General features: G+C 41.7%; 58 protein-coding genes, 2 tRNA genes and 1 pseudogene. 1 reads left to right on the top strand and 60 read right to left on the bottom strand.

Going from position 1 to position 55,111, the window contains the following annotated elements; genetic code table 11:
- Positions 1-235: 235 nt before the first annotated feature.
- The 47 genes and pseudogenes from lysS to metG all read right to left on the bottom strand — a co-directional run bounded on the left by lysS (position 236) and on the right by metG (position 44,964).
- Positions 236-1,735 carry a lysine--tRNA ligase gene (lysS, locus tag AWT60_RS17825; protein ID WP_024427180.1) on the bottom strand — a complete coding sequence of 500 codons (1,500 nt, stop codon included), beginning with the start codon at positions 1,733-1,735 and terminating at the stop codon, positions 236-238.
- 90 nt (positions 1,736-1,825) lie between these two features.
- Positions 1,826-2,827 carry a tRNA dihydrouridine synthase DusB gene (gene dusB / locus AWT60_RS17820; protein ID WP_041105742.1) on the bottom strand — a complete coding sequence of 334 codons (1,002 nt, stop codon included), beginning with the start codon at positions 2,825-2,827 and terminating at the stop codon, positions 1,826-1,828.
- On the bottom strand, positions 2,820-3,053 hold the full coding sequence (locus AWT60_RS17815; RefSeq protein WP_024425661.1) for a helix-turn-helix domain-containing protein: 234 nt from the start codon (positions 3,051-3,053) through the stop codon (positions 2,820-2,822). Before AWT60_RS17815 ends, dusB begins: the two co-directional genes overlap by 8 nt.
- Positions 3,005-3,508 (bottom strand): 2-amino-4-hydroxy-6-hydroxymethyldihydropteridine diphosphokinase, encoded by a 504-nt coding sequence (folK, locus tag AWT60_RS17810; protein WP_041105740.1) that lies wholly within the window; start codon positions 3,506-3,508, stop codon positions 3,005-3,007. The genes AWT60_RS17815 and folK overlap by 49 nt, the downstream gene beginning before the upstream one ends.
- The gene (gene folB, locus AWT60_RS17805) at positions 3,505-3,867 is read right to left on the bottom strand and encodes a dihydroneopterin aldolase (protein ID WP_024425659.1); all 363 of its coding nucleotides are present in this window, start codon (positions 3,865-3,867) and stop codon (positions 3,505-3,507) included. The genes folK and folB overlap by 4 nt, the downstream gene beginning before the upstream one ends.
- Entirely contained in the window at positions 3,860-4,717 is an 858-nt protein-coding gene (gene folP / locus AWT60_RS17800; protein WP_076839434.1) for a dihydropteroate synthase, read from the bottom strand. The genes folB and folP overlap by 8 nt, the downstream gene beginning before the upstream one ends.
- A gap of 9 nt (positions 4,718-4,726) precedes the next feature.
- Positions 4,727-5,575: an aminodeoxychorismate lyase gene (gene pabC, locus AWT60_RS17795; protein ID WP_076839432.1), complete on the bottom strand. Its 849-nt coding sequence runs from the start codon at positions 5,573-5,575 to the stop codon at positions 4,727-4,729.
- Positions 5,572-6,165, bottom strand: coding sequence for an aminodeoxychorismate/anthranilate synthase component II (gene pabA, locus AWT60_RS17790; protein ID WP_024425656.1), 594 nt, complete (start codon positions 6,163-6,165; stop codon positions 5,572-5,574). The genes pabC and pabA overlap by 4 nt, the downstream gene beginning before the upstream one ends.
- A gap of 13 nt (positions 6,166-6,178) precedes the next feature.
- A complete protein-coding gene (locus AWT60_RS17785; RefSeq protein WP_075621317.1) occupies positions 6,179-7,597 on the bottom strand; it encodes an anthranilate synthase component I family protein in 1,419 nt (472 codons plus the stop codon).
- A 124-nt stretch (positions 7,598-7,721) separates the two neighbouring features.
- A complete protein-coding gene (gene cysK, locus AWT60_RS17780; RefSeq protein ID WP_024425655.1) occupies positions 7,722-8,645 on the bottom strand; it encodes a cysteine synthase A in 924 nt (307 codons plus the stop codon).
- Positions 8,646-8,722: 77 nt separating this feature from the next.
- The gene (locus AWT60_RS17775) at positions 8,723-9,631 is read right to left on the bottom strand and encodes a peptidyl-prolyl cis-trans isomerase (protein WP_024425654.1); all 909 of its coding nucleotides are present in this window, start codon (positions 9,629-9,631) and stop codon (positions 8,723-8,725) included.
- A 46-nt stretch (positions 9,632-9,677) separates the two neighbouring features.
- Positions 9,678-10,553: an Hsp33 family molecular chaperone HslO gene (hslO, locus tag AWT60_RS17770; protein WP_041105733.1), complete on the bottom strand. Its 876-nt coding sequence runs from the start codon at positions 10,551-10,553 to the stop codon at positions 9,678-9,680.
- Between the two features lie 14 nt (positions 10,554-10,567).
- Positions 10,568-11,344: a type III pantothenate kinase gene (locus AWT60_RS17765; protein WP_024427185.1), complete on the bottom strand. Its 777-nt coding sequence runs from the start codon at positions 11,342-11,344 to the stop codon at positions 10,568-10,570.
- 162 nt (positions 11,345-11,506) lie between these two features.
- Positions 11,507-13,408, bottom strand: coding sequence for an ATP-dependent zinc metalloprotease FtsH (gene ftsH, locus AWT60_RS17760; protein WP_024427186.1), 1,902 nt, complete (start codon positions 13,406-13,408; stop codon positions 11,507-11,509).
- 95 nt (positions 13,409-13,503) lie between these two features.
- Complete coding sequence (hpt, locus tag AWT60_RS17755) at positions 13,504-14,043, bottom strand: hypoxanthine phosphoribosyltransferase (RefSeq protein ID WP_008357399.1); 540 nt, start codon at positions 14,041-14,043, stop codon at positions 13,504-13,506.
- A pseudogene (gene tilS, locus AWT60_RS17750) lies at positions 14,040-15,462 on the bottom strand (tRNA lysidine(34) synthetase TilS). The gene hpt and the pseudogene tilS overlap by 4 nt, the downstream one beginning before the upstream one ends.
- A gap of 96 nt (positions 15,463-15,558) precedes the next feature.
- Complete coding sequence (locus tag AWT60_RS17745; protein ID WP_041105745.1) at positions 15,559-16,566, bottom strand: protein kinase domain-containing protein; 1,008 nt, start codon at positions 16,564-16,566, stop codon at positions 15,559-15,561.
- Complete coding sequence (locus AWT60_RS17740) at positions 16,550-17,287, bottom strand: vWA domain-containing protein (RefSeq protein ID WP_034284249.1); 738 nt, start codon at positions 17,285-17,287, stop codon at positions 16,550-16,552. Before AWT60_RS17740 ends, AWT60_RS17745 begins: the two co-directional genes overlap by 17 nt.
- A 76-nt stretch (positions 17,288-17,363) precedes the next feature.
- Positions 17,364-19,847 (bottom strand): stage II sporulation protein E, encoded by a 2,484-nt coding sequence (gene spoIIE / locus AWT60_RS17735; RefSeq protein ID WP_218677575.1) that lies wholly within the window; start codon positions 19,845-19,847, stop codon positions 17,364-17,366.
- A 203-nt stretch (positions 19,848-20,050) separates the two neighbouring features.
- Positions 20,051-20,122, bottom strand: a tRNA-Glu gene (locus AWT60_RS17730).
- Positions 20,123-20,147: 25 nt separating this feature from the next.
- Positions 20,148-20,221 (bottom strand) — tRNA-Met (locus AWT60_RS17725).
- Positions 20,222-20,398: 177 nt separating this feature from the next.
- The gene (locus AWT60_RS17720; RefSeq protein ID WP_008357409.1) at positions 20,399-20,794 is read right to left on the bottom strand and encodes a S1 domain-containing RNA-binding protein; all 396 of its coding nucleotides are present in this window, start codon (positions 20,792-20,794) and stop codon (positions 20,399-20,401) included.
- A gap of 82 nt (positions 20,795-20,876) precedes the next feature.
- Positions 20,877-21,251, bottom strand: a complete 375-nt coding sequence (locus AWT60_RS17715; RefSeq protein ID WP_003217952.1) for an FtsB family cell division protein — start codon at positions 21,249-21,251, stop codon at positions 20,877-20,879.
- A gap of 18 nt (positions 21,252-21,269) precedes the next feature.
- Positions 21,270-21,908 (bottom strand): spore cortex biosynthesis protein YabQ, encoded by a 639-nt coding sequence (gene yabQ, locus AWT60_RS17710; RefSeq protein WP_041105727.1) that lies wholly within the window; start codon positions 21,906-21,908, stop codon positions 21,270-21,272.
- The gene (gene yabP, locus AWT60_RS17705; protein ID WP_024425646.1) at positions 21,905-22,213 is read right to left on the bottom strand and encodes a sporulation protein YabP; all 309 of its coding nucleotides are present in this window, start codon (positions 22,211-22,213) and stop codon (positions 21,905-21,907) included. The genes yabQ and yabP overlap by 4 nt, the downstream gene beginning before the upstream one ends.
- A 73-nt stretch (positions 22,214-22,286) precedes the next feature.
- Positions 22,287-22,547, bottom strand: a complete 261-nt coding sequence (locus AWT60_RS17700; RefSeq protein ID WP_008341839.1) for an RNA-binding S4 domain-containing protein — start codon at positions 22,545-22,547, stop codon at positions 22,287-22,289.
- Positions 22,544-24,028 (bottom strand): bifunctional methyltransferase/pyrophosphohydrolase YabN, encoded by a 1,485-nt coding sequence (gene yabN / locus AWT60_RS17695; protein ID WP_041105725.1) that lies wholly within the window; start codon positions 24,026-24,028, stop codon positions 22,544-22,546. The genes AWT60_RS17700 and yabN overlap by 4 nt, the downstream gene beginning before the upstream one ends.
- Positions 24,018-25,622, bottom strand: a complete 1,605-nt coding sequence (locus tag AWT60_RS17690) for a putative polysaccharide biosynthesis protein (RefSeq protein ID WP_041105722.1) — start codon at positions 25,620-25,622, stop codon at positions 24,018-24,020. Before AWT60_RS17690 ends, yabN begins: the two co-directional genes overlap by 11 nt.
- Before the next feature lie 190 nt (positions 25,623-25,812).
- The gene (spoVT, locus tag AWT60_RS17685; RefSeq protein WP_024427194.1) at positions 25,813-26,349 is read right to left on the bottom strand and encodes a stage V sporulation protein T; all 537 of its coding nucleotides are present in this window, start codon (positions 26,347-26,349) and stop codon (positions 25,813-25,815) included.
- 139 nt (positions 26,350-26,488) lie between these two features.
- Positions 26,489-30,022: a transcription-repair coupling factor gene (gene mfd, locus AWT60_RS17680; protein WP_041105720.1), complete on the bottom strand. Its 3,534-nt coding sequence runs from the start codon at positions 30,020-30,022 to the stop codon at positions 26,489-26,491.
- A gap of 68 nt (positions 30,023-30,090) precedes the next feature.
- Entirely contained in the window at positions 30,091-30,321 is a 231-nt protein-coding gene (fin, locus tag AWT60_RS17675) for an anti-sigma-F factor Fin (protein ID WP_003217967.1), read from the bottom strand.
- A 55-nt stretch (positions 30,322-30,376) separates the two neighbouring features.
- Positions 30,377-30,943, bottom strand: coding sequence for an aminoacyl-tRNA hydrolase (gene pth, locus AWT60_RS17670; RefSeq protein WP_024425643.1), 567 nt, complete (start codon positions 30,941-30,943; stop codon positions 30,377-30,379).
- A 140-nt stretch (positions 30,944-31,083) separates the two neighbouring features.
- Positions 31,084-31,710 (bottom strand): 50S ribosomal protein L25/general stress protein Ctc, encoded by a 627-nt coding sequence (locus AWT60_RS17665; RefSeq protein ID WP_041105718.1) that lies wholly within the window; start codon positions 31,708-31,710, stop codon positions 31,084-31,086.
- A 138-nt stretch (positions 31,711-31,848) separates the two neighbouring features.
- Positions 31,849-32,802, bottom strand: a complete 954-nt coding sequence (locus AWT60_RS17660; protein ID WP_024425641.1) for a ribose-phosphate diphosphokinase — start codon at positions 32,800-32,802, stop codon at positions 31,849-31,851.
- A gap of 22 nt (positions 32,803-32,824) precedes the next feature.
- Complete coding sequence (glmU, locus tag AWT60_RS17655) at positions 32,825-34,195, bottom strand: bifunctional UDP-N-acetylglucosamine diphosphorylase/glucosamine-1-phosphate N-acetyltransferase GlmU (RefSeq protein WP_041105717.1); 1,371 nt, start codon at positions 34,193-34,195, stop codon at positions 32,825-32,827.
- 198 nt (positions 34,196-34,393) lie between these two features.
- Positions 34,394-34,690: a septation regulator SpoVG gene (gene spoVG, locus AWT60_RS17650; RefSeq protein WP_008357439.1), complete on the bottom strand. Its 297-nt coding sequence runs from the start codon at positions 34,688-34,690 to the stop codon at positions 34,394-34,396.
- A gap of 224 nt (positions 34,691-34,914) precedes the next feature.
- On the bottom strand, positions 34,915-35,292 hold the full coding sequence (gene ridA / locus AWT60_RS17645) for a 2-iminobutanoate/2-iminopropanoate deaminase (RefSeq protein ID WP_024425639.1): 378 nt from the start codon (positions 35,290-35,292) through the stop codon (positions 34,915-34,917).
- A 38-nt stretch (positions 35,293-35,330) separates the two neighbouring features.
- The gene (gene purR / locus AWT60_RS17640) at positions 35,331-36,164 is read right to left on the bottom strand and encodes a pur operon repressor (protein WP_076839430.1); all 834 of its coding nucleotides are present in this window, start codon (positions 36,162-36,164) and stop codon (positions 35,331-35,333) included.
- Between the two features lie 55 nt (positions 36,165-36,219).
- Entirely contained in the window at positions 36,220-37,089 is an 870-nt protein-coding gene (gene ispE, locus AWT60_RS17635) for a 4-(cytidine 5'-diphospho)-2-C-methyl-D-erythritol kinase (protein WP_019743558.1), read from the bottom strand.
- 146 nt (positions 37,090-37,235) lie between these two features.
- Entirely contained in the window at positions 37,236-37,421 is a 186-nt protein-coding gene (locus AWT60_RS17630; RefSeq protein WP_012008653.1) for a small, acid-soluble spore protein, alpha/beta type, read from the bottom strand.
- A 163-nt stretch (positions 37,422-37,584) separates the two neighbouring features.
- The gene (veg, locus tag AWT60_RS17625) at positions 37,585-37,842 is read right to left on the bottom strand and encodes a biofilm formation stimulator Veg (RefSeq protein WP_024425637.1); all 258 of its coding nucleotides are present in this window, start codon (positions 37,840-37,842) and stop codon (positions 37,585-37,587) included.
- 213 nt (positions 37,843-38,055) lie between these two features.
- Positions 38,056-38,940 carry a sporulation peptidase YabG gene (yabG, locus tag AWT60_RS17620; protein ID WP_024427198.1) on the bottom strand — a complete coding sequence of 295 codons (885 nt, stop codon included), beginning with the start codon at positions 38,938-38,940 and terminating at the stop codon, positions 38,056-38,058.
- A 134-nt stretch (positions 38,941-39,074) separates the two neighbouring features.
- Positions 39,075-39,953 (bottom strand): 16S rRNA (adenine(1518)-N(6)/adenine(1519)-N(6))-dimethyltransferase RsmA, encoded by an 879-nt coding sequence (gene rsmA, locus AWT60_RS17615; RefSeq protein ID WP_041105713.1) that lies wholly within the window; start codon positions 39,951-39,953, stop codon positions 39,075-39,077.
- Positions 39,946-40,506, bottom strand: coding sequence for a ribonuclease M5 (gene rnmV, locus AWT60_RS17610; protein WP_017359323.1), 561 nt, complete (start codon positions 40,504-40,506; stop codon positions 39,946-39,948). The genes rsmA and rnmV overlap by 8 nt, the downstream gene beginning before the upstream one ends.
- 161 nt (positions 40,507-40,667) lie before the next feature.
- Entirely contained in the window at positions 40,668-41,870 is a 1,203-nt protein-coding gene (locus AWT60_RS17605; protein WP_041105711.1) for a G5 and 3D domain-containing protein, read from the bottom strand.
- A gap of 244 nt (positions 41,871-42,114) precedes the next feature.
- Positions 42,115-42,882: a TatD family hydrolase gene (locus tag AWT60_RS17600; protein WP_024425634.1), complete on the bottom strand. Its 768-nt coding sequence runs from the start codon at positions 42,880-42,882 to the stop codon at positions 42,115-42,117.
- 81 nt (positions 42,883-42,963) lie between these two features.
- Positions 42,964-44,964, bottom strand: coding sequence for a methionine--tRNA ligase (metG, locus tag AWT60_RS17595; protein ID WP_218677574.1), 2,001 nt, complete (start codon positions 44,962-44,964; stop codon positions 42,964-42,966).
- A 520-nt stretch (positions 44,965-45,484) separates the two neighbouring features.
- On the opposite strand from metG, the gene AWT60_RS17590 reads away from it, so the two are divergent.
- Positions 45,485-45,775: a transition state genes transcriptional regulator AbrB gene (locus AWT60_RS17590; RefSeq protein ID WP_087975202.1), complete on the top strand. Its 291-nt coding sequence runs from the start codon at positions 45,485-45,487 to the stop codon at positions 45,773-45,775.
- Between the two features lie 44 nt (positions 45,776-45,819).
- Here AWT60_RS17590 and rsmI read toward each other — a convergent pair whose 3' ends face one another.
- From rsmI to AWT60_RS17525, 13 genes are all read right to left on the bottom strand, one after another.
- On the bottom strand, positions 45,820-46,701 hold the full coding sequence (gene rsmI / locus AWT60_RS17585; RefSeq protein WP_041105708.1) for a 16S rRNA (cytidine(1402)-2'-O)-methyltransferase: 882 nt from the start codon (positions 46,699-46,701) through the stop codon (positions 45,820-45,822).
- A complete protein-coding gene (locus tag AWT60_RS17580; RefSeq protein WP_041105706.1) occupies positions 46,676-46,975 on the bottom strand; it encodes a GIY-YIG nuclease family protein in 300 nt (99 codons plus the stop codon). The genes rsmI and AWT60_RS17580 overlap by 26 nt, the downstream gene beginning before the upstream one ends.
- Positions 46,962-47,705 carry a tRNA1(Val) (adenine(37)-N6)-methyltransferase gene (locus tag AWT60_RS17575; protein ID WP_218677573.1) on the bottom strand — a complete coding sequence of 248 codons (744 nt, stop codon included), beginning with the start codon at positions 47,703-47,705 and terminating at the stop codon, positions 46,962-46,964. The genes AWT60_RS17580 and AWT60_RS17575 overlap by 14 nt, the downstream gene beginning before the upstream one ends.
- A gap of 55 nt (positions 47,706-47,760) precedes the next feature.
- A complete protein-coding gene (gene yabA, locus AWT60_RS17570; RefSeq protein WP_024425629.1) occupies positions 47,761-48,114 on the bottom strand; it encodes a DNA replication initiation control protein YabA in 354 nt (117 codons plus the stop codon).
- A gap of 14 nt (positions 48,115-48,128) precedes the next feature.
- On the bottom strand, positions 48,129-48,956 hold the full coding sequence (ricT, locus tag AWT60_RS17565) for a competence/sporulation regulator complex protein RicT (protein WP_218677572.1): 828 nt from the start codon (positions 48,954-48,956) through the stop codon (positions 48,129-48,131).
- Positions 48,957-48,958: 2 nt separating this feature from the next.
- Positions 48,959-49,948 carry a DNA polymerase III subunit delta' gene (gene holB / locus AWT60_RS17560; RefSeq protein WP_024425627.1) on the bottom strand — a complete coding sequence of 330 codons (990 nt, stop codon included), beginning with the start codon at positions 49,946-49,948 and terminating at the stop codon, positions 48,959-48,961.
- A gap of 11 nt (positions 49,949-49,959) precedes the next feature.
- Positions 49,960-50,400: a YaaR family protein gene (locus AWT60_RS17555; RefSeq protein ID WP_024425626.1), complete on the bottom strand. Its 441-nt coding sequence runs from the start codon at positions 50,398-50,400 to the stop codon at positions 49,960-49,962.
- Positions 50,401-50,412: 12 nt separating this feature from the next.
- The gene (locus AWT60_RS17550; protein ID WP_024425625.1) at positions 50,413-50,742 is read right to left on the bottom strand and encodes a cyclic-di-AMP receptor; all 330 of its coding nucleotides are present in this window, start codon (positions 50,740-50,742) and stop codon (positions 50,413-50,415) included.
- 91 nt (positions 50,743-50,833) lie between these two features.
- Positions 50,834-51,460: a dTMP kinase gene (tmk, locus tag AWT60_RS17545; RefSeq protein WP_218677571.1), complete on the bottom strand. Its 627-nt coding sequence runs from the start codon at positions 51,458-51,460 to the stop codon at positions 50,834-50,836.
- Entirely contained in the window at positions 51,457-52,866 is a 1,410-nt protein-coding gene (locus AWT60_RS17540; RefSeq protein ID WP_076839429.1) for an aminotransferase class I/II-fold pyridoxal phosphate-dependent enzyme, read from the bottom strand. The genes tmk and AWT60_RS17540 overlap by 4 nt, the downstream gene beginning before the upstream one ends.
- Positions 52,867-52,943: 77 nt before the next feature.
- Positions 52,944-54,008 (bottom strand): toxic anion resistance protein, encoded by a 1,065-nt coding sequence (locus AWT60_RS17535; RefSeq protein ID WP_076839427.1) that lies wholly within the window; start codon positions 54,006-54,008, stop codon positions 52,944-52,946.
- Positions 54,009-54,026: 18 nt separating this feature from the next.
- Positions 54,027-54,641 carry a 5-bromo-4-chloroindolyl phosphate hydrolysis family protein gene (locus AWT60_RS17530; protein ID WP_041105699.1) on the bottom strand — a complete coding sequence of 205 codons (615 nt, stop codon included), beginning with the start codon at positions 54,639-54,641 and terminating at the stop codon, positions 54,027-54,029.
- Positions 54,642-54,769: 128 nt separating this feature from the next.
- Positions 54,770-54,961: a sigma factor G inhibitor Gin gene (locus AWT60_RS17525; RefSeq protein ID WP_024425620.1), complete on the bottom strand. Its 192-nt coding sequence runs from the start codon at positions 54,959-54,961 to the stop codon at positions 54,770-54,772.
- Positions 54,962-55,111: the final 150 nt, after the last annotated feature.

Genomic DNA, 55,111 nt, shown 5'->3' with positions numbered 1-55,111 from the left:
AGTTTTCAAAGATCATGTTCGTTATCGCTCGTAAGCGACTTTAATATCTTACCATTTTGTATCGGTTAAAGTCAAGAATTTTTTTCAATTTCTTTTTTTAACCTCGTTGCTATTTTGCGGCAACGAATAATAATATACCACCTGGAATCTTTCCTTGCAATAGTTTTTTTAAAAAAAGTTTCATTTTATGAAAAATAAAAAGCGCCATAGATAAAATGGCGCTTTGATTGATGTATTAGCGGTTTCTCATTTGCGGGAAAAGCAGTACATCTCTGATTGATGGAGAATTTGTTAAAAGCATGATTAATCGGTCGATCCCGATTCCTAACCCACCTGTTGGAGGCATGCCGTATTCTAACGCTTCAACAAAATCGTCATCCATTAGATGTGCTTCGTCATTTCCTTCTTCACGTTCTTTTAATTGAGCTTCAAAGCGTTCTCTTTGATCAATTGGATCGTTTAGCTCTGTGAATGCATTTGCATGCTCACGGCGCACGATAAACAGCTCAAAGCGATCTGTGAAGCGAGGATCTTCAGGATTTTTCTTAGCTAATGGAGAAATCTCCACTGGATGTCCGTAAATGAATGTAGGCTGAACCAATGTTTCTTCTACTTTTTGCTCGAAGAACTCATTGATAATATGACCTACTGTCATATTTTTCGTGATTTCAACACCATGATCAGCAGCATGCTGCTTTGCTTCTTCTATAGACATCTCCTGCCAGAAGTCTACGCCTGTTGCTTCTTTGACCGCTTCAACCATATGCAGTCTCTTCCATTCAGGTTTGAGATCAATTTCATCTTCTCCATATTGAATGGTTGTTGTTCCCAGCACCTCTTGGGCAATATGAGCAATCAAGTTTTCAGTCAGATTCATGATGTCTTTGTAGTCTGCGTATGCTTCATACAGCTCAATCATAGTGAATTCTGGGTTATGACGAGTCGATACACCTTCATTACGGAATACGCGGCCAATCTCGTATACTTTCTCTAGACCACCGACAATTAGGCGTTTTAAGTGCAGCTCGATCGCAATACGCATATAAAGCGGCATATCAAGTGCATTGTGATGAGTAATGAAAGGACGCGCTGATGCACCACCAGGAATGCTGTGCATTGTTGGTGTTTCAACTTCTAAGTATCCTTTAGAATCCAAGTATCTTCTCATGGATTGAATGATTTTGCTTCGCATAATGAATGTCTGCTTACTTTCTGGATTTACAATGAGGTCAAGGTAGCGCTGACGATAGCGTTGTTCAACATCTTTTAATCCATGATATTTATCAGGAAGCGGGCGAAGTGCTTTTGTCAGAACCTCAAAGCTAGTCGCTTTAATAGAAAGTTCTCCTACATTTGTTTTAAATACCGTTCCTGTTACACCGATGATATCGCCTAGGTCCGAGCTTTTAAATAATTCGTAGGCTTCTTCCCCTACACTATCTTTACGAACATAGATTTGAATTTGTCCTTCTAAGTCTTGAATATGCGCAAAGCCAGCTTTACCTTTTCCGCGCTTTGTCATCATACGTCCAGCGATTGTTACTTGAGCCGCTTTTCCTTCTAAGTCTTCTTTAGAAAACTCGTCATATTCAGCGATAATTTGCGCAGATTGATGAGAACGGTCATATCGTTCACCGAATGGATCGATACCCTCTTCTCTCATTTTATTCATTTTGTCACGTCTGACTTGGAATTGGTCATTTAATTCTTCGTTATTAAGCCCTTCATTACTCATTTATATCACTCCAATAATGTATTTTGCAGAGAAAAGCAGAAAAACTGCCAGTACATGCACTAGCAGTGAGCTACAAAAAGAAAGATAATCTTATCCTACTTTTATACTTTGAAGCTCTTTTGCCTCGGCTTCGATCGTAAAGTCATCAAGAACTTGTACAAGCTCCGCTCTCGTTTCACTTTGATTGATTTGATTTCTCACGTCCGCATTACCTCGGACACCTTTTAAGTACCATGCTGCGTGCTTTCTCATTTCTCTAACAGCCACATGCTCACCTTTTAGATCAATGAGTCTGTCTAAGTGAAGCTTGCACACTGACATTTTCTCACGCACGTTTGGCTCTTCTTTCAGTTCACCCGTTTCTAAATAATGAACCGTTCGATAAATCATCCACGGGTTTCCAAGTGCGGCTCTTCCGATCATGACAGCGTCCACTCCTGTTTCATCAAGCATACGTTTTGCATCTTGAGGGGTTTTGACATCGCCATTGCCAATGACAGGAATTGAAACAGATTGTTTAACCTCTTTCATAATATCCCAATTCGCTGTTCCTTCGTACATTTGCACGCGTGTCCGTCCGTGAAGCGCAACCGCTTGTCCACCTGCTCGTTCTACAGCACGGGCATTGTCGATAGCAAAGATATGGTCTTCGTCCCAGCCCATTCTCATTTTCACTGTAACTGGTTTGTCTACAGCTTCTACGACAGCAGAGACCATTTCATAAATCTTGTTTGGATCAAGGAGCCATTTCGCTCCTGCATCACATTTCGTAATCTTTGGTACAGGACAGCCCATGTTGATATCAATAATATCAGCTGTGGTATTCTGGTCTACGAACTTTGCCGCTTCGACGAGTGTGTCTTTTTCCCCTCCAAATATCTGAAGGCTCAAAGGCTTTTCCCGTTCATCAATGTATAGCATACCCATTGTTCTCGCATTGTTGATCAGGATCGCTTTGTCACTGACCATTTCAGCGCAGACTAAGCCCGCTCCAAACTCTTTCACTGTCAGTCTGAAGGCAGAGTTGCACACACCAGCCATTGGTGCGAGCACTACTTTGTTTTTAATCTCGATATCTCCGATTTTAAACATTTTTCCCCCTCCTTTCTTCTTCAAGAATTGGTGAAAGTTCTTCCACCGTTATATTTAAAGCATCTGCTATTTGACCAACCAATTGGTTTGTTGGTAATCGATTGCCTCGCTCAATTTCTCCTAAGACAGAGACAGAGATGCCCAGTCTTTTCGCGAACCCTTCCTGAGTATACCCTTTTAGCTTTCGGTATGCACGAATTCTTCTACCCCACATGTCTTTTTCCATATGCTTACACCTTCTTGGTCTGTTACGGCATTTATTTGTACTTCGCCGATTTCTGGGCAAATCTCACTCATCGGGACAAGAACGAATAAACGTTCGTACATTCTAGGATGCGGCACTACAAGTTGTTCTGTTTCAATATTTTCACGATTATAAAGTAAAATGTCAAGGTCAGCCGTTCGCGGTCCCCATCTCACTTCTCTTGTTCTGCCTAACTCTTGCTCGATTTTCTGAGTAAGAGAAAGTAGCTCCTCTGGACGAAGTGAAGTGGAAATTTTCACGGCCATGTTTAAAAAGTCATCTTGGTTTTCATAGCCTACAGGTGCTGTTTCATATATCGATGAGATTAATTCCACTTGAACCTCTGGATGTTCATGCAGTTTTTTGACGGCTTCTTTTAAATAGGTTTCTTTTTTACCTATGTTTGAGCCTAATGCGATGTATGCTGTATTGTTCATGTGCGCGATCTCGTCATTTCAATTGCAACGGACTGATAGTGTCCTGGAATTGGCGGGTCTGGCTTGATCACCTTCACTGTACATTCCTGAACTGTCGGAAAGTCCTTTAACACTTGGTTTGCAATTCTTTCTGTCAGTGTTTCAACGAGATTGACCGGCTCGCCTTCTACAATGCTTTTGCAGATTTGGTAAAGCTCTGCATAGTTGATGGTCTCATTGAGGTCATCAGTTTGTCCGGCTTTACTTAAATCAAGTGAAGCTGTTAAGTCCACGCGGAATCGCTGCCCTAATTTATTTTCTTCTGCAAATACACCATGGTACCCGTAAAATTCCATTCCATTTACATATACTTTATCGATGATAAGCGCCTCCCTTATTCAGCATGGCATCCATCATTTTTGCCATTCTTGCTATTTCTTTTACATCATGTACACGGACCATCGCACTGCCCTTTTGAATCCCAAGGCAGACCGTCGCACCTGTTCCTTCAGTACGTTCTTCAGGCGGCAGGTCTAAGACAGCACCAATGAATCGTTTTCGAGATGTAGCTAGCAGCAGTGGATACCCAAGGTGACAAAAATGTTCAAGTTCATTCATGACCTTCAGGTTGTCCTCTTTATTTTTCGCAAATCCTACCCCTGGATCTAATATGATCATGTCATCACGGACACCCGCTTGCTGGGCAATTTGGACACTTTCTTTCAAATCGGCGATCATATCTGAAATCAGATGTGTGTAGTTTCGTTCTGGCCGATTGTGCATTAAAATAATTGGGACATTGTGCTTCGCTGCCACATGTGCCATTTGGGGATCTGCCTTCGCTCCCCATACATCATTAATGATGGAGGCTCCAGCTCTCACCGCTTCATCTGCGACACGGGCTTTATACGTATCAATAGAGATAGGTACATCTAATTCTTTTGTGATCTTCTCAATGACAGGAATGACCCTTGAAAGCTCCTCTTCTTCCGAGACAAGTGCCGCTCCCGGGCGAGTCGATTCTCCGCCAATATCAATAATATGCGCCCCGTCTTCTATCAGCTGCGCTGCATGAGCCAGCGCTTTATCTACTTGATTAAACTTTCCTCCATCTGAAAAAGAGTCAGGAGTGACATTTAAAATGCCCATGACCAATGTCTTTTCTTCATAGCTAAGGGTGTGATGCTTGGCCTGTATGATTTTAGGCTGTTTTATCAATTGTTGTGTCATTGTGTCCACCTACTCTTTATGGTCTTGACGTTCTTTTGTGTATTGCATTCTTAACTTTGTTGAGATGGTCCGGCTGTTTTTGGGCAAGTGGATGTCTCCTATACTCCCGAAAGGTACAACTCCCTGAACAGAATTGGTCATCCATGCCTCATCAGCTGAGAGCAAATGTGAGACTGGGTATCGTCCTTCCTTTAGCGAGACCCCCATCGCGTGGAGTGTTTCCATACAGTATCGACGTGTGACCCCATTTAAAATGCCTGTATCAAGTGACGGTGTATAGACCTCATCATCTTTCCGCCAAAATACATTCGAGGTAATACCTTCTGCCACATCATCTTCTTTCGTTAAAAAGATGCCTTCTAACGCCGGGTCGTTCCCCACTTCTCTTTTCCCGAGCAGGTTGTTCATATAGTGATGAGACTTGAGGCGTTTTGGCCCTTCTGGTGTATTTCTTCTTGTTTGAAGAATGACTCCCTTTTTCTCATCCAAAATAGATTCTGGACGGAATGGAGAGATCATGACAAAAACGACAGGCTCTTCATAAGGATCTGCAGAAAACCCATTGCCTCTGCCCGCAGAAACATTCAAGCGAATTCTCGCATGGCCGCCAGCTATTTGATTTTTATTTAGTAAAGTATGAATGATGTCGAGTACAAATGGTTTCTCTATTGTGGATTCGATGCAAAGGTCACGTAATGATTGATTGAGCCTTTCAAGATGCCAATCTAACAGGAAGACTTGTCCTGCCAGGCTGGTAAATGTTTCGAATACACCGATGCCATATAGAAAACCATGATCAAAAGGAGAAAGAGTCGCGTCTTTCTCCTCTATATACTGACCGTTCAGATAAATGATCATGCGTTTACTTCATGCCCCTTTTTACGATAGGTTTCAATGAAATTTTTCAGCATTTCTTTTCCGAAGGACGTCATAATCGATTCAGGATGGAATTGTACACTTTCAATCGGCAGTTCTTTATGGCGAATCGCCATGAGCTCGCCTTCTTTTGTGCTGGCTGTTGCGTCAAAGCACTCTGGCAGTGTCTCGTTTTTGACAATTAACGAATGATATCTCGTTGCGACGAGCGGATTTTGTAGTCCTGTGAAGACACCTTTTCCGTCATGTTTAATCTCTGACGTTTTCCCGTGCATTAAGCGCTCTGCTCGAACGACATCCCCGCCAAAGACTTGTGCGATGGATTGGTGACCTAGACACACACCGAAGATCGGAATACTTCCTGCAAAGTGCTTGATCGCCTCCATACTAATCCCCGCTTCATCAGGACTGCATGGCCCTGGAGAAATCATGAGGAAATCCGGCTTGAGCTCTTCAATTTCTTGAATGGTTACTTGATCATTCCGTTTCACGATCAATTCTTCTCCAAGCTCACCTAAATACTGGACCAGGTTGTACGTAAATGAATCATAATTATCAATCATTAAAATCATACTCTGCTCACCTCTAACTCAAAATAGTCTCTTCTTTGCTCAGCTGTAATGCTTTTTTCACTGCATAGGCTTTTTTAATCGATTCTTTATATTCGTGTTTTGGGACAGAATCTATGACGATCCCCGCACCTGACTGCATAAAGGCTTTTCCTTCTGTACAATACGCAGTACGAATGACGATATTAAAGTGCATATCTTGATTGAATCCAAACCAGCCTATAGATCCAGTATAAAGCCCACGTCTTGTTGGCTCAAGTTCTTCTATGATTTCCATCGTCCGCACTTTTGGAGCACCTGTAATCGTTCCACCTGGGAATACAGCTCTCATGACATCTACCGCGTCACATTCATCACGCAGCTCTCCTTGTACATTGGATACAATATGCATCACGTGTGAATATTTCTCAATCGCCATAAATTCGTTCACTTTTACGGATCCATAAGTGGATACGCGTCCAAGGTCATTCCGCTCAAGGTCAACAAGCATCACATGCTCTGCACGTTCTTTTTCATTTTCAATGAGCTCTTTTGCCAGCGCTTGATCCTCAGCGTCGTCTTTGCCTCGTGATCTTGTTCCGGCAATTGGTCTTGTTTCTAGCTGAGTTCCTTTTTTCTTAATAAGCAGCTCTGGAGATCCACAAACAATCTGGAAGTCAGGCGTATGCAGGTAAGACATATAAGGAGATGGATTGACTTGACGTAACGTTTTGTATAAATCATACGGATGAGTGTGAAGCTGTTCATCTTGTCTGATGGATAAGTTCACTTGGAACACATCACCGTTTGCGATATATTGCTTAATTTTCTCTACTGCTTCCCCAAAGGTTTCTTCAGTGAATGGTGCTGCTGGTACAAATTCTGTGGAAGGTTCACTGACAGGTGATTGTGCTGATTCTTCTGAAGAGCTTGTCCATTTTTGCTTCCATTCTTCAAGCCTTTGGTTCGCTTTACTCCCTGATTCCGTTTCCTCTATGTGCGTAATCAGCCACAGGGCGTGCTCTTTATGATCAAAAACTGCAACATCGTTAAATACGAGGAAATAAAGGTCTGGTGTTTGAAGATCATCAATTGACAGCATCTTAAAATGCTCGATGTATCTAGCATAATCGTAGCTTAAAAACCCAATTGCTCCACCTTGGAAGTCTGGGTATTCGTCGTTCGTTTCGGTTTGAAGGGTTTGAAACCAATCCGTAAACGCTCTGAATGGATCACCTTCTTTGAACAGCACCTCATCTTGATAATGGATAGTCGTCATTCCATCTTTCCCCTTCGCTTTAGCGATCGGGTGAATACCAGCGATGCTATAAGAACCGCCGCGCGCACTTTCAAGAAGCACATGATGTGTTTCGCGAGCAGTTAATTGTTCGTATCTTTTCAAGAATGCATCTTTCGTAAAAGGAATTTTGATGCCCATCGGCCTGCGTTGTGTCATGTTATCATCCTTTTTCATTTTCATTAATCTTATTGTAATGCAATCCAATTTATTTAGAAAATAGTATTTGCTTTCCATCTTCAGAATTCATGAAAAAACCCCAGCAAATGCTGGGGTGATTGGTTTAATCGAATTGATAAAGAGGTGTACTGAGGTAACGCTCACCGTTACTTGGGATAATGGCCAGAACCTTTTTCCCTTTACCAAGCTTTTTCGCTGTTTGAAGTGCTGCGTAAATAGCTGCTCCGGAAGAAATACCGCCAAGGATTCCTTCTTCTTTCGCTGCTTTTCTTGCAAGCTCAAATGCATCTTCGTTTTTCACTTGGATGATGCCGTCATATATTTCTGTGTTCAAGATTGAAGGAACAAAACCTGCTCCAATTCCTTGAATTTTATGCGGACCCGGCTTTCCGCCTGACAATACAGGGGAATCTGTCGGCTCTACTGCATAAAGCTGGATGGATGGGATGGCTTCTTTTAGGACTTCACCAGCACCTGTAATCGTACCGCCCGTACCAACACCTGCAATAAATGCATCAAGCTCGCCGTCAAACTGTTCAAGGATTTCTTTCCCAGTTGTACGACGGTGAATCTCTGCATTGGCTTCGTTGCTAAATTGCTGAGGCATGAAATAACCATGCTCTTCTGCTAATTCTTCCGCTTTTTTGATGGCACCTTTCATTCCTTCTGCACCTGGTGTTAAGACAAGTTCCGCACCATAAGCGCGTAAAAGGTTGCGGCGCTCCTGACTCATTGTGTCCGGCATAACCAAAATCGCATTGATTCCTTTAGCAGCCGCTACCATTGCAAGGCCGATTCCTGTATTTCCGCTTGTTGGTTCAATAAGCGTATCGCCGGCTTTTAATGTACCTTTTGCTTCAGCATCTTCGATCATCGCTAAAGCAATACGATCTTTGACACTGCTGCCCGGGTTCATATATTCAAGTTTCAAGTAGACATCCGCACTGTCTTCATCTACTAAACGGTTTAATTTAACGACTGGTGTATTTCCTATTAGTTCAAAAACTGAATTTGCAATACGAGCCATCACTAACACCTCTATCTCCGAGTAATTTTATTGTATTAATATTAAATTATCAATTTCAAAAAATTTTGTCAATGCTTTTAGTCCTGCTCGCCATCGTAAAACCATGTGACTTTTGCTTCTTTCCACAGGGTTTTGACATTCGCCTTTTCACCTAGATCTTCCATGGCGATCTGCCTTTTAATCTGGTCTTTGACTTCGTCATAGGAGAAAGAGCGGCCATTTAATTTTTCTTTTAACTGAATAATGGCATACCCGTTTTTGGTCTGAATCGGCTCTTTCGTCCATTCATCTGGCTGAAGCTTTTGAGCTTCTTGTATGTATAGGGCTGGGATACTTTCCTGCTCTTCTGTCACAAATCCAAGATCTCCGCCGTATGGTGAGGTGTAACGGTCGATTGAACGTTCAGCTGCCACGGCTTCGAAACTAGATCCACCTTTTAAATCTTTCAATACATTTTCAGCCTCGCTCTTTGTCTTCACGACGATATGGCGAATGCGGTATGAATCATCATATTGATATAAGTCCTTGTTTTTTTCATAAAACGATTTCGCTTCTTTTTCAGAAACGACGGCATCTCTTGTTAAAAGCTGCTCTAATAAAATTTGATAACGAATCTGTTCTTTCCATTCCTTCTCACTTGTATGTCCATCTTCATAGAAATTATTAGACACCGCTTTGAGCATAAGCAATTCACGATTGATCTCTTTTGAAGACACTTCCAGCTTGTTTTGCTTGGCAAGCTGATTGACCACCTTTTGATTGATCATTTGCTCAAGAGTCGCCTTTCCGTAGCGGTCTTCCATTTTCTTTAGCCATTCTTGACGCGTCACCTTCTCTTTTCCAATTGACGCAATTTCTTCACCGCTCTTCCCGTTAGAAGAAGCCTGTGACATTTGTGACTTTGTTAATACATATGCAATGACAACGGCATTAATCATGAGCAACACGAGGATAAATGTCCATACCACTCTTGCTTTTAGTCTCATCTTTCGTCTCCTTTCCATTCTAAAAAGAAAACCCGCTGCTTAGAGCTTAGCGGGTTAATTCTTCACGTAGCTCTTCTAGCTCTTCTTTTGTAAATACATACGTTTCGTTACAAAAATGGCATTGAGCTTCTGCTTGTCCGTCTTGTTCAATCATATCATCAATTTCGGCTTTCCCTAGGCTGATAATGCCATTTGCAAACCGTTCTTTTGAGCAGTTACAAGAAAATTCGACAGGTACAGTTTCTAAAATTTGAGGCTTTTCACCGAGTACTTCTTCTAATATTTGTTCTGGTGTCATCCCTTTTTCAATGAGTTTAGAGATGGGTTCAATGGTTGACAGGCGCTTTTCTAGTCTTTCAATGACAGCATCTTCTGTACCAGGCAGCAATTGAATGATGAAACCGCCTGCTGCGAGAATCGAATTATCTGGATTGACAAGGACGCCTACGCCTACAGAAGAAGGCACTTGCTCAGAAGAAACAAGATAATAAGTGAAGTCATCTCCAATTTCACCTGAGACAATTTCTGTTTGTCCTGTAAAGTGGTCCTTCAGCCCGATATCTTTGACAACACTTAACGTTCCAGATGTTCCGACTGCACGTCTAACATCCAGCTTGCCATGTTCATTTAAGTCAAAGTGAACTTGTGGGTTTGAGACATATCCTCGCACCTGGCCTTTTGCATTTCCATCAGCGATAATGGCGCCGATTGGTCCACCGCCTTCTATTTTGACAGTTAGCTTATTCTCACCTTTCAGCATAGCACCCATCATGACTGTTGCTGTCATCGTTCTGCCGATGGCTGCTGATGCAGTCGGCCACGTATGATGTCTTCTTTGTGCTTCGTTGATTGTATCTGTTGTGTTTGCAGCATATGCGCGGACTTTTCCATCATATGCTAACGCTTTAACTAAGTAATCCATTTGATTTAAACCTCCTATAATACACCGACACGATTACGTTCATAAATGAGCTGCAGTCCTTTTAATGTGAGGAACGGATCGACAATATCAATACAGTCTGATTCATTTCCAATCAATGTAGACAAACCGCCTGTTGCAATGACTTTCGGTGTTTGTTTGGCTTGCTGCTTCATCCGTTTCACTATTCCCTCGACTTGGCCAACATATCCATAAAGGATGCCGGATTGCATCGCACTGATGGTGTTTTTTCCAACAATGTGATCTGGACGGACAATTTCAATTCTCGGCAGCTTCGCCGCTCTTGTATATAAAGCCTCAGTTGAGATGGTAATACCCGGTGCAATCGCTCCACCCATGTATTGTTTTTGTTCATTGATATAACAGTAGGTTGTTGCTGTTCCAAAGTCTACCACAATAAGAGGTGCCCCATATAGGTGAATTGCTGCTACTGCATTGACAATTCGATCTGCCCCGACTTCCTTTGGATTGTCACACATAATGTTTAATCCAGTCTTCATTCCAGGCCCTACAATTTGGGGTGTTATGTGAAAATACTTTTCGCACATTCTTTCAAGTGCGAACATCATTGGCGGGACAACAGACGAGATGATAATCCCTTCTATTTGGTCAAACATCAGCCCGACATAATCGAATAAAGCCCTGATGGACATACCAAATTCATCTTCTGTTTTATGACGGCTTGTTTCAATTCGCCAATGGTAGTTTAGATCGCCATTATGATAAACACCTAAAACGGTATTTGTGTTTCCTACATCTATCACGAGTAACAACTTCATCACCACTTTGAATAGTTTCTCAAAAAGAGCATTTTTCGACTTTCTATCATACCATACACGAATTGAGTTCCATTTGTAAACAATTCGAAACCGATCCATTCATGAATCGAAATAAAAAAAGCTGCCGGTGATCCCGGCAGCTTTCACAGAAGGAGATTAGATCTCCTCATCTTCTTTTTTCTTGATGTTTACTTTCACATCATCGTTTTTCTCTTCGTCATCTGCATATACACGCTCTGGAAGCTTTCCAGTTTCGTAAAGAGATTTAATTTGTTCAGCATCTAATGTTTCAACTTCTAGAAGGGCTTGTGCGATGATTTCTAACTTATCTTTATTCTCAGTGAGAATTTGTTTCGCACGTTCGTAGCTCTCCTTAATGAAACGCTGAACTTCTTGGTCAATTTCGTAAGCGATCGCTTCACTGTAATTCGGCTCATTGTTAAAATCACGGCCAAGGAAGACTTGACCTCCTTGTGATTGACCGAATTGAAGCGGACCAAGTTTATCAGACATACCGAACTCTGTGACCATTCTTCTTGCAATGCCTGTTGCACGCTGGAAGTCGTTGTGAGCGCCTGTACTTACTTCACCAAACGTAATTTCCTCTGCAACACGACCGCCGAGCAAGCCGACAATCTTATCAAGAAGCTCTGGCTTCGTTTGGAAATAACGGTCTTCTCTTGGAAGCATGACCGCATATCCGCCTGCCTGACCACGAGGAACGATCGTTACTTTATGCACCATGTCCGCTTCGTCTAGGATAAGACCAATGACGGTATGACCTGCTTCATGGTAAGCCACAATATTACGTTCTTTCTTCGAAATGACACGGCTTTTCTTCGCCGGCCCAGCGATGACACGGTCAGTCGCTTCGTCAATATCACGCATATCGATTTTCTTTTTGTTATGACGGGCAGCAACAAGTGCTGCTTCGTTTAGTAAGTTCTCAAGATCTGCTCCAGAGAACCCTGGTGTTCTGCTTGCAATGGCTTTTAAGTTAACTGACTCGTCAAGCGGTTTGTTTTTCGCATGAACTTTCAGTACTTCTTCACGGCCAATAACATCTGGGCGGTCAACCGTAATTTGACGGTCAAAACGTCCCGGACGCAGCAATGCAGGGTCTAGAATATCTGCACGGTTTGTCGCAGCAATGATAATAATACCTTCGTTGGCACTAAAACCATCCATTTCAACAAGAAGCTGGTTAAGCGTTTGTTCACGCTCGTCATGACCACCGCCAAGACCGGCTCCACGCTGACGACCCACTGCATCAATCTCATCAATAAAGATTAAGCAAGGTGCATTCTTTTTCGCATTTTCGAATAAATCACGTACACGTGATGCACCGACACCGACGAACATCTCGACGAAGTCAGAACCACTGATGCTGAAGAAAGGAACGCCTGCTTCTCCTGCAGATGCTCTCGCAAGCAATGTTTTACCTGTACCTGGAGGTCCTACTAGTAAAACCCCTTTAGGGATTCTTGCGCCAAGCTCCGCAAATTTACGTGGATCCTTCAGGAATTCAACCACTTCTACAAGCTCTTGCTTTTCTTCATCTGCACCGGCAACATCTTTAAATTTCACACGTTTCTTCTCTTCTGTGTAAAGCTTCGCCTTACTCTTACCAAAGTTCATGACTCGGCTTCCGCCGCCCTGAGCTTGGTTCAATAAGAAGAAGAACAGGATAAAGATGATGATAAACGGAATGATGGTTGTCAGAACTTGCAGCCATCCATTTGTTTCAGGTGCTGGTTCTACTTTTACATCTGTATTCTTCAGTGCACTGTAAATTTGGTCAACACCTTGACCATCTGGAACATGGGTAATGAAGTATTGATCTTTCTTCGCGCCATCTAATTGACCACGAATTTCATAAACCCCTCTTACAGGCTGAATGGAGATACTCTCCACTTTTCCCGCACTTAGATTTTGCGAAAATTTGCTGTAAGACATGTTCTCAGGCTTTTGATTTGGGGATCCTAACCAACTGACGACCCCTATCACAAGTAATAAAATAAGTATATAAAAAATCGTATTACGAAAAACCCGATTCATTCCTTACCTCCTCCCACAGTAAGCACAACTATGTTCAATAGTATCATAGAAAATCATTCCAACACAACCAATAACCTCATGTATACGTATGCTGATTAGCCTTCGTAAACAGATGGTTTTAACACTCCAATATACGGGAGGTTTCGGTAACGTTCAGCAAAATCCAATCCATAGCCGACAACAAATGCATCTGGCACTTCAAATCCAACATAATCTGCTTTGATGTCTGCTTTGCGGCCGCTTGGTTTATCAAGCAATGTCACAATTTTAATGGAATTTGCTTTACGGTATCGGAAAAGCTCTACCAGATAGCTCAAAGTTAACCCACTGTCGATGATATCTTCCATAATCAAAATATCTCTTCCTTCAACAGAAGTATCTAGATCCTTAATGATCTTTACTTCTCCAGAAGATACGGTAGACTTTCCGTAGCTAGATACATCCATAAAATCAAGTTCTAAATATGTATCAATGTGTTTGATCAGGTCTGCCATGAATGGAAGAGCCCCTTTCAAAACACCAATAGCCAGGGGAAATTTACCATCATAATCACTGGTTAATGTTGCACCCAGTTCCTTCACTTTTTGCTGGATCTCTTCTTCTGAGATCAAAATCTTTTCAATATCTTGTTTCATGCTTTTGCTTGCCCCCTACAAATTTTCGTGCTGTCTATATTGTAATACAATGAGATCGCTGTTTGTCATATCAATTTCTTCAAAAACGGATTTTTTCAGACCTGGGATCCAGATGATTTGATGATCCGAGTCAGTGACGATCGGCCAGCTGTCTCTTTCTGCAAGAGGCACTTTTTTATCAATAAATATATCCTTCACCTTTTTTGATCCATTCATCCCTTTAAGTTTGATTCGATCACCATTTTTTCGTGAGCGAATGATCAAAGGGAGACGAACATGATCTTTTTGAAGCAAGAAAAAATGGTTTCCGTTCCGTGCATCCTTCGGAACATGATTTGATACGGCGATAGACTGTCCATTTGGGAGAAAAAGCTCTTCTCCGAGCTCAACCTTTAAGTGAAGAGCATAAGACTGGTCTAATACATGCGATCGTTCAAAGGTAAACATACAGTGATCATAAGACTTGACAGCTTGTAAACCTTTTGGCAAATCTAATGATCCAGACGGTTGATCGGTATGAGATAACCAGTCTAAAGTCCCTAGAATATGCTGGTTTGAAAACGCTGATTGAGTGTTTTCATAAAGATAGTTTAATATTAGTTGAATGCCTCTTCTTTGTAAAGGCAAAGGCAGGTCAAGCAAAGGCTTCGTTTTGATCTCAATTTGCTTAGGCGATTGACTCGTTATCACTTGGTTCATTTGTTCCTTTGTTAAAGCCTGCAAGTATTGCTCATCCTCAGTCAGCATGTCACTTACAAACTGAAAGCTTTCATGTACATGAGGTGCCTCTTCTTTTAACACGGGAAGAATGTGTCTTCTTACCCGGTTTCTCAAGTAGTCATCCGTATGATTGCTTTGATCAATGACATAGGGGACATGTTCTTTTTCACAAGCTTTTAGTACGTCGTCCTTAGAGTATCCAATGAGCGGTCGAATCAGCCACCCATTTTGAAAAGGACGTTTTGCTTGGATACCCGCGAGTCCTATACCAACAGTCCCTCTCGCAAGTCTCATCAACATTGTTTCTACTTGGTCGTCTCCATGATGTGCAAGCGCTATAAATTGAGCGTTGTATTGCTCCATCAATTGACGAAAGAAAGCATATCTGCACTCCCTTGCAGCTGCCTGTTTGTTTAAGCGGTTTTCTTTTGCATATTGGGTGACCTGTATGCGGGACGATTCAAAAGGGATCTCGTGCTCCTTACAGTAAGCCTCAACAAATGCCAAATCAGCAAAGGACTCTTCTCCTCTGAACATGTGATCTACATGGGCTGCAATCAGCTGATAGGAACCTTTGCGGCGCTTGTTAAGTTCATGCAGTAAGAGCATGGAATCCGGTCCGCCGGAAACCCCGACAATGACTGTCGTATTTTCAAGGTAAACATCATGCTTTTTCAAAAAAGATTCAATTCTATTCACAACTTCCTCCTCACAAAGAGCAGGTAATTTAAAGATATACATATCCTATCACTTTCAGTAGCTCCAAGCAAAGAAGAAGCCTGCTTTTTTACAGCTCTACAACAGGAACAAAACCACATATGCACAGTAAAGAGCGAGTACACTGCACACGATAAGAATGGTTTCAAAAAGACCGCCTGATTTTTTGCGTGCTGACGTTCTTTTTGCTGCTGCAGCCCGCGATCGTGTAGCCACTTGTTGATTTTGATTAATAGCGGGTTTTGGCGCGTTTTTTTGCTGCTGCTTCTTTTGGCGCGTTTTTCTTGTTGCAATCAGCTGTCCTTCTTTCAGCATCGCGCTTTTCATGTCTGCTGCTGATTGATATTTACCTTGTAGAGCAGCCTTTAACACCCTTTCATATCGCTTTAATAAAGGATGTCCTTCAATGGCTCGATAAAGCTGCTTTTCTGGTTCTGCTCCTTTTTTGAATTCTTTCTTATACGCACAGTTGACCATCACCATGGTCAGGGCAAATAAATCATACGATGGTTCAGCTTTTCTTGTGCCAAACCCCCAATAGCCTCGATCAAAAAACTCGGTATACTCCTTAATTGCCCTGCCTGCTTTCGTCGTTCCTCCCACATCAATGCACCGAATCGTTGCCGGGGGACCAGAAACAATGAGATTATCCGGCTTTAAGTCACCAAAAATCCATCCTTCCTGATGTAAATGAGCCAGACTGGATAAAAGCTGAATCATCAAAACAACGATCCACTCATCACCCTTATGTTTCACAAATTCAAGCAATAATGGACCTCTGACATATTCCATCACATAAAAGGAGCGTTTTTGAGGCATACCTGGATAAATCGCATCATCCATATCATAAAAAGAAGGCCCCATGGTTTTCACAGGAGCCTTTGAAAAGGATTTTAATACATTGACTTCAGATGCAATGAGCATACTGTCATCACTCACTTTAAGGGCCGCTTGCCCATGTGGCGATTCGGCCAGATAGACAACACCGTTCGCCCCTTTTCCAAGCTCTTTTACAATACGGTAATGATGGTGGTGCCATTTCCCTTGAATCACCGTGCCTAACGGGATGTTAGAATCCGAATTCATCATCATGCTCTTCCTTTGCTTCAAGCAGCCCTTTGCGTGAACGAACTGATTTGAAATGCTGAAGTGCTTCCCGAAGCGCTGGTCCCGTTGGGGTGATGCCTCCAGTGGTCAGTTTTGGGAAAATAGATGATAATGAATCGAATCGAGGCGTCCAATTCAACACAATTTCAGCATCTGAGTTTTTCCCGGGAAATACACACATCCCAAACTGATTTTCTCCAATTCTTGAATTTAAACTGATAGAAAGGTCGATAAGTGCTTCTTTGACGGTTGGCAGCTTCGGTTTCATACTTGCACTTGTATCAACAAGCACGAGTACTTGAAGGTGAACCGTCTCTCCTAACTCATCGACAACCTCCATTACTTCCCCGCGCTTATCAGGTGGAAGTTCTTCAATTTCAGCATCTTTGCCGAGAATTTGCTGCAATTCTTTATTCACAACACCTTGTAGCGTTTGTGTCATCGCTTTTTTTGTGACCATTTGTACTGTTTGAGATAACTGCTGGACATAGACAACTTGATGGATGCCTCCGCCTGCGAGAGCAATCCCCTCCACTTCCTTCATCGCTTCATGATCGTGTCTGTTTTCTTCCATAATGCCAATGACATTGACTGTAATCCCTTGTTCCTTTGCCAATGAGGCAATCGCAAGCGGATCTTCCCCGTGATTTGAGCAGCCATCTGTAATCAATAAGATTTGGTTGACGTGACCTTTTCGCATCTTCATTCCTCCTGGGATTGTAACTGAATGCTTATATCCCCATCATCGCCAGAAGAAATTCATATTATACGATATATTAAGAAATCTCTTGTTTCTCAAGATAGAATGTACCGGTCGGAATGGAAGCCCATTTTGGTGTGTTGTGGTCGAGCCTGATGACAACAACTGTCATATCGTCGTCAATTTGGCCTGCTCTTGTTCGAATAACCTCTTCCATTAATAAATCAGCAATTTCTTGGGGATCTTCTGTTTTAAAGCTTTTCATTTTCCGTTTCACCCACAGATCATGATTTTCAATATGCTTTGGCCCCTCAAAAATACCGTCACTCATCATAATCAATAGGTCTCCTGCCTTCATCTGTTCACTCACAACCTCGACTTCGAATTCATCAATAATACCGATTGGCAAGTTGCTTGCTTGTACCTTCATCACCTGATCACCCCGTTTAATAAAGCTGGGTGTTGAACCAATCTTGAGGAACTTACAGCTCGCATCCTGTAAATCAATGATCGATAAATCCAATGTGGAATAGATCTCGTCCGTCGTTCGTAAAGATAAAATACTATTAATGGTTTTAATCGCCACTTTTTCATTGATACCTGACGCCAATATTTTTTCTAACAGCTTAATCGTTTCATTGCTTTCAAAATGAGCACGTGCTCCGTTGCCCATTCCATCACTAATAGCTGCGGCATACTTGCCTGCTCCAAGCTCCATCATGCTGTAGCTGTCTCCAGATACCAGTCCTCCGCCTTTTGCTGCATGTGCCACGCCTGTAGCCACTCGGTATGATTTAGCAGAGCCAAATACAACGTGGCAATAGCCTGTTGGATGCTCTGCACACTGTTCTGCTTTGACTAAAATCTGTTCTTCTAAAATATCCGAAAGCATTGGAGCAATGATTTTTTCACATTCCCCATGCCCTTGGCAATATGGTATTCTCATTTCAATATCCACATTTCCCTGCTCCAAGCTATAGATTTCTACTTGCTGAATTTCAATACCAAAGTGCTGAAGCGCTTCTATCATCTGCTCTTCCTGAATAAAATGCTGCTCTCTTTCTCGTTTTATTTCCCGGGAAAAATCCTCCATTACTTGCGAGACCCCCATCAGCTGTTCAGCGACAAGACGCCTGCTGTCTTGGACTTTTTTCTTCAGTGTCTGGTTGGCTTTATAGTAAGCGATCTCCTCTTCGATCAATTCCTCAACATGTTTTGATTTTGAGCAGTGCTGACTAAATTTCTTTTTCAATTTTCGGTTATGCTCATACGTTTTTTCATCAGATTCATGCATAACTTGTTTCATTAGTTCATAGGTTGTATCAAAGTTCTGCACCCAGCATTTATTTTTCTTATAGCACGTTTGACAGGATCGTTCTGTGATCGTACTTAAAAAAAGATCTACATCCTCTTCCTGCTTCTTCTCTTCAGGAACGGATTCGTAAAATGTCGCAAAACTCTCAGACAGCGCATGAAATACATGAGAGAACTGATCTACCTTTTTTGCTGTCACGTCTCGTACCTTCCGAGCATATTGCTGCTGCTCTTGTACATGCTCTACCGTACCAGGAATGTATTTCGCTACCTTGGAAGTAACTGATTGCGGCGTGAGCAAAAAGAGCGCAACCGCTATAAGTGATTCATACAGTGTGGTCATGAGACCTGCTGACCCTTCCCCGTACAGTGAAATGAGTAAGGAACCCACAATTAAGCCGATGGCTGCCCCTGCTTTCTTCCCTTCTTTCAGCAATCCGCCTAATAAGCCTGAAAAGGCAAGAAGACTCATCTGATAAAGGTTTCCGATGTTAGCAAGACCGAGAATTAATCCTGTCACAACACCGACCGTACAACCAATACTGGCTCCGCCAATAAAGGCAAATGTCAGCACTACATAACGTGACAAAATATGCTCTGCCTGCATTCCTTGAAATGTGATCCCAGCAAGACCAGTTAAAACTGAGGCAATTAAAATCATAAAACAAATAATTTCTTCGACCTTTAAAGAGTGTTTAATTTTCCTGACTGTAAAAATCGGCAGGCTTTGAAGAAAAATCAGAGTCAAAATGAAGGCAAGTCCTGCTTCGACACCCGCCATGACGTAATCATAACTTTGCACAGCACCTTGCTCTAGGTAAACAAACGCTCCTCGGGTGATCAGCATTGAGAGAACAATGACAACCGGTAATGTTTTCACTGGGTCTTTGATGATGAAAGAAACCACCTTTGACATAAGGAGAAACATGAGCAGCGACGCAAACACAAACAATGCATTTTGAGGTGATATTGTCATCGCCCCAGCGAGTAATGCTAGACAAGCAAGCATCGCCTTATCTCTTTTAATAAGCAGCATGGAGCCAAAGAAAGGCAGAGCAAACGGCATAATTTCAGATAATATAAAGGCTCGTCCTAATAAAAAGCCTAGAACAACATAAATAAACCCTTTATAGAAAAAAAGAGAATGCGTGTGATGAAGAAACAGGTTATTCATCTTTTTTAATCCCGCACTGATTCTTTCAAACCCCGCTCCTGTTAAATCAGTTCTTCTTTCTAGTTTTTCCATCTTCTCATCCCCCACCTGATATTCGTTGCTTGTCATTATAGCGAAGGTGAAAAAGAAATTTTGTCAAAAGAAGTTGTCGTTTCCATAAAACGTTCGACGCTTTATTCGTCAAAGAGGCATACTTTCATGAAAGTCGATGTCTTTCATCACAATTTTACGAAGGCACAAAAAAACAGCTTTCCTATAGAAAGCTGTTTCGAAGATGACCCGTACGGGATTCGAACCCGTGTTACCGCCGTGAAAGGGCGGTGTCTTAACCGCTTGACCAACGGGCCTTGCTTTATGTTCTAGTTAAAAGGATAGCGGCGGAGGGGATCGAACCCCCGACCTCACGGGTATGAACCGTACGCTCTAGCCAGCTGAGCTACACCGCCATAATGAAAATGCGCTAAGAAGCACAAGAACTATAATACAAAGGATTCGCTTGTCCGTCAATAGAAAGTTTTAAATTAAATGACGAAATCTCAAAAAATGTCGGATGGATCATGAAAAAAAGCACCTGCTGAACAGCAGATGCTTTGTTGTGAAAATATATAGAAAGCAGCAACAAGTTAACCTCTTCTTGCTCCGCGCCCCCCACGTTTTGATTCCGTGTTACGTTTTAAAGATGTTAAGCGATCTTCGCTATCTTTTAAGAATTTGTTCATTTTTTGTTCAAACGATTCCTTCGGACGGAAATCATTTCTGCTTGGTCTTGATTGTTGTTGAGGACGATCTTTTGCTTTTTTAATGGACAAGCCGATTTTACCGTCTTTTTCAACGTTAATCACTTTCACTTCAACTTGTTCACCGACTTTTAAATGCTCATTAATATCTTTTACATAGTTATCGGCTACCTCACTGATATGAACGAGACCAGTTGAACCGCCTGGCAACTCCACAAAAGCTCCAAAATTTGTAATGCCCGTAACTTTCCCTTGTAACTTGCTGCCAACTTCAATCGACATAAAAAAAGTGCTCCTCCTTAGACTTATAAAAAAATCTCATTTGTTCAATTATACATAAACTGAATTTTAAGTGTCAACAAGGCTAATCGCTCTTATTGCCCACATCAAAGATTTTTTCGCCTTTTTTGGACATATAATAGTCCCGTCGTGCCAGTTCGAGTACGTATTCCTTGCTTTTCAGCTTCTTAATTTCATCAGAAATATCTTCCTGCTTTGTTTGTAATTGCTTCAACTCTTTTTCGAGCGCAACCTTCTTCTCTTCTTTTTCCTTTAGTGAAGACGATTGCGACCAGAGGGCACTTGTCACCAAGACAGCAAACATGAGCACGATTACACCAAACACGGTAAGCCTTCTAAGGAGTCCGCGACGTTTGCGTTTTAAGCGCTGCGCTTGCTGTTCCATTTGTTTTTGGTAATCATTTTGAATTTGTGCGATATTTCTTTTTCTCTTGTTCAAAATTGAAGGCCTCCTCTCTTACTTTGTCCAGAATTGTTTCCATTTCGTTTTGATGGTACCAGATAATTTCTTGGCCCCTTGTAAAATTCCTGCTCCTTTTGAGAAAAACAATCTCATTGATGTTCGCCATTTTTCGGGAATCCGATGAATAATGGTCACATTGAGTAACCAGATGAGCGGATAACAAACAATCGACAGCACCTTCCACACGAGCCGAAACGTAAAACGAACAAGACGTAAGAGCGAGTGGAGCAAGAACAGAATAGCACTTATAATCAATGTGATCATCCAGCGGATCGGCTGGAAGACAACCGACATGACCAGCCTTTTTAGGAAGAGAACAGTCTGATATACACACATCATGATAAACTTGAGAATCTTGAGATACAAATGTTTCATCAATGCCTGATACATCGAGAAACCTAGAGCAACAGCTAGAAAAATATAAAGCCTGAATTCTCCCTCATTTGTCAGCAGCAGGACGTAAAAGAATAAGAGACCCTGTACCATCCAAAAAAGGAGATCGTGGATAACCAAAAGCCATTTTGCTGTTTTTTCCCGGTTCACAAACAGCTTGTACGTATCAAGCGATGCGCCCAGCCAGATGCCCATCGCCGCCATGGAAAGCATCGTATAAAACTGGACTGTCAGCGTCATTTAAACAGCTTGCTAAAAAATCCTTTAGCTTTCTCCCCGTGCTGCTCATCAACATAGATTAAATCAAAAACACGCCCTTTGATCGACACAACGCCCTTTTCGACGTCTAGGTTTTTCATTTGCAGATTTTCTCCGCGGATGGCGAGAATCCCCATGACCGTCTCCAGCAGAAATTCCTCACTATCAAAGCTTTCCACTTGTTTGACACCAGTAATATCTAAATGCTTTCTGTTTCGCATTGTGACATTGTGCTCCGCGTCTGATGACAGCTTCGTGCCTTGAGGTTGATTATAATATTGATTCATCTATACATCCCCCATATCTCATACTTGCATGTTACTGCATTGTATGTGATAAGAGGGTCATTTAGAACAAGCCCTATTCTGCTGTTTTTTCTTCTTTTAGCACAGTATACATGCCAGCCGCTTCTTCTTTTTTCGTCGTGTCCTTTAACTCGTTGACTTGAACAGTCACTAGTTTTTGACCAAAGCGGATTTGCAGCTCATCTCCTTCTTTCACGTCAGAGCTTGCTTTCGCCTGTGTTCCGTTAATAGATATCCTGCCTTGATCAGCTACTTCTTTTGCCAATGTTCTTCTTTTAATTAAACGGGACACTTTTAAAAATTTATCTAGTCTCATGTGTGTTCACCTCTTTCTATGCGTTTCGCATCGTTCCATAGATCGTCCATTTCCTCTAGCGTTAAGTCATCTAATGAACGGCCCATGTCCTTTGCTTTTTGTTCGATATGCTGAAAGCGCCGTATGAATTTTGTGTTGGCAGAAGCGAGTGCCGTTTCAGGCTCTAGGTGATAGAACCTGCCAATATTGACGAGAACAAACAAAAGATCTCCAAATTCATCTTTCATCTGCTTCGTTGCACCTTCGTCCGTCTTCTCTGCCACTTCAACGAGAAATTCCTGCTTTTCTTCTTCGTATTTGTTCCAAATGTCTTGAACATCTGTCCAATCAAAGCCTACTTTGGCAGCTTTCTTTTGGAGCTTATATGCCTTTGTTAGTGCTGGAAGTGTCGCCGGAATCGATTGCAAAATAGAACCGGCCCGCTCTGGCTTCTCCTGCTGTTTGATTTTTTCCCAGTTGGCCACCACATCTGCTGCCTCAGAAACATTCGTGTCACCAAACACATGGGGGTGGCGCCGAATCATTTTTTCTGTGACATGCTGAATGACGTCATCGATTGAGAAATAACCGTCATCTTCGCCAATTTGAGCGTGAAGCAGCACCTGTAGCAGCACATCGCCGAGCTCTTCCACCATATGATCTGGGTCATCTTCATCTATCGCTTCAAGCAGTTCATAGCATTCTTCAATTAAATATGGTTTGAGTGATTCATTTGTTTGTTTTTGATCCCATGGACAGCCGCCCGGACCTCTTAATGTACGTATGACGTCACGGAAGGTGTCAAATTGTTGATAAAGCAGCTGTTCATCTTGAATCGGAGGAACATAAACACTCGTTAAGTTATTTATCGACACATCTCGATCAAGTTCAAATAAAGGAACGGCAGTAATCTGTTCCTGACTGCTTCCAGCTGCAGTCACAATATAAACTTCATAATCGTCAGGGAGCTTTTCCATCAGCGTGAGTTTCACATTCGAAGCTGTCATCTGATCATATACCTGACAAATCAGAACGTGCTGGGTTAATTTCAGATCATCCGCTCTCATATCCCCTGCATCAACGAATTGTAATCCCTCGATGGGGTCAATCTGCAAGGAGTTGAATGTCGCATCTAGAAAGCTTTGTCCACCAGCGACAGACACCTCAATCCCGCGCTCTTTCTGCCCGGCGACGAGCAGCTGTACGGTCTTTTCTGCCACAAATGGATGACCAGGTACAGCGTACACAATGTCTTTTTCCGCTGCCTCTGCAAATAATATTTCGGTAATTTCCTGATACACCTGATCAAACTGATCATGCTTTTCATAAATTTCATCAAAAAAGGTGAGAGATGGGACCTCCTGCATTAACTCTGCGGTAAGCGGATGATCCTGCGTTCTCATAAATACTTCTTTCGCCTGCTTCAGCTGCTTATATACACCGAGCGTCAGCTGATCCATGTCGCCTGCCCCGAGACCGACGACGGTAATCTTACCTGCCATTTTGATTCCCTCTCATCTGTTTAAAATATAAAATCTTTTTTCCTAATGGAATGAGTCTCCATTCCTCGTCCGTAAATACTTCTAGCTTAAGAATACTATATAAAAAGGCGAAACCACCAATAAAAACTGATGTCAGGCTCTCTAAAACGGAAAACGGACGTTTTTCAAAGGGGATGACCCATGAAAACAGAGCCTGATATCCTATTAAGACAACAGCCATGAAGGCGGCTGATAAAAGAATTTTCACCGGGAACAGCTCTCTCAATGAAATCCATCCTTTATGCTTTAAATAAACGGCATTGAGCACGGCTGCTGTGAGAAAACCACATACAGTTGACCACGCGGCACCGTGGATGCCAAATAACGGTACAAGCGCAATCGTTAGAATCCATTTCACCAGCACGCTGAGGACCACCACAACAGCAGGGTACACAGTATGCCCGAGCCCTTGCAGTAAAGCCGCCTGCGTAATGGCAATCGACGTAAAGGCGATCGATATACAGAATATTTGCAAGGCATCGGTGCCTAAGTCATTACGAAAAAGCATTGTATTGACTGGTGCTAAAATACAAATCAGTCCAACCGCTGACCCTATCCCTAATACCGACGTGGTCTTAACCGATGACCGAACTTTTTGCCGTATCGTTTCATGCTCTCCATTCCTCATGGCTGCCGATAAAAATGGCACAAGTGAGGTTCCGATGCTGATAGCAAACACCGTTCCGAGCTGTAAGAATGGCTGGCCTCGGTCATATACACCTTTCGCCGCCTTTGCCGCCGCTTCACTGAGACCCTCGCTACGCAGCAACGCATACAGATGAAAAGCATCAATCATTTGCATCCATAATATGAGCAAACCACTGACACAAATCGTCAATGTATACAGCACCAAACTCTTCATAACATCTTTTTTTCGAAGTGTCGCCTGTTTGCCTGACATACTTGCAGCAGACTGCTTTCGATAGGTCAGCCAAAGGAAAAGAAGCAAAATGAGCGAGGCCGCACTTCCTGCGATAGAAGAGAACACCGCACCCGCCCCTGTTTCATAAAGCGAATAGCCGTGCCTCACGAAATAGAAGGATAAAACAAGCAGGACACCTACCCTGATGAGCTGCTCAACCAACTGAGAAACAGCCGTTGGAAGCATCAGACCGTCACTCTGAAAAATTCCCCTCAGCATCACGGTGAGCGGCAGAAATAGAAACACAAAAGCACTCATCTGGATGAGCAGAATTAATTGACTGTCTGCCATAAGGCTTGCAATTGTGCCTGCTCCTATGTAAAGACAAAGAAATAAGACTAGGCTCAGTAAAGTGATATAGACCAAGGATACCCTTGTAATGATCCGTCGATTCTCTTCCCCATGCTCACTCAAAAGCTTGGACACCATGACAGGAAATCCTGTTGTACCAAGCATGATGGCAATGCCAAGGAAAGGATATACCTGCTGATAAATATAAAACCCTGTGTCCCCTACGATGTTTTGAAACGGGACACGGTAAATGGCACTTAATATCTTTGATAACAGGCCTGCGATGGTCAAAATCACCGCACCCTGGAAAAGCCAGTGCGGCTGATTCACAGCATTTTTCATGGATGACTCCTTTAAAATAGATCTACAGTTAAACGCACTCATTATATCATACGTGAATGAAAAGGCGTTTCTTTCTAAGGAGTAGACGGCACATGTCTCGTTTTGTTTCATCCCATATAAAAAACCGACAAAATCAAATGATTTCATCGGCATTCTTTCATTTTATCAAGATGATATAGAGTTATTAGACCTAATGTTCCATTTGACGGGCTAAGAAGCCAGCTGCCGTTTCTGCCGCTTTATGCTCCACTTCTCCCATTGAACGCTCTTTAGAAAATAAGACGACGGCGCCAATTGGATCTCCGTTCGCAACAATAGGTGCAATGGTATAAGCAGATACGTCATCATCAATACCATCGACAAGTTGAATTTCTTTTTTATTTTCTTCTAACACAGAATTACGCTGATCCATTGTTCGTTCAAGTAAATCACTGATGGATTTGTTCAAGTACTCTTTTTTCGAACTGCCGGATACAGCAATATACGTATCTCGATCACAGATCAGGATGGAATGACCCAGACTGTCGAATAATGCATCAGCATATTCCTTCGCAAAGTCTCCTAGCTCACTAATCGGCGAATACTTCTTCAAAATTACTTCTCCATCGCGGTCGACGAAAATCTCAAGCGGATCTCCTTCCCGGATGCGCAATGTTCTGCGAATCTCCTTCGGAATAACCACTCTACCTAAATCATCGATGCGGCGTACAATTCCAGTTGCTTTCATTCACTGCTGCCTCTCTTTCGTTTGATGATGTGTTGGGTGAATGGAACAAAAGCGTCCACTTTATGCAACATTCACCACTTGACCCTGAGTTTAGTATCCGTCACATCAAACGTAATATACACGAGAGACAAACAAAATTTTATGAAGATGGAATGGTTTCTTTTTTCACATCTTGAAGGCCTCGAAGCATGTTAAGAACAACCTCAAGCCATTCCTCAGTCTTCTTGCCTTTCGTTTGGACAGAAATAATCAGCTTGCTGCCTTCCATTCCTAATCCGATTTCACGTCCATATTTACTGCCGAGCTCAAATAATTTTTGACCGTCGATTTCACTGCTGGCTTTCTCATCAAGGGTCATTCTGACAATGCCTTTCTCCATCTTGATCAGCTCGACACGTTCCTGGACAGCGTACACCTTCATTGTCGCAATCGTAAACAAGTCAGCCACTTCTTGCGGATATTCACCAAATCGGTCGATCATTTCATCCTGAAGCTCTTTTCTCTCTTCAATCGATCCAATTGCTCTAAACTGTTTATACATTTCAATCTTTTGCTTGCCATCCGAAATATAAGTGTCTGGGATGTAAGCATCAATTTGCAGATCAATTTCTGGCTCGAATTTATCTTGGGCCGTTGTATCGCCTCTTCTTTCCTCAATGGCTTCTTTCAGCATTTGAGAATAGAGATCGAATCCAACCGAATCAATGAAGCCATGCTGCTGAGCACCAAGTAAGTTCCCTGCTCCTCGAATTGTTAAATCACGCATCGCAATTTTAAACCCAGATCCGAGCTCTGTGAATTCTTTAATGGCTTGAAGTCTTTTCTCCGCAACTTCAGAAAGAACTTTATCTTTTCGATACGTGAAATAAGCATATGCGACACGGTTCGAACGCCCGACTCGTCCTCTTAGCTGGTACAGCTGAGAGAGCCCCATTTTATCTGCATCATGGACGATGAGCGTGTTCACATTTGGAATATCGACTCCCGTTTCAATGATGGTGGTACTGACCAATACATCTGATTCACCTTCAAGGAAATTAATCATCACTGATTCCAGCTCGTTCTCACTCATTTTCCCGTGCGCATAACTGACTTTTGCGTCTGGGACCAGCATGGAGATTTCGTCTGCTTTTCGTTCAATATCCTCAACACGGTTGTAAAGGAAGTACACTTGACCGCCGCGTGCTAATTCTCGCTCTATCGCTTCTCTGACTAGAGCGCCATTGTACTCAACCACATAGGTTTGAACAGGGAAACGGTTTTCAGGCGGTGTTTCAATCACTGATAAATCCCGTACGCCAAGCATGGACATATGAAGCGTACGCGGAATTGGCGTAGCCGTTAATGTCAGTACGTCGATATTGGCTTTCATCTGCTTAATTTTCTCTTTATGCGTCACACCAAAACGCTGTTCCTCATCAATGATCAGCAGCCCTAAATCCTTGTAGACGATGTCTTTTGAAAGAAGACGGTGTGTGCCGATAACCATATCGATCGTTCCGTTTTTCAGCCCTTTTAACGTTTCAGTTGTTTCTTTTCTTGTACGGAAACGGCTCAGCTGCGCAATTTTGACAGGGTAGTCTTGGAATCGGTCCATGATTGTGTCAAAATGCTGCTGTGCTAAGATGGTTGTCGGAACAAGCAGGGCTACCTGCTTCCCGTCAGCAATCGCTTTGAAGGCCGCACGAATAGCCACCTCCGTTTTTCCGTAACCCACATCTCCACAAAGCAGACGGTCCATTGGACGTTCCCGCTCCATATCCTGTTTAATTTCGTGAATCGAACGGATTTGATCATCTGTTTCCTGGTAAGGGAACGCAGATTCAAACTGGCGCTGCATCTCATGATCAGGCGAGAAAGCATATCCTTTGCTTGCCTCGCGTTCTGCGTACAGTTTAATCAGATCATCTGCGATGTCCTGTACAGATGTTTCAACTTTTTTCTTCACACGTTTCCAATCACTGCCGCCAAGTTTGTACAGCTTTGGTTCTTTACCTTCTGATCCTACATATTTCTGCACCTGATCAATTTGTTCAACCGGTACGTAAAGCTTGTCGCTTCCTTGATAATGAATATTTAAATAATCTTTATGAATGCCGCCGATTTCAAGCGTTTCTATTCCTAAATATTTACCGATCCCGTGGTTAATGTGCACCACATAATCGCCGACTTGAAGCTCTGAATAGCTCTTGATCCGCTCTGCATTGGTCAGCTTTTGCTTACGCGCCTGTTTTTTCACACGTTTCTTGAAGAGTTCACCTTCTGTGATTACAGCAATTTTTGATAACGGCAGTTCAAAGCCTGTTTGCAGCTCACCTTGTAAAATATACACCTGTCCGCTCACAAGCTCAGCGTCCGGTTTAGCAAGAGCGGCTTCAATGTCATAATCATGCAGAACAGACGACAGCTTTTCTGTCCGCTCTTCATCAGCACCTAAGAAGACAACCGTGTATTGCTGTTTTTTATAGCGTTCAATTTCACTCGCCAGCACATTCATCTGTCCGTGGAAATTCTGCATTTGCTTACTAGATACATTGACGATATTTTGCGGATTTGTCTGCTGGACATGTCTCAGGAACAAAGAGTAGTACAGAATGGATCTCGATTGCTGATTGATCAGTTCTTGGAACGGGAAAGATAGAGATAAATCATGAAGAATATTGCCTTCTTCAAGCAGACTAATTGTCCAATCGGCTTCTTCCTGTTCAAGCTGTTCTTCCATCTCCTGAATTCTGCTGATTTCATCTAAAATAATAATCGTATCCTGCGATGTATAATCTAGCAAACTAGCAGGCTTTTCATAGAAATAGGACAGGTACTTCGTCATTTCCTGTGTCACGATGCCTTCTAGCAGCTTCTCGCGATCAGCAGAAATATTTTGATGAAGCAGTTCTTTTTGCTGATCTGAGTTGAATTTCTTTAAGCTCTTCGCCAGCCCTTGATCAAGCTGTTCAATAGCTCTCACTCGTTCAGGACCTCTCACAATTAACTCTTTTGCAGGACCTATTTTGATTTCTTGAAGGGTTTCTAATGAACGCTGTGTATCCGAATGAAACGTTCGAATCGAGTCTACTTCTGTATCAAACAGTTCAATACGGATTGGATGATCTTCCGTTAACGCATAGATGTCGATAATTCCTCCGCGCACACTAAAATCCCCGGGCGCTGCAACCATCGACGTCCGGTCATAACCAATTTGTACGAGTTGTTTTGAAAACGCCTCCAAATCAATTTCTTCACCGATCTTTAAATGGATCTGACTCTCCTTCCAGAGCTCAACTGGCGGAAGCATCCTGCGCACCGCAGCTGCGGGAGTGACGATAATGGGGTTTTCTCCATTCGCAAGTCGATTCAGGACATCCAAACGCTGTGCTCTCAGCTCAGGACTGGCCACTGCAATTTCTGAAGCGATGAGTTCATTGACAGGATAAAGAAGAACCGAGCGATCCGGCATCACACTTGCTAGATCATCTGTTACCTTCTGCGCCTGATATAAATTGTGAGTCACAATAAACATTGGCCGCTTCAGTTCGTCTGATATCGCGGCTGTAAATAAAGATCTGACGGAGCCTGATAGTCCGGCAAGCAGCTGTTCTTTTAACCCTTCCTTTAGCCCATTAAAAATGGACTGAAAATCATCACTTTGTTTGATAAATGATTGTATGTTTTTCATTTGGCTCCTCCTCCCTGTTTGTTTAAAACAGAAAAACGCTTTGGTCTAATATCTACACCAAAGCTTTTTTATTGAATAAAAGTATGATACTGATGGTAATCAGGATTTCTTTCGAGCGCCTCTTGGCAATCCTCACAAATGGTTTGTACATGTAAATCACCATTTTCCCTATAAGAAATCATATCGTTTCTTTCCTCATTTGTTAAGTGATGAAATCCAAGTGCTTCACTTTGGACAGCAGATTCATCTAGACTGCCAACCTTTACACCACAGTGGCGGCAGTAATAATGCAAAGCCATACGTGATCCTCCCATGCTGAGATTTTATGATCAGTATGTGCTTCGCTTATCATTCTTATACCTTCTTGTTAAAATCATTCATCACTTCTAAAAATGGCTTTTTTAAAGCTGCTTCACAAGCCTCGACAGACGATTGAATGGCTGATGCAATGTCAGGCTGTTCTTCTTCTGAGAAACGTCCTAGTACGTAATCAACGACCTTCATGCCGTTTTGAGGACGTCCAATGCCGATACGGAATCGGTCAAATTCAGGTGAACCTAAATGCTGAATCAATGATTTGATTCCATTATGCCCGCCTGCACTTCCTTTTGTACGTAAGCGAATCCGGCCAGTTGGCAAATCAAGATCATCATAGATCACTTTCAAATGTTCAAGGGGAATATCGTAATAGTCCATCAGCGGACGCACGCATTCTCCTGATAAGTTCATATATGTAAGCGGCTTTACAAGTAGAACCTTTTGCCCCGAAACAAACCCGGTTCCAAATTGTCCATGGAATTTTGATTGATTTAAAGGAATGTCCCATTTTTTCGATAATTCATCTATTGTCATAAACCCGACATTATGTCTTGTTTTTTCATATTCTTTTCCTGGATTGCCTAATCCAACAAATGCAATCATGAAACCAATAACCTCCTTTGTCACACAGCACACGCCTAAAAAATGAGCCAATCAGATTGCCTCATGTAAAAACGTATGAATTCTTTTCATTCTAGCACAAAAGACGCAACCGCGGGAGGGTTACGTCTTTAAATGACCAGTTATTCTCCATCGTCATCCTTTTCTTTAATGGCCTCAGGCTCTTGCGGCTCCTCTTCGCTATCTGGCTCAGGAACCTTTGATTGCTGAGGCGGCAGAATGGAGGCAACGACTTCTTCTGGATCGTTATTGATTTGATAAGATGACTGAACAGACAGATCAGCAACTGTTAAGACATCATTGACTTCTAAGTTTGTAATATCAGCTTCAATATTCTGCGGGATATCTTTTGGTTTCGCTGTAACAGATAGTTCAAATAGTGGCTGCTGAAGCACACCGCCATCTTTTACCCCTTTAGACTCGCCAATCAGCTGTATTGGTACATCCGCCTCAATTTCACGCTGTAAGTCAACGACTTGGAAATCAGCATGGACAAGTTCGTTTTTCAGCGGATCTGTTTGTAATTCTGTCACCATCACAGATTTCGTTTCACCACCCACGTCTAAGGTGATAATTGTATTCTTCCCTTCATCACGTAAGGTTTTTAATAAATCGATGCTGTCTAATGAAACAGCCAGGCTATCTGTATTTTTTCCGTATATGACACCAGGAACGTGTCCTGAATGACGGATTTTTTGCAGTGTGGAACGTTTGAAATCAGTTCTTTTATTTGCTTTTAAAGTTGCCATATTCAGCACCATCCTATTTCTTTTTTGTCACTACTCTCATAATTACCCATAACCGAATCATTTTAAACCTATTTGCCGTGAATGATGATAGCAAAAAGACCCCAAGCTTGATGCCTAGGGCCTTTTTTAATCAGAAAATTAGCTGAAAAGGTAGCTCACAGATTCTTCTTCATGTACACGGATGATGGCTTCTGCAAGCAAAGGCCCAACCGAAAGCGGAATGAATTTTCCAACTTTCTTGTCATCAGTTAATTGAATACTGTTTGTCACAACTAATTCTTTAATTTTAGAGTTTGTGATACGTTCTACTGCTGGTCCAGACAAGACTGGGTGCGTACAGCAAGCATATACTTCAGCTGCTCCATTTTCGACTAGCGCATTAGCAGCAAGTGTAATAGTACCAGCTGTATCAATGATATCATCGATTAGAATCGCCGTTTTGCCTTCAATGTTACCAATAATGTTCATGACTTCAGCAACGTTTGGCTTTGGACGGCGTTTGTCGATAATTGCGATTGGCGCTTTCAGGCGGTCTGCCATTTTACGCGCACGTGTCACACCACCGTGGTCAGGAGACACAACAACGATATCATTCAAGTTCTTCTGTTCGAAATAGTTTGTTAAGATTGGCACAGCCATTAAATTATCGATTGGAATATCGAAGAAACCTTGGATTTGCGGCGCATGAAGATCAAGTGCAATCACACGTGTAGCACCTGCTGTTTCAAGCAAGTTTGCAAAAAGCTTCGCAGTGATTGGCTCACGAGGTTTTGCCTTACGATCTTGACGTGCATATCCGTAATAAGGGATCACAATATTGACAGTTTTCGCAGAAGCGCGTTTTAGCGCATCCACCATAATGAGCAGTTCCATGATATGCTCATTGACTGGCGCACTTGTTGATTGAATGACATAACAATCACAGCCGCGGATACTTTCTTCAATATTGATTTGGACTTCACCGTCACTAAAGCGTTTAACAGAGCTCTTTCCTACATCAACTCCGATACGATCGGCAATTTCTTTGGCAAGTTCAGGGTTTGAATTCAAAGAGAATATCTTTAAATTCGCATCAGCATAACGATTAGACATGGTAAACCTCCGGGTATTTGGATTATTTTTTATGAATATTTTTCACATAATCTTCTTTATTGACTTGTCTTGCTCTAGCAATAGACAATGCATCCTGCGGTACATCTTCTGTAACCGTTGAACCGGCTGCAACATATGCCCCTTTTCCGACAGTGACTGGTGCAACGAGATTTGAATTACAGCCGATAAATGCGCCGTCTTCAATCTTCGTTAAGAATTTGTTTTTCCCATCATAGTTGACTGTAATGGAACCACAGCCAAGATTTACATCAGTTCCGACCTCTGCGTCTCCAATGTAGCTTAGATGAGATGCTTTGCTGCGGTCTCCGAAAACTGTTTTCTTGATTTCGACAAAATTCCCAATTTTTACTTCATCGCCAATTTTCGACAACGGGCGAATATGAGCAAACGGTCCAATTGTCACATCAACTCCAACCTCACTATCGCAGACGACAGATTGCTTAATAACTGTTCGATCTCCGATGATGCTGTCAACAATTTCAGTGTTTGGCCCAATAGTGGCGTCTGCACCGATTTTTACATTCCCTTTGATGACCGTCCCAGGATAAATAACTGTATCTTCACCGATGACAGCATCTGGCGAAATATACGTGTTCTCAGGATCAATCAAGGTCACACCATTCTTCATATGCTGATGATTAATACGTCGCTTCATGAATTGCTCTGCTTGTGATAGAGCGATACGATCGTTAACTCCAAGTGTTTCTTCAAAATGCGGTGTTTGATAAGCTGCAACTGTTTGCCCTTCATTTTTTAAAATTTCAATAACGTCTGGCAAGTAGTATTCACCCTGTGCATTTTCATTCGACACTTGCTCAATCACACGGAAGAGATCTTCATTTGAAAAACAATAAGTCCCTGTATTAATTTCATTCACTTGACGCTCTGCATCGTTCGCATCTTTATGCTCCACAATTTTCACGACAGCACCTGTTTCGTCACGAATAATACGGCCATAGCCTGTTGGATCATCCGCATGTGCTGTTAAAATAGTAACTTTCGCTTGATGTTTTTGATGCTCGCTTAACATGGCTTCCATTGTTTCCGCTGTCAATAATGGCGTATCACCACAAATGACAATGGTTGTTCCCTTTTCCTGCGCGAGGAACGAATTTGCTTGTTTGACGGCATGGGCTGTTCCCAGCTGTTCTTCTTGAAGTGCATACTCACTTCTGTCTCCAAGCTGCTCTTTCACGTCCTCTGCACCATGACCGACAATCGTCACTAGCTTGGCTAAAGAAAGCTTTAACGCTTCATCTGCCACATGCTCGACCATTGGCTTTCCGCAAACTGGATGAAGTACTTTATATAACTTTGACTTCATTCTCGTTCCTTTTCCCGCTGCTAAAATCACTGCGAACCGCTTATCCATTGATTGGCCTCCAATATCCCTATTATCCATAGAAAAATATATCCTAAATAAAGACTGATTTCAAGGATACATAAGGAAGTACAATAATTTTCTAACAGATGAAAGACTTAAGAAACAAGAGAAAAAACGCAAAAAAGACAGCATTTAAAAGAAAACATTCATTTTCTCTTAAAGCCGTCTTTTTAGGTTCACATATGATTAAGAAGCTCCAGCTTCTTCATATTCAATTGTTTCTTCCTCTTCGCCTAAGCGATGATATTCATTTAATACAGCATCTTGGATTTTACCCCGAGTGCTTGAATTAATTGGATGTGCAATATCGCGAAACTCTCCATCAGGCGTGCGTTTGCTAGGCATTGCAACAAACAACCCATTGTTTCCATCAATCACACGAATATCATGAACAACAAATTCGTGGTCCAGCGTGATGGATGCAATCGCCCTCATGCGACCATCGGTATTCACGCGGCGTAATCTTACGTCAGTAACTTCCACAGTAGTTCACCACCTTTTCCCAATATAAAAGCATTACTTAGGTATTCAACGATCGTGGTGATTCTCCTGCTCTTTTTTTAAACTTTTTTTGAAATATCGGGATATTTATACATTATTTGTCATATTCGTGACGACGCTTACATTCTCAGCATAAAAAAAGACATCATGATGATGTCTTTCCCTGCATATGATGAAACCAAACGGCTTTCATTGAGAGTGCCTGTTTATTTAACTAATGCAACTACTTCTATTTCTACAAGCGCATCCTTTGGAAGTCTTGCCACTTCCACGCATGAACGAGCTGGCTTATGTGTATGGAAATACTCACCGTACACTTCATTCACTTCAGCGAATTGTTCCATATCTTTGATGAAAACAGTTGCTTTCACGACTGTTTCAAAGGAAGCACCTGCTGCTTCAAGTACAGCCTCAAGATTACGGAATACTTGATGTGTTTGTTCTTTAATATCTCCATTGACAAAATCTCCAGCTGGGGTTAATGGAATTTGCCCTGAGCTGTAAAACATGTTATTGACAATAATTCCTTGAGAGTAAGGTCCAATGGCTGCTGGTGCATGTTTGGTTTGAACAACTTTTGTCATATCAATCTCTCCCATTCAAATACATGTTTAATCAAAGCTTACGCTTTCGAATGAAAAAACTCGTGGAAATTGCCTTCATTGATCTCAATGATTTTTTGCTTCATATCAATGGTAGAAAGCTTTAACAACGAGACATATTCATCGACAAGACGTTCATCTACGCCTTCATCTTCTAAAAGAACACCGATCCCTGCAACATTTGCATTAAATTCCTCAAGCAAATTCATCATGCCGTTAATGGTTCCGCCCGCTTTCATAAAGTCATCAATGATCAACACATTGGAGCCTTTATCTAAGCTGCGCTTTGCAAGGGACATGGTTTGAATTCGGTTAGAAGAACCTGACGCATAATTAATACTGACAGTTGATCCTTCGGTTACCTTATTATCTTTTCTAACGATCACAACAGGCACATTTAAATAACCCGCAACAGAATAGGCAATCGGAATCCCTTTTGTCGCAACGGTCATGACGACATCAATCGCACGGTCCGCAAAGATGGTCGCAAACAGCTTACCGATTTTCGAAAGTATCGATGGATTGCCTAAAACATCGGTTAAATATAAATAACCGCCAGGAAGTACACGTTCAGGAGTTGATAATGCCTCTCCGATATCGTTTACTACGTCATCTGCTTCTTTTAGGTGAATTTTTGGAATATATTTCACTCCGCCAGCAGCGCCAGGTACAGTAAGCAATGTGCCTATTCCTTGCTGTTCGAAGGTCTGTTTGATAATCGTTAAGTCTTCACTAATGGAGGACTTTGCAGATTGATAACGTTCTGCAAAAAAAGTTAACGGTACTAGTACGTGCGGGTGGGCTAACAAATAATTTGTTAAGTCCACCAATCTGCCGCTTCGACGAAACTTCATGAACTTACCCCCAGAACCCGAATAATTTATGAATAATATAACTTAATATACGGATTTAATCAAGGGCATTTTGTTCGCCGATCATGCGGACAGCGTATACTTGATCACAAAATCCTCTCAGTCCGTTATATATTCTTTGTACCTTCGATTCATATTGAATCAAGCCAAATACCGTTGGGCCGCTTCCACTCATTAATACAGCATCAGCACCGAAACGCTTCATCTGTCTTTTGATCATATCTACTTCCGGATACATCTTTAATGTCACAGACTCCAGAACGTTACCGAGTGAGCCGCACATCTCTTTATAATCTTTCGCTTCTATGGCTTCAATCATACGCTGTACATTTGGGTGTTCTACTTTGCTTGCGTCATATTGTCTATAAACTTCAGCTGTAGATACCCCAATCACCGGCTTCGCTAAAATCACCCAGCAATGCGGCGGTGTCGCGATATGCTTCAGTTTTTCTCCACGTCCTGTCGCTAGTGCTGTGCCTCCGTGTACACAAAAAGACACATCTGAGCCGATCTCCGCTCCAAGCTCAGCCAGTTCATCTAACGTGAGATTTAACTTCCACAAACGGTTTAAACCGCGAAGCGCTGCTGCAGCATCACTGCTGCCTCCAGCTAAACCTGCTGCAACAGGTATTGCTTTTGTGATGACAATCGATACCCCTTTTTGAATACCGAACCTTGTTTTGAGTAATTTAGCCGCCTGATAAGCCAAGTTACGCTGATCATCTGGCACAAATCGATTATGAGATGATACACGGATTTCGTCTTTGTCCAGCTCAGTCAGCTCAAGTCGATCTGCAAGGTCTATTGTTGTCATCACCATCTCTACTTCGTGATATCCATCCGGTCTTTTTCCATGGACATCAAGTGAGAGATTAATTTTTGCCGGTGCTTTTTCTAAAATACGCAAACATTTCACCTACTTCTCCATCTAAACATAAGTATCAATATTGTATCACATTTGATGGATCTGATGAATATTGGCTTTTACGCCCAGCACACTGACTTTTTCAACAAAAAAAGCCAGAGACACCTGAGGTATCCCTGACCATTTTTCTATCGTTGATTCTCATCCTGAGCCATGTGCTGCTGAGCTAATTCGATGGCACGTTTGACCATATTACCTGCGTCACGCGCACGAATTTCTCCCCAGCCTCCATTTTTGACGGTATCATAAAATCCAAGATCCTTCGCCAGCTCGTATTTGAACTCATCTGACATAATGCCTCGGCGTCTACCCAAACGAAACAGCCCCTTTAGTCGAGAATTCGAATCAGTGCCACTGCTTTTGTGGCTTTCTTATTTTATATCGAATCCTTTCTTTTACCCCTTTCAAAAAATGGACAGACTCCCATTCAGAAAAAAAGGCAAAACAAAAAGCAGTAAACAAGAAGTTCACTGCCCATTAATAGGCGACTGAGCTAGCGGCATCATCGAACGTTAATTCGACCGTCTCAGTCAGTATATCTGCATAACTGTAAGAAACTCTTTCAAACGAATTCTCATCTTGATCTAATTGAATCACAAATACAGAAGGGTACGTTTCAGCTAAAATGCCCGAACGCTCAATTGTTTTACGGCGGCCTCCGTTAGCCTTTAACGTCAAACGTTTACCTAAGTTACCATCAAGCGATCTTTTGATGTCGGACAAAGTCTTCGCCATTGCATCCACCTCACTGAGATAATTATACAACAACGGCCCATTTTTGTCAAATAAAAATTAAATTATATCAACCAACACGAGCCATTGTCAACAAAATAATTTTGACAAACTTCTACCTTTTCTCCTCCCTATTTTTCTCAAATTCCGGTGAATTATGTATCCGTTTGAAATTTCTTTTTACACATAAAAAAAACCAGACTGAAATCAGTCGGGTTATGTCGATTCATGGTCTTTTTTATATGGCATACCTACCCTTAAAACACCCTTCGTCTCGATGCCTCCTAGACCTTTTTCTCTTGTTAATGTATTACGAAGCACATCCCACACATTGATTCGATCTACAAATGGAGTGAAGCTGATCTTCGCAACGATATAGACGGGATCGAGCGCATGGATGTTCACACGTGAAGGTGAGCTTGCAAAATTGGCACCTGCTTGGATCAATGATTCGAAATGAGATTGACAGGCGCCTGCAAAGATCACAAGCTGATCTAAATGAGGAATTTTCTTTCTTGCTTTTTGAACCGTCTCAACGAAATGACGAGAATGGCGATAGGCACCGATATCATTTACGCCGCCCTTTTGCTTGGAATACGCATCATGCCCTGTAATGACCAAAATATCAGGCCGATATTGATCAAGTAACGAATCGATCACGCTTGGCATTTTCTTCTCATGACAATGCACTCCATATACAGGCACACCAATTCGTTCATATACATCTAAGCATTTCTTTAAGTATGAAGCATCTCCATCTAAATGAAGGACCTTTCCAGGCATGTGAAAATACTGCTCCTGATGCTGATATTGTCCAGAAGTATAATACTCTTGTTTTTCACGCAGCAGCTGATAATCCTGTCTTAGTAAGTCGAGCGATTCGTTAATTTTCCGTTCGTCGTCCTTCTCCCTTGTCAGCTGCTCCTCTTTTTGAATTAAGACGAGATCTGACATCTTAGCATCAGCAATCAGCCTCACTTCATTCCCATGCAATATGGCAGTGGCTTCGTGCTGATCTGTCTCATCAATTCGAATGATTCGAAACATAATATCCATTTGATAGGATGCCCTCGTCACCATATCTCCTATTTGAAATTGCATGCTGTTCACTCCACAATCAGGCTCATATCCTGTTGGTATCGTCTTGCACTACACATGGCCGTCTTTCATATGTGCTGTTCTTTCTAGCCTATGCCCGAACAGTTGAAGTGGTGAAAAACAAAAGAAAAAAGCCCTTACGAAAGGGCTTTTTGTAAAACATTCGACAAACGGGCAAATTCCTCAATGGATAATGATTCTCCGCGGCGCTTTCCTTCAATATCTGCTGTTTGAAGTGCTTCTTCGATAATCGCTTTATGTTTTTTTCCATCAGGTAGATTATTCATCAAATTATTCATCAATGTTTTCCGTCGTTGGCCAAAGCTCGCTCGGATCAATTGAAAGAAAAACGCATCATTTTCTACTGAGACAGCAGGCGTTTCACGAACAGTCAGCTTAATCACAGCCGAATCGACATTTGGCTGAGGAACAAAAACCGTTTTAGGCACAACCATCACCGTTTTTGCTTCCGTATAAAATTGAACTGCGATAGACAGTGAATTATATTCCTTTGATGATGGGGCAGCTGCCATACGATCTGCTACTTCTTTTTGCAGCATGACCACAATCCCTTTCAATGGAAGGTTTTCTTCAAGCAATTTCATAATAATCGGTGTTGTCACGTAATATGGAAGGTTGGCTACGACCATCACTTCCTTACAGTCAGCAAAATTTTCCTCGATGACCTTTCTCACATCCGCCTTTAATACATCTTGATGAATGATCGTGACATTATCATATGGAGAAAGTGTATCGTTTAAAATAGGCAATAAACGCTGATCGATTTCAAAAGCGGTGACTTTCTTTGCACGTTTAGCGAGCTGCTCTGTCAATGCGCCGATACCAGGTCCAATTTCAATGACGCCGGTCTCATCTGTAACCTCCGCATGATCGACAATGCGATCTAAAATATTTGTATCAATTAAGAAGTTCTGCCCTAAGCTCTTTTTAAAAGAGAAACCGTACTTCTTCAGTATTTCCTTCGTTCTGACGGGTGTCGCAATATCTTTATTCATCGGCTTCCTCCTGCATGACGGTCTTTAAGGCCGCAATAAAATCATGTTTGGTTATTTGGAACATGTGAAGGCGCTTTTGCAGCTGCTTCGCATTGGTATATCCTATATTTAAAAGCACTCCTAGTCGTTCGCGGCGGCGTTTCGATGCTTCGCCACCGATAAGGCCTGCGTCAAATAAGTCGTCTAATGTAATGTCACTTTCCGATTCTTCCATTTCTTCATGGACATGGGCAAGACATTCCCGAATACTGTCCAAGGAAGCATGCTCGACACCAATTCCTTTATCCCGCTTCGCCTTCGCAAGATGTTTTGGCAAAAAAGCGTGCTTACAGCCAGGAACTGCCTCTGCGATGGTTTTACGGATCTTCTCACCAGGAAAATCAGGATCTGTTAAAATAATGACCCCTCTCGTCTCCTGCGCAAGACGCACTTGTTGAATGACTGTATCGCCAATGGCGGATCCGTTTGTTTCGATCGTATCTGCATCAACCGCCATCTTCACTCTGGCAGTGTCATCACGACCCTCCACCACAATGATTTCTTTGATTTTCATGTATTCCTCCGCTTGCAAAAACAATCTACATTTTTTGGTTAAAAAAACGAAACCTTTCATGCTGCTTTTGCGTCTAATTAATTAGAAAACAGTGCTTCTATTATAACCAAAAAAACAGAGGGTGCGCAAAGCCCTCTGTTCATATAAATGATTTGATGTGTTTATTTGAGTACTCTAATCTTCACTCGTTTATTTCCCCATTGATAAGCTGCCGACTTACTTGGGACGAACACATCAATTTTATTCCCTTTTATAGCAGATCCAGTGTCTGATGCAACGGCATATCCATAGCCTTCCACATACACTTTTGAGCCCAGCGGAATGACACTCGGATCAACTGCTATGACCTTTGCACCCGGATTTGCTTTTAAATTAAAGCCTGTAGACGTTCTGCCCGTACATCCAGCACAGCTTGCTGTATAGGCTGTTGACGCCACATAAAATTCTTTTCCTGACGATTCATTGCTTCGTGAAACCGCAGGGGACGCTGTAGGCTCCTTTTTGGCCACTTGTGTACCAATAGCCACTAATCGGTCCTTACTATCTTTTTCGGTCACTTCTTTAATCAATTCTTTAGACACCACTTTGCCGTTTTCTTTCACAATGGCATAGTGCTTCTTCAATTTACCTTCTTCACCTTTTTTAAGTACCTTCTCTTTCCCTTTTTCAAGAGAATGATCCTTTTTATGTTTGGTATCAAAAGCAATTTTCTCTTCCACTACATCGGTGACTTTTTCCACCCGAGTGATCTTTATATCTGCGCTCTTTTTAGAAAGGTTACTATGTAACGCAGGCTTGATCTTATCGTGCTTCTTGAGCTTCAGCTCTTGTTGCTTTAAAAAGTCAGCGACCGTAGTCGAAGTGGTCCACACTTTTTTATCTTTTCCTCCATCATTTAAGCTGACCTGGAAGGCCTGCTGAACCACAAGATTCATATCCTTTTTTAACTTGTCATTCTTTCCTGGAGTTACTTGATCGTGCTTCCCAATATCTATCTTCTCATTCTTCAATAATGCTCCAACCGTCTGATCTGTTGTCCATATCGTTTTCTCTTTCCCATCTAGGGTCAGATGAACCGGTATAGCCGCATCATACACAATGTTCATGTTGTCTTGAATCTTTGTATTTAGACTTGGAGAGATATGATCCTCCGCCTTGGTCCTTATGCCAAGGTCTGAAAGCAGCTGAGCTACTGTCTCTTCATGTGTACGAATTGTCTTCTCTTTACCATTGATTGAAATGGTAATAGACTGCTTAGTGAGCTCATGCGCACCGTAAGCCGTTCCAGTTCCAGCTAAAAGCAAGCAAACAACTAGTAATAAAACCTTGCCTTTTCCTAGCTTCACAGAAAACAGATTTTTCATTTTTTGTACGATGAAAAACGCCTCCTTCTCCTCGGAGAGATTATATAGAGTATCTCAAAACCTGTCAACCCTTCCACCCACTGTACAAAAATGCTCGATTGTAAACCTATTATGGGAGATTTATGGAAGGAAGGGAAGAAAGACTTATCGACAACTTATCCTATGAGGAGGCGCAAACGTGTAGAACTTTTTCGTTATGTTTCACAATTGGACAAGCTTAAACAAGGATTGACATCATATACTGTCAGTTTATACGGAAAACTTTTTTTGCATTTTTTGTTGTCAATTCAGCAAGCTCTTCAAAGCTAATTTCTCTCAGCTCCGCAATCTGTTCTGCGATATATTTGACATAACTTGGCTCATTACGTTTCCCTCTAAATGGCACTGGCGTTAAGTATGGGCAGTCTGTTTCAATCAAAAGCTTGTCACTTGGTATCTCCTTTACAACTTCCTTTGGCTTTTTGGCATTTTTAAATGTCACGGGTCCACCGAATGAAATATAAAAGTTCATCTCCATACACGCTTTTGCAGTTTCCAGACTGCCAGTAAAGCAGTGCATAATACCTCCAACTTCAGCTGCTCCCTCTTCCTTTAAAATCGTCACGACATCTTCCGTTGCGTCACGATTATGAATAACGATTGGAAGCTTCACTTCCTTCGCAAGAGCAATTTGGCGTCTAAAGACTTCCTTTTGCACATCTTTTGGCGACTTGTCCCAATAGTAATCCAGACCCATTTCTCCAATCGCAACCACTTTTTCGTGTTGAGATAAATCTTTGATCCAAGCCAAATCCTCATCTGTCATATCAATAGCATCGACTGGATGCCAGCCGATAGCTGCATATATGAAATCATACTCTTCAATTAATTCCATCGCTCTCGTAATTGTTGGGCGGTCAAACCCTACCACCACGATTTTCTCAACTTTTTCGCTTTTCGCTCTTTCGATCACCTGTTCTAAGTCTTCATTGTATTGTTCTGCATTCAAGTGGGCATGTGTATCAAATAACATAGTTGTTTGCTCCTTTCGACAATTCTGCTAAAAAACAAAAGGTGTTCGACGAAATGTTACACGTGGAACACCTTTGTTGAGTTATAAAATTTTTGTTCCATTTGCTAGAGATTGATCTACTTCAAGAACCTGCAATTCCCCGCCTGTTTCTCCAGTTAAAATCATTCCCTGGGAAATTTCCCCTCTGAGTTTAACTGGGGTAAGATTCGCTACGCAAACGAGCTTTTTCCCTACTAATTCTTCTGGTTGATAGTGCTTGGCAATCCCAGAGACTATTTGTCTTTTTTCAAATCCAAAATCAAGCTGAAGCTTTAAAAGACGATCCGCTTTTTTCACTGGGGCTGCTTCCAATACCTGTGCAACTCGAAGATCAACTTTTGAGAAATCATCAAATGCAATTTCTGCTCCCAGCTCAGGTAATTCCGTTTCTTCGATTTCCACTTTCTCTTCTTCTACCTTAGGTGCACTTCCCTGCATTTTTTCTTTAATGTAGGCTACTTCTTCTTCAACCTCTAAACGCGGGAACAAAGGCTCTCCTTTTTGTACCGTCGCTTGTTGAATCGCACCAAATGATAGGATACTATCCCAGCTTTTGAGCTTCTCTTCTTCAATTCCAAGCTGGAAGAAGATTTTCTCAGGTGTTTTCGTTAGGAATGGCGTTAAGAGTACTGCTGTGATTCGAAGTGATTCTGCTAAATGATACATAACAGAATGCAGTTCTTTTCGTTTTGTTTCATCCTTTGCCAGCACCCATGGAGCTGTTTGATCAATATATTTATTGGTTCTGCTGATTAATGTCCAAACATTTGAAAGAGCCACAGAGAATTCAAGATTTTCCATCGCTTCTTCATAGGCTTTGACTGTCTGCTCAGCGACTGCTTTCAGCTCTTCATCAAACTCATTAACAGGACCCTTATAGCTGCTTAATGTGCCGTCAAAATATTTTTGAACCATCGCAACTGTACGATTAAGCAAGTTACCTAAATCATTGGCAAGGTCATAGTTTACACGTTCCACGAATCCTTCTGGTGTAAACACACCATCTGCACCAAATGGTACTTCGCGAAGCAGATAATAACGAAGGGCATCGAGGCCATAGCGATCAATTAATGTGACCGGATCTACCACATTCCCTTTTGATTTAGACATTTTGCCATCTTTCATGAGCAGCCAGCCGTGTGCGAAAATTTGTTTCGGCAGAGGCAGATCTAATGCCATTAACATAATCGGCCAATAAATCGTATGGAAGCGTACAATTTCTTTTCCTACGAGATGTACGTTGGCAGGCCAATATTTTTTATATTTTTCATCTTGATCTGTTCCATAGCCAATCGCAGTTAAATAGTTAAATAACGCATCAATCCATACATAAATGACGTGCTTTGGATTGTTAGGAACTTTAATTCCCCAATCAAAGGTTGTTCTTGATACTGCTAAATCCTCTAAACCTGGTTTAATGAAGTTATTAATCATTTCATTCTTTCTTGATTCAGGCTGAATAAACGATGGATTTTTTTCGTAATAATCGAGCAAACGGTCCGCATACTTACTCATACGGAAGAAATATGATTCCTCTTTAATTAATTCAACAGGGTGGCCGCTGTCAGGGCTTTTCCCGCCAATGACTTCCCCTTTCTCATTACGCTCAACATCAACAAGCTGTGTTTCCGTATAGAATGTCTCATCAGGAATACTGTACCAGCCCTCATATTGATCTAAATAAATATCGCCTTGATCAAGCAACTTTTGGAAGACCTGCTCAATGATTTTCGTATGTCTTTTTTCTGTTGTACGGATGAAGTCATCATTCGAAATGTCGAGTTTCTTCCATAATGATTTAATGTCTTCAACGACTGGATCTAAATACTCGATCGGTGTGATATTTTGTTCTTCAGCTTTTTGCTGTATTTTTTGTCCGTGCTCATCTGTACCTGTTAAATACATCACATCATAGCCTTGTAGACGTTTATAACGAGCCATAGCATCTCCTGCTACTGTCGTATAAGCATGTCCAATATGTAATTTTCCGCTCGGATAGTAAATAGGTGTTGTCAGATAAAACGTTTTTTTCTTTTCCGGCATGTCGGAACCTCCTGCGTGTGTGTAAATGTCAAAAACTCCCGCCCAATGGACGAGAGCGGTTATCATCATTACATGAAAATGTGTCAGATCAATTCATTCAATTTTGCACTTGTGCTTTCTCTATGATACCATCTTAGCCTTTAAGATCAAGCATATATACATAGAACAAGATGAAATGATCGAAAAAGATGAGTTTTTCGAAAAAAACGACAAACCCGTCGACATTTTGTCGAATATTGTCGTATGAAATCTATTTCCAGATTTACAATTGGCTAAATTAGGGCAAAAGTCTTGTTAATCTGATCTCGGCATTTCTTATATTTTCATAGGAAAAGCCTACAAAATCCTTATACACCAGTAGTTTCAAGGTCTTTTGACTTTAAGAGTCATATTTTACAAACAATAGTAAACAAAATGATTGACGATTTATGGAAACCTTGTTATGCTAGGAATGTAAGGAATTTGTCGAATAATGACGAAGATAATATTATTTTAAGAATAAGAACTTTTTGGGAGGAGAATGAAGATGAAATCTACAGGTATTGTACGTAAAGTTGACGAATTAGGACGCGTGGTGATTCCAATCGAACTTCGCCGTACGCTAGGAATCGCTGAAAAAGACGCTTTGGAAATTTATGTTGATGATGAAAAAATTATCTTAAAAAAATATAAACCAAACATGACTTGCCAAGTAACAGGTGAAGTATCAGACGATAACCTTAAGCTTGCTAATGGTAAATTAGTTCTTAGCCGTGAAGGTGCAGAGCAAATCATTAACGAAATCCAAAACCAACTTCAATCACAAAAATAAGGTTCATATAAAAAGGTTCTTGCACCGTTTGCAAGAACCTTTCTTTATTGTTCAATATGATAGGCATCGTATATCGTGCGCTTTGGCACACCACGTTCGACAGCTGTACGTTTAATGGCTTCCTTCGACGTTAATCCTTCCTCTATGTAATGGATCACATGTTCTTTTTCAGATAAGGACGTCCACCAAGCTTCTTCATTCAGCTCTTCTTCAGCTTGATCATTTCCTTGTACCACAAGACAGAACTCACCTCGAATTTGATTCTCCGCAGCCCATGTCAGCACAGATTCTAAATCCCCACGAATAAACTCTTCGAATTTTTTCGTCAGTTCTCTCGTAATCGCGATGTTCCGATTCCCCCACACTTCCTTCATTAAAGTCAGCGTTTCTTTTAACCGATGGGGCGCTTCATAGAAAATGATCGTTTCTTGACGTTTTTTCAAGGCTTCAAGCTGCTTTTTCTTTTCTTTTTTTTGACGGTCGAGAAAACCATAAAAGAAAAATGGCTGAGGTCCGATTCCTGATGCAATGAGTGCCGTTAGTGCAGCATTTGCGCCAGGTAACGGAATGACATAGCCTCCGATGCTAGTAAAATCTCGAACCACTTCAGCCCCTGGATCTGAAATCGTCGGTAAACCGGCATCACTCACGAGTGCGATACTTTTCCCTTCTTTTAGCCATTCGATTAACTTGTGGCCGCTGCTGTCTTTGTTATGCTCATGATAGCTGGTTAAGGGTGTATCAATTTCGTATACATGACAAAGCTTTTTCGTTTGCCTTGTATCTTCTGCGGCAATATAGTCTACATCTTTTAATGTTTGTATCGCTCGGAACGTCATATCTTCTAGATTTCCGATCGGGGTTGGGACAAGATAAAGAATACCCATGCCAGATTGACCATCAAAGCTTTTCTGTGTCTTTTTCATGTGCCGCCTCCTTTTCCATTCGCATTTCTTCTATATAAATGTCTTTCTTTTTCCGCGTCCACGTTTTGAAACGATATTCTTGCTGCATGGCTTCTCTTTTGGTTGCAAAACATTCATGATAAAAAAGCTCAACCGGCCGTCTCGCTCTTGTATACTTTGCTCCCTTTCCACTATTGTGGGTCATCAATCTCTTTTGTAAATCATTTGTATAACCCGCATACAGGCTGCCATCTGCACATTTTAATACATAGAAGTAATGATTATGCTTCTCCATACAGTATCGTCCTGATTTCATCTGTATACTCCTGATCTTCCCCATAAACAAAAAGAGGCGGGAGAATTTTCAGATCTGGTTTTCCATCTTTTATGCCCTCTACCAAGATGGTATTGGCTTCTTTCCCTTGTTTGGGATAAACAAATTGAATTCGTTTCGGCTCAATTCGGTATTTTTTCATTAATTCCACAATCTCAAGCAGCCTTCCTGGTCGATGAACCATCGCCAGTTTCCCCCCTTGCTTTAGCAGCGTGGAAGAAACACGAATAACATCTTCTAATGTACAATGAATTTCATGCCGTGCAATCGCCAAATATTCATTTTCATTGATTTCATCCTTAGAGGGTGTCTTAAAATATGGCGGGTTACATGTAATCACATCAACTTTATGGTTGCCGTAGCGTTCCGGCATATCATTCAAATCACCTTGAATCAATTCAATCTGGTGCGCAAGTTGATTATACTCCACACTTCTTTTTGCCATATCAAACAGCCGTTCTTGAATTTCAACCCCCGTAATCGAGGCCTTAGATCGAGTTGAAAGCAGTAATGGCACGATGCCATTTCCGGTACAAAGATCAATGATCTCTCCTTTTTGGATTGGCACATACGCAAATTTAGCTAATAACACCGCGTCCAATGAAAAGGCAAACACCGTTTTACTTTGAATAATCTTCATATCTTCGGCGAGCAGGTAATCTAAACGTTCATCTTCTCTTAACGAAACCATGATGTATCCTTTCTTTTCCTGTGAAAAAGGCTCCCGATTCAGCGGAAGCCTTTTCTCATTTTTTATTTAAAAATGACAGACAGAACAAACAGTCTCCCTCTTTACGAATGCTCCCATAATGTACATTACAAATATGGAAGCCCTCCTGATATAACCGGGCCAGGTTATCATGACCTTCTCCTATATCAGAATGACTTGGCTTCTGGGCAGAATCATTCTCTGCCTCAGACGATTTGTCTCGATCGGACTGATCCAGACGTTCACGCAAGTGCTGATTCTCCATCTGCAGCTGATGATTTTCTTCAATCACTTCACCGATATGATTTTTCAAATCACCTAACTGGCGATAAAGAGAACCGATTTGTTCTTCTAAATTAATCACCGTATCAAATAGTTCCTTTTTATCCAAGGTGGCACACCTCGTTACTCAGTTGTTTGTGCAGATACAACGCCTTCTTGTAATAATTCTTCCCATGTATATTCTATCACTTTTTCTTGCCCGGTTAATTCAACTTGCAAAATTCGTTCTAAAATATTGAGCCCTACTACCTTTGCAGAGCCATTAGACGTCTGAATCGTTTCACCGATATCCGGTAATTGTTCCTTCACTGTTTCATACTCATCATTCTCATATTTCAAGCAGCACATCAAACGGCCGCATAGTCCTGAAATTTTTGTCGGATTTAACGACAGGTTTTGATCCTTTGCCATCTTAATAGACACTGGTTCAAAGTCTCCTAAGAATGTCGAACAGCAAAGCATTCGCCCGCAAGGACCAATACCGCCAAGCATTTTTGCCTCGTCTCTTACGCCAATCTGGCGAAGTTCAATTCTCGTTTTGAAGATTGATGCAAGATCCTTCACTAGCTCACGGAAATCAACTCTGCCATCTGCTGTGAAGTAGAAGATGACCTTGTTTCGGTCAAATGTAAATTCAACATCAACCAATTTCATTTCTAGCCCATGTTCACTTACCTTCTGAAGACATGTATCAAAGGCTGTCATCGCTGCTTCTTTGTTTTCCTCAACGATGAGCCGGTCTCGTTCGTCTGCTACACGAATGACTTTACGCAGAGGGAGAACCACATCGTGTTCATCTACTTTTTTGTTGGCGATGACCACTTGTCCGTACTCAACCCCTCTGACCGTTTCTACAATGACACAACTATCATTTTCTATATGAAATCCATTAGGATCGAAATAATAGATTTTGCCCGCTTTTTTAAAGCGAACACCAATTACGTTGTACAAGCTTATCCCTCCTGCAACATCAACACCAATTGCTCCATCAGCCCTTGGGCATTCACGTTGGATTGAAGTCTCTTTTTCGCTTCTAATACAGCAAGGATCTGGCTGGTCACCATCTGCTGTGTGGAATGCAGCGCATGCTGCTTCATTGTCTGGAATAAGTCTTGATAAATGACTTTATCTTCATTTCCTATTTGAATCGACAATACATCACGATATATAAATAAAAGCATATCCAGACCTGTTTCTTGAAGGTCTTTTTCTTTGAAAAAAGGCATCCATTGATCCTGTATATAAAAAAATGCATGTTCTTTTCGCTGGTGTAAGACTTCATACAATTTTATCACTTTCGCTCTAGACTCTGCAAACTGATCATTTCGACTTAATTCGAGTGCTTCTGCTAAATTATTGGTTAAATTCGACAAAAGCCTTGCGAGGTGCTGAGATACGCCTTCTTGTAAAAGCTGCTGCTCCAAGGATTGTGGCTGCAGCGGCTGAAAGCTGAGCATCTGACATCTTGAAATAATCGTATCCAGCATTTTATGAGATTGCTCAGTGATTAAAACCGCCATCGTTTCCCGATTAGGCTCCTCTAGGAACTTCAATAAACTGTTCGCGGCATTGACCGTCATTTTGTCCGCATGAAGAATAATATACATTTTCCGGTGAGATTCTACACCTGCTTTTGTAAATTCCTCTTGCAGTGCCTGCACTTGCGCCTTCTTAATTGATTGGCCATCGGGCTGCACAAGATGTAAATCGGGATGGTTTCCTGATGCAATCCTTTTGCAGTTTTGACAGGATTCACATGGTTTCACTCCTGATTCCAAACAAAAAAAGCTCTTAGCCAAAAGCATCGCTGCATCCAGTTTTCCGGTTCCTTTTTTTCCTTCAAATAAGTAGGCGTGCGCAAGTCGGTCTTTATCAATACTATTAAAAATCAGCCGCATGACGCGCGGCTGCAAATCATTCATGTCATCCCAGCTAATTGCCATGTTATCACTCTCTATGTGTAAAGGTTAATCAATAAACCTTTTATTTCTCCAATACGTTCAAGCAAATCAATAGATGGTTTCTCTTGATCCATCATTTCCTCGGTTAATTCAATCAGCTTTTCATCTAAGGCTTTGACCAAAGCAAGTGTACGTGTGTTTCCATAAATGTCAAAGCTCCTTGATGTTTCTATATTTAATCCATTATCGACTGTCTCTTTCACAAAGCGCTTCACCAGACCTTTAAACCTAGCCAAATCCTTTAGGTTTCGTGACTTTGCAAGCTTTTTTCCGAACACTTCGATATCACTCAGCATGACCGTCAGCTGTTCTAAGCGCAGTTTGCCGCTTTGCGTCTCCATCGAAGCTTTAAAGGAGGCAGATGTCTGGCTTCCTTTCATCGCTTGAAGTTCACGCTTTTCTAAACGCAGCCGCATATCTTGATTAATTTTCACAGCAACCCATCCTTAAAATTGATGAAATTGTTCAACTGGCAGAATAAAGACAGTAGCTCCGCCAACTTCAACCTCAACAGGGTATGGTACGTATGAATCTGCATTTCCGCCCATTGGGGAGACAGGCGCGATCATTTGATCACGTTTACGGCAATTTTCTTTTATAAGCTGTAATGCTTTATCCACCCGGACATCATCACAACCAATAATAAAAGTCGTATTCCCAGACTTTAAAAACCCACCAGTTGAAGCTAATTTTGTCACGCCGAAATGATGTTCAGTCAATATTTTCAACAACTTGCTGCTATCTTGGTCCTGTACAACGGCAACAATTAATTTCATTTGATTGGCCTCCTTTATTTTAGGCACAGATGACATGCCGATGTCTTCCTCTATATTATAACAACGATTGGGAATTAGGTCATATTTGATTTTACTTTAATGTGTCCTGAATCAATTGAAGGACTTCTTCATAGACAGCCTGCATCGGCTGAGACGCATCCACTACACGGAATCGTTCTGGCGATTGTGCAATAAGCAGTTCATAGCCTTCTCTGACAAGCTGGTGGAAATTCAGCGTCTCCATGTCTAATCGATTCTTTTCTCTTCCCTGGTTGGCATCAATTCGCTTTAGCCCTTCCTCAGGTGTAATAGAAAAATAAATGGTCATTTGCGGCATCGTGCCATTGATAGCAAAGTCGTTAATTGACTTTACTTCTTCAATCCCAAGCCCTCTCGCATAGCCTTGATAAGCAAGGGAGCTATCGACAAAACGATCACATAAAACCGTCTGCCCGCGCTGTAATGCCGGTTCTACCTTCTCAGCCAAATGCTGCCTTCTTGCGGCTGCATACAGCAAAGCTTCTGTTTTCGCATCCATTTTTGTGTTTTTTTCATTTAAAATGACTTCACGAATCTGCTCTGCAATGTCAATGCCGCCAGGCTCACGTGTCGCCATCACTACATATCCTTGGCGTTCCATTTCTTCATACACTTTTCGAATCACTGTCGTTTTTCCAGCACCCTCTGGCCCTTCAAACGTAATAAACATACCGCTCATAGTGTCTCCTCTTCTATATAAACATATAATTTTCTCTGATGAATCACCTGACTGGCTTGAACATGAACCTGATGTCCAAGCAAACGGCTTAAAGCCGCAATTTGATCGATTTCAATACGCTCTCCCTTAACGATCAAAGGAATACCCGGTGGATATGGAATAACCGATTCTGCACTAACCCGTCCTGCTGCATGTTCAAATGAGACGGCTTCTATATCCTGTCTATGCTCCTCGTTGTCATCAGCCAGCGCCTCTCTTTGCAAATGATCTTTTCCTTTGAGCAATGAATTGCTTTGATTAAGGGCCTGCTCTATCCGTTTAAAAGGTATATCCTTCTTCTGTTCTAAACCAAAGACAAGTAAAACCTGATGTTCGTCCGCAAGCTCTGGGTGAACCTCCACTGATTCAAGTACTCGTTTTAGTTCATAACCAGTCAGCCCTTTTGTTGATCGAATCACACATTTTAATGGATCGTTAGAAAGCAATTCAGACTCTACCACTTCAAGCTGAGGTATACGATTGAACTCATTTTTCAGCTCTGCCAGCTCTTTCATCATTCCATCCAAGATCTCTTTTTTCTTGATCTCCTCGACATAAGCTCTTGCCACATCTAATGAGGCCATAATTGGATAGGATGGAGAACTGCTTTGAAGCATCGTGAGGAATGTTTTCAAACGTTTTGCATCCATTCGCCCCCCCTGAAGATGAAGGTAGGATCCCATCGTCATGGCCGGAAGGGTTTTATGTGCTGATTGTACCACCACGTCAGCTCCATAGGAAAGAGCAGATGGAGGAAAAGCGCCGCCTAATACAAAATGTGCACCATGTGCCTCATCAACTAAAACGATCATCCCTTCTTCGTGACACATGTCAATCAGCTTTGATAAATCAGCTGCATGTCCGTAGTAGTTCGGATAAGTCAAAACGATCGCTCGGCAATTAGGATGTTTGGATATGGCTTTTTTGACTGTTTCATTCGTCACATGTGTTGGAACATGCAGGTGTGGATCTACCTCAGCTTCTACCATAATAGGCGTGGCTCCTGCAAGCTCAATCCCATGATAAACAGACTTATGACAATTTCGCTGGACGAAAATCTCATCTCCCGCACGACAGGCTGCCATCACCATCGCTAAATTTCCGACAGTTGTCCCATTCACAAGGAAAAAGCTTTGATCTGATCCATATAGCTTTGCCAATAAATGTTCAGCCTCTTGAATCACACCAGTTGGATGATGGAGATCATCTAACCCTTCAAGCTCTGTTACATCCAGCTGAAGAATTGAGTCATAATAAGTCCGTGCCTCATCAAAAAAGACATCTCCATTGTGATGTCCTGGAACGTGGAAAGAATAAGGTTTCTTTTCCGCATGTTGTGCTAATGCTGTATATAAAGGTGTTTTCAAACAAATCGACCCTTTTCACTTTAACGATATCTTATGTCTATTATAACGTTCATACAAGGGAACCGAAAGATGGATTCTCATTCCTTTATTGGCTGGTGATTCGCCAGCTGCTGTTCTGCCTCATACATGCTGTTTTTCAATTGGGCTCGCTCTTGGCTTCCATGCTCCTTCACCTGTAACGTTTCCTGTAAGGTTTCAGCTAATTGGCGTTGAACCTTTTTCAACGTATCTATAGGTGCAAAAGCTGCCTCTTCAAGAAGCTCCCCCTGCTGCTTTGATACCTTTTCATATGTTTTTTGGATTCGATTCTCAAGAGCTGAATTGGCACGCTGTTGAATATGCGTTAATGCAATCGACATTTGGTTGATCCATAGAGGAATAGATGCAGAAACTGTTGATTGAATGTGATTGGCCAATGTATGATTCGTATGCTGGATAATTCGAATTTGGGCATTACATTGCAACGCAATTTGCCGGCTTAGCAGCAAATCATATTTCCGTTCTTTCAACCTCTCCATATATTCTTCTGCATTGACTTCCTGACTCATCAATTGCTCCTCTATAGTCCGATTACCAACCTGCTCCGGTTCTGATATGATCTGCTTCTCTAAAGTTGTCATTTTCGCTTCAACTGCTGCAACCTGCAGTGTCATCTCTTGGAAAAAAGTTTGATTTTCTTCAAATAAACGCTCTAATAACATATGATCCGAAATTAATCCGCCTTTTGCGTAACGAAGCCTTGCTGATAATCTCTCGATCTGTGATTTTGCATGTTGAAAACGCGAGATGATTTCCTGAGTAGAACGCTTCTCCCGCCGAAATAACGTCGAAAAAAAGCCCTGCTTCTTTGGCAATAAGTCGTCCGGTTCTACTACATGCAGCTGGTGCAAAAAGGCCTCAAGCACGTCTCCTATTTGATCGATATCTTTTTTCTCAACATATTTCATCATTTGTTGTGATTGTTCCAATAATCGTTCCTGAACACGTGTACCATAGAAAAGCAGCTTTTGCGGATTGTCAGGGATCTGCTCAGCACGCTGCAAGGCTTCTTGTTTCTCCTCATCAGATAAGGTATCAAACACCTGAAACTGAAGATCTGTAGTGGAAGCAGGTGATGTTGGGATGTGATCTTCTGGTTTCATTACGTTTGACTCCTTTCATTATTTCTTTATCATTTTATCTGCCACTTCAAGCTCAATATGAAGGGCTTCTATGTCTCTTCCTAATACTTGCTGCAAATCATTCGTCAATTGCTTTTGCAGCTCTGTCAGCGTCACTCGAGTTTGGCTTAGTGTCATTTCCAGCTCATGACTGCGATCAGGCTGATTATACAATAGTGCATATTTTTCAGTTAGTTCAACGACAGAATCCAAGCTTTCAAAATAAAAACGCTGTGCATCATAAAATCGGGTCGGCTCTTTTTTTGTAATCGTATAGATTCGTCGTGCAAGTCGGAGAATTTCATAATTATGTTTGATCGTCTGTACGTTCTTCACAGCAAATAAAGCCTTCTTTAAACGTACGAGCTTTTGTCCTGCTTCTTTTAAATGCTGTTTGATATATACATAATCACTACGAGAAAGTCCGTGTTTCTTTAAAAACAACTGGAAAGCAACCCATCTGCTCCCTGCAAACATCACGCCCCACCCCATCATCGCATACAGTATCGATAATCCAACATGATAATGGAAAACCCCAATACTGACGGTTAAAATCATAAGCGAAAAAAAAGTAGAGAGGATGGCCCATATAAATGTATAAAAGATTGATTTCATGTTCATCGACTCCTATGAATAATCAGGCTCTCTGTTTATCTTATTATTAATTACGGATGATGTCCAAACTAAGTTCCAAAAAACAGGCCCAATCCTTCATACCTCATAAAAAAAGACCATCTAATGGTCTATGAATACAAAGGCGGCGTATGAAGATTTTTTAGCTTTCTAACATAATCGGCATAGCTAGGATCCGAGGTCGATGTAGAAATTAACTTTCTCTCACATTCTCGGCACAAAAACTGATGATATAAATAAATTCCCTTTGTTTTTTTCTCTTCACAAATCAAACAAATCGCTTCTCGCTCTTTTTTGCTCATTGTGACACCTCCACTTATAGCTTCAGTATGCCCTAGCGCTTTCAATTGTATACAAAATTAAGAATGTTTTAGATGGTAGTTTAGTATATGTATCCATGTCAGATCGAGTGTTTGTTCCTTTTCTTAAAAAACAAAAAAGACCAGTTCCGA

Origin of the sequence: Bacillus sp. F2HM, from assembly GCF_019266135.1 — a bacterium.
Classification (GTDB): domain Bacteria; phylum Bacillota; class Bacilli; order Bacillales; family Bacillaceae; genus Bacillus; species Bacillus safensis.
Note: the sequence above shows the minus strand (reverse complement) of the source record. Positions and strands in the feature narration are given on the sequence as shown.

Excerpts from the sequence above, each read along its gene's own strand:
- rsmA (WP_041105713.1), bottom strand. The coding sequence starts at position 39,953 with ATGAATAAAGATATTGCGACACCCGTCAGAACGAAGGAAATACTGAAG.
- AWT60_RS17550 (WP_024425625.1), bottom strand. The coding sequence starts at position 50,742 with ATGAAATTAATTGTTGCCGTTGTACAGGACCAAGATAGCAGCAAGTTG.
- hpt (WP_008357399.1), bottom strand. The coding sequence starts at position 14,043 with ATGAAACAAGATATTGAAAAGATTTTGATCTCAGAAGAAGAGATCCAG.
- AWT60_RS17700 (WP_008341839.1), bottom strand. The coding sequence starts at position 22,547 with ATGAGACTAGATAAATTTTTAAAAGTGTCCCGTTTAATTAAAAGAAGA.
- AWT60_RS17590 (WP_087975202.1), top strand. The coding sequence starts at position 45,485 with ATGAAGATGAAATCTACAGGTATTGTACGTAAAGTTGACGAATTAGGA.
- folP (WP_076839434.1), bottom strand. The coding sequence starts at position 4,717 with ATGACACAACAATTGATAAAACAGCCTAAAATCATACAGGCCAAGCAT.
- AWT60_RS17600 (WP_024425634.1), bottom strand. The coding sequence starts at position 42,882 with ATGTTATTTGATACACATGCCCACTTGAATGCAGAACAATACAATGAA.
- ftsH (WP_024427186.1), bottom strand. The coding sequence starts at position 13,408 with ATGAATCGGGTTTTTCGTAATACGATTTTTTATATACTTATTTTATTA.
- AWT60_RS17605 (WP_041105711.1), bottom strand. The coding sequence starts at position 41,870 with ATGAAAAATCTGTTTTCTGTGAAGCTAGGAAAAGGCAAGGTTTTATTA.
- hslO (WP_041105733.1), bottom strand. The coding sequence starts at position 10,553 with ATGGATTACTTAGTTAAAGCGTTAGCATATGATGGAAAAGTCCGCGCA.
- rnmV (WP_017359323.1), bottom strand. The coding sequence starts at position 40,506 with ATGAAAATCAAAGAAATCATTGTGGTGGAGGGTCGTGATGACACTGCC.
- fin (WP_003217967.1), bottom strand. The coding sequence starts at position 30,321 with ATGGCTTTGCATTATTACTGCCGCCACTGTGGTGTAAAGGTTGGCAGT.
- AWT60_RS17575 (WP_218677573.1), bottom strand. The coding sequence starts at position 47,705 with ATGGTTTCGTTAAGAGAAGATGAACGTTTAGATTACCTGCTCGCCGAA.
- spoVT (WP_024427194.1), bottom strand. The coding sequence starts at position 26,349 with ATGAAAGCAACTGGAATTGTACGCCGCATCGATGATTTAGGTAGAGTG.
- AWT60_RS17525 (WP_024425620.1), bottom strand. The coding sequence starts at position 54,961 with ATGAGCAAAAAAGAGCGAGAAGCGATTTGTTTGATTTGTGAAGAGAAA.
- lysS (WP_024427180.1), bottom strand. The coding sequence starts at position 1,735 with ATGAGTAATGAAGGGCTTAATAACGAAGAATTAAATGACCAATTCCAA.
- pabA (WP_024425656.1), bottom strand. The coding sequence starts at position 6,165 with ATGATTTTAATGATTGATAATTATGATTCATTTACGTACAACCTGGTC.
- AWT60_RS17740 (WP_034284249.1), bottom strand. The coding sequence starts at position 17,287 with ATGCGAAAAGGTCACGTCAACCAAATCTTATTGATTACAGATGGCTGC.
- purR (WP_076839430.1), bottom strand. The coding sequence starts at position 36,164 with ATGAAGTTTCGTCGAAGCGGCAGATTGGTGGACTTAACAAATTATTTG.
- pabC (WP_076839432.1), bottom strand. The coding sequence starts at position 5,575 with ATGATCATTTATCTGAACGGTCAGTATATAGAGGAGAAAGACGCGACT.
- dusB (WP_041105742.1), bottom strand. The coding sequence starts at position 2,827 with ATGTTTAAAATCGGAGATATCGAGATTAAAAACAAAGTAGTGCTCGCA.
- pth (WP_024425643.1), bottom strand. The coding sequence starts at position 30,943 with ATGATTGCATTTGTTGGATTAGGCAATCCAGGAAAAGAATATGAAAAA.
- ridA (WP_024425639.1), bottom strand. The coding sequence starts at position 35,292 with ATGACAAAAGTTGTTCAAACCAAACATGCACCAGCAGCCATTGGACCT.
- yabN (WP_041105725.1), bottom strand. The coding sequence starts at position 24,028 with ATGGCAGGTAAGATTACCGTCGTCGGTCTCGGGGCAGGCGACATGGAT.
- holB (WP_024425627.1), bottom strand. The coding sequence starts at position 49,948 with ATGGCAATTAGCTGGGATGACATGAATGATTTGCAGCCGCGCGTCATG.
- AWT60_RS17690 (WP_041105722.1), bottom strand. The coding sequence starts at position 25,622 with ATGAAAAATGCTGTGAATCAGCCGCACTGGCTTTTCCAGGGTGCGGTG.
- AWT60_RS17785 (WP_075621317.1), bottom strand. The coding sequence starts at position 7,597 with ATGACACAACGCAGGCCGATGGGCATCAAAATTCCTTTTACGAAAGAT.
- AWT60_RS17745 (WP_041105745.1), bottom strand. The coding sequence starts at position 16,566 with ATGAATTCGGATTCTAACATCCCGTTAGGCACGGTGATTCAAGGGAAA.
- AWT60_RS17665 (WP_041105718.1), bottom strand. The coding sequence starts at position 31,710 with ATGGCAACTTTAAAAGCAAATAAAAGAACTGATTTCAAACGTTCCACA.
- glmU (WP_041105717.1), bottom strand. The coding sequence starts at position 34,195 with ATGGATAAGCGGTTCGCAGTGATTTTAGCAGCGGGAAAAGGAACGAGA.
- spoIIE (WP_218677575.1), bottom strand. The coding sequence starts at position 19,847 with ATGGAAAAACTAGAAAGAAGAACTGATTTAACAGGAGCGGGGTTTGAA.
- AWT60_RS17535 (WP_076839427.1), bottom strand. The coding sequence starts at position 54,008 with ATGAAACCAGAAGATCACATCCCAACATCACCTGCTTCCACTACAGAT.
- tmk (WP_218677571.1), bottom strand. The coding sequence starts at position 51,460 with ATGAGCGGTATGTTTATTACGTTTGAAGGGCCAGAGGGTGCTGGAAAA.
- AWT60_RS17815 (WP_024425661.1), bottom strand. The coding sequence starts at position 3,053 with ATGGAAAAAGACATGTGGGGTAGAAGAATTCGTGCATACCGAAAGCTA.
- folK (WP_041105740.1), bottom strand. The coding sequence starts at position 3,508 with ATGAACAATACAGCATACATCGCATTAGGCTCAAACATAGGTAAAAAA.
- rsmI (WP_041105708.1), bottom strand. The coding sequence starts at position 46,701 with ATGAAAAAGACACAGAAAAGCTTTGATGGTCAATCTGGCATGGGTATT.
- cysK (WP_024425655.1), bottom strand. The coding sequence starts at position 8,645 with ATGGCTCGTATTGCAAATTCAGTTTTTGAACTAATAGGAAATACACCA.
- AWT60_RS17660 (WP_024425641.1), bottom strand. The coding sequence starts at position 32,802 with ATGTCTAATCGTTATGCTGATGCGAATTTAAAGATATTCTCTTTGAAT.
- mfd (WP_041105720.1), bottom strand. The coding sequence starts at position 30,022 with ATGAAAAACATACAATCATTTATCAAACAAAGTGATGATTTTCAGTCC.
- AWT60_RS17580 (WP_041105706.1), bottom strand. The coding sequence starts at position 46,975 with ATGGAGAAGCATAATCATTACTTCTATGTATTAAAATGTGCAGATGGC.
- yabQ (WP_041105727.1), bottom strand. The coding sequence starts at position 21,908 with ATGACGCTGACAGTCCAGTTTTATACGATGCTTTCCATGGCGGCGATG.
- veg (WP_024425637.1), bottom strand. The coding sequence starts at position 37,842 with ATGGCGAAGACTTTGTCCGACATCAAAAGATCGCTTGATGGTAACTTA.
- yabG (WP_024427198.1), bottom strand. The coding sequence starts at position 38,940 with ATGCAATTTCAAATAGGAGATATGGTGACGAGGGCATCCTATCAAATG.
- AWT60_RS17720 (WP_008357409.1), bottom strand. The coding sequence starts at position 20,794 with ATGTCGATTGAAGTTGGCAGCAAGTTACAAGGGAAAGTTACGGGCATT.
- metG (WP_218677574.1), bottom strand. The coding sequence starts at position 44,964 with ATGCCGGAAAAGAAAAAAACGTTTTATCTGACAACACCTATTTACTAT.
- AWT60_RS17775 (WP_024425654.1), bottom strand. The coding sequence starts at position 9,631 with ATGAGACTAAAAGCAAGAGTGGTATGGACATTTATCCTCGTGTTGCTC.
- AWT60_RS17530 (WP_041105699.1), bottom strand. The coding sequence starts at position 54,641 with ATGAAATCAATCTTTTATACATTTATATGGGCCATCCTCTCTACTTTT.
- yabP (WP_024425646.1), bottom strand. The coding sequence starts at position 22,213 with ATGAATCAATATTATAATCAACCTCAAGGCACGAAGCTGTCATCAGAC.